Source organism: Pleomorphomonas sp. NRK KF1, from assembly GCF_023721755.1.
Lineage (GTDB): Bacteria > Pseudomonadota > Alphaproteobacteria > Rhizobiales > Pleomorphomonadaceae > Pleomorphomonas.
Window position 1 is genome coordinate 1 of record NZ_JAMDLH010000005.1, and the last position, 56,220, is coordinate 56,220.

Sequence of the window (56,220 nt, forward strand, 5' to 3'; positions counted from 1 at the left end):
GTTCGTTCTGAGCCAGGATCAAACTCTCATGTTCAAGAGTTCTTTCCCGAAATCACAAGTTCACTTGACGAGGTCCATTCCAATCAAACCCCCGAAAGGGCCCAACCGAAACGGTCCTTAGTATCAAGAAACGTGAATTCCGGACTTAGCTCTTCTTGACACACAACAAACCCCGAGAGGCCTGTCACGTGCCGAATGCCCCAAGCGCCGGCCACGTTTCTCTTTCTTCCTATTCACTTGTCAAAGAACCGAGGAGAACCAGCCCCTCAAACCCGCCGCCTCAGCGCCACCAGCTTACCGCCAGGACCAGGCAACAGAAACTCGCCGGCACCACGTCGCCGCAGCGCCGCCGTCGATGAACGTGCTTATAGGGATCGCCGTTCTGGCTGTCAACACGGTCTTGTGACACGCGTTTTTCGGCAGCGATAGTCGACTTTCGGCTGATTTCCGGGACATTTTTGGCCCTCATCGATCAAAGCCGGGTAAGTTGCCGACAATTTCAGCGAACTTTTCGCTGCCTTATTTTTCACCACCCGACAAGCAGCGCCGGAAACCCGCCATTCGCCGCCTCGACGCCCAACTACCGCCCCATTTTTCACCGACGGAGTTAGTCGGCGGACGCTTTTTCTCCGGAGAAGCGATGCCAACGGCGGAGCCGACATTGACAAGCCGCGACACCGGGCGGCAAAGTCACGCCAAATTCAAGGAAGGCGCCAGGGTTCGCCGGCATGCCCGCGAACAAGACCCAAGCGCTCCACCATCAACGGGCGGAAGCAAGACACCATCCATGAATGCCGCGCGTCCCCTGCACCGGAACGATAACGTCGAGCTCGGTGATCTGCCGCCGCTTCTGACGTCTGGTGCTCGCGGCCTGCCCGACCGGCGCGGCGTATCGATCCGGTGGCTGACCGGCACGGTGCTCGCGACCTTTGCCTCGACCTTCCTTATGGGCGGCGCACTCTATGCAGCCTTCGACGGCCGCGAGACCATCGCCGAGCCCTCGGGCACCGTCACGCGCTCCGCCGTCGTGGTGCCGACGCCGGACAACGAGCTGATCGCCAAGGGCGACTTTCCGATCGTCGAGGCCAATCTCGAGCCGGCCAAGCAGATTCTCAAGGTGTCGACCATCGCCAAGGACGGCGAGCACGACATCATCCGCCTGAAACCGTTCGCCAAGGTGTCGACCACCCTGGTCTCGGACATGGCCGAGATCACCGACCCCATTCCGCCCTACAATCCGCTCCGCATCTTCGCCGACGCCAACGCCGGCAGCCCGGAAGGCGGCGAGGCGATGCTCTACGGCGCCGCCGTCGAGAGCGACATGATGCTGAAGGTCACCGACTTCCCGGTGAACGACCCGACGCTCGAAGCCTCCATACCGCTCGACATCGCCCAGACCGAACGGATCGTGCGCGAAGCGGCGAGCTTCCTCAACGGCACCAACGTCAAGACCGCATCGCTGTCGCCGATCGACCAGTCGCGTTTCGACTTCGGCTTTGCCGAACCGTCGGCGCTGGACCAGTTCGGCGTGCGCATCGTCCCCGAGAACGTGTCCTTCGTGCCGACGACCACCGCCGAGCCGGCATCCTCGGGTTCGGGCAGCGCCTTCGAGGACCGGCGCGTCGCCGTCGAGGCCGACGAGCCGCTCGAGCAGCTGCTGACCGATAACGAAGCGACCGACGACGAAGCCGGCGACATCGTGCTCGCCTTCCACAAGGCCGATCGCCTGCGTCTTCTGAAGATCGGCGACGAGGTTCACATCCGCCTCGCGCCAGACCCCGACGACGAGACGGCGCGCTATCGGCCGATCCTCGTCTCCATCTATCGCGACGGCGGCCACCTCGGTTCGGTCGGTCTCGGTGACGATAGCTCCTACATAGCGGTCGACGAACCTCCCGCCAGCGAACAGGCGGTCGCCGGCAACGACAGCGACGAGAACAGCCCGCGACCGCGCCTTTACGAGAGCCTTTACGAGACGTCGCTCAAGAATGGCGTCCCCCCAGCCCTCATCGACGAGTTGGTGCGCGTCTTCTCCTTCGACCTCGACTTCAACACCCGCATCCAGCCGGGCGACAGCTTCCAGATGGTCTATACGCTCGGCGACGACGGCGAGGAGACCGACAACGGCGAGATCGTCTTCACCTCGATCACGCTCGGCGGCAAGGAGCGCCGTTTCTACCGCTATCGCGCGCCCGACGACGGCACGATCGACTACTATGACGACAGCGGCAAGAGCGCCAAGAAATTCCTGATGCGCAAACCGATGTCGGGCGGCACCTTCCGTTCCGGCTTCGGCGCCCGCAACCATCCGCTGCTCGGCGTCACTCGCATGCACACCGGTGTCGACTGGGCGGCGCCACGCGGCACGCCGATCATGTCGGCCGGCGACGGCATCGTCACCTACGCTCGCTGGAAGAACGGTTACGGCAACTACATCGAGGTCCAGCACACCAACGGCTATGCCACCGCCTATGCCCACCAAACCGGCTTTGCAAAGGGCATCAAGGAGGGCGTGCGGGTTCGGCAGGGCCAGGTGATCGGCTATGTCGGCACCACCGGCCTCTCCACCGGTCCGCATCTCCACTACGAGGTGCACGTCAACGGCACGCCGGTCGATCCGCTCCGCATCAAGCTGCCTCAGGGCCGCACGTTGGACGGCAACGTGCTCGCCGCCTTCCAGGCGGAGCGCGACCGCGTCGACACTTTGCTCGCCGGCGAAAGCCAGACGGCCCGTGCGGCGACCACAGCCAGTGGCGGTTAGTTGGCCGTCAGTCGGCACTCATACGGATAAACACTTACAACCCTCTTGAACATCGGCGAGCCTCGCCCCATTTCAGCCCCGACCCGTTAGGTCCGGGCCCCTCTGGCAGAAGCCGCCGGCGCATCTGCGATGTCGGACCTTTGTCGACGCATCCCGCCGGCAGAGTTCGCGACCTTGGATCTTGCTCTCCTCGCCACGCCCTGGCTCGGCACGCCACTTTATCTCTGGCTGGCCTTCCTCAGCCTCGTCGCCTTTCTGCTCGCCTTCGACCTCGGCGTTCTTCATCGCAAGTCGGAGGAGATCTCCATCCGCCAGAGCCTCATCCTGTCGGGCGGCTACATCGCCATCGGCCTCATGTTCGGCGGTTTCGTCTGGTGGCATATCGGCGCCGAGTCAGGCCTCGCCTATCTCACCGGCTTCGTCATCGAGAAGACGCTGGCGCTCGACAACATCTTCGTCATTGCGCTCATCTTCTCCTTCTTCGGCATTCCCCGCCGCTACCAGCACCGGGCGCTGTTCTGGGGCATCCTCGGCGTCATCGTCCTGCGCGGCATCATGATCGGCGCCGGCGCCACCCTGGTCGCCGAGTTTCACTGGATCCTCTATCTCTTCGCTGCCTTCCTGGTGCTGACCGGCATCAAGATGCTGGTCACCGAGGACAAGGAGCCCGACCTCGACAAGAACCCGCTTGTCGGCTTCTTGCGCCGCCACCTCAACGTCACCAAGGAGCTCGACGGCGATCGCTTTTTCGTCCGCAGACCGCTCGCGGATAGCGGCCGCATGGCCCTGCACGCGACGCCACTGTTCCTGGCTCTGGTGTTGATCGAGGCCGCCGACATCGTATTCGCCGTCGATTCCGTGCCGGCCATCTTCGCCATCACCACCGACGCCTTCGTCATCTACACCTCGAACATCTTCGCCATTCTCGGCCTGCGCGCGCTCTACTTCGCCCTCGCCGCGATGATCCACCGCTTCCGCTACCTGAAGCCGGCACTGGCCCTGGTGCTGGTGTTCATCGGCAGCAAGGTGTTCGTGGCCGAACTCATGGGCCTCGACAAATTCCCGGCCGCCATCTCTCTCGGCGTCACGTTCGCGCTGGTTGCCGGCGGCGTCCTGGTCAGCCTCATCAAGACGCGGCAGGAGACCAAGGTTCTGTCCGACAACGGTTGACGAGGCCTCATCAAATCGGAGTGAGCCGGCTGGCGATCGCCAGCCGGAGCGCTATAGAAGGCCGACCCTAGAGCGCCGTGCGATCTGAATGAACCGGATCGGCGCTCTAGACTTTTGTTTAGTAAGCATCATCTTTTCGATCCTCGTTTCACTGCGGTCGAATGATGCTCCAGCGGAACGGCCTCATGATCATCGGACCCTTCATCAACGGCGCCGCCATTCTCCTCGGCGCCTTCGGCGGCACGCTCATCGCCCACCATATGCCGGAACGGCTCCGGGCCGGCATGCCACTCGCCTTCGGCGTATCGTCCATGGCCATGGGCGTGGTGCTGATCGCCCACGTCGCTAACATGCCGGTGATGGTGATCGCCACCGTGCTCGGCGCGCTCATCGGAGAACTCATCCGCATCGAGGACGGGCTCTCGCTGATCGGCGGCCTTGCCAAACGCCTGGTGGAGAGGGTGGCGAAAACGCCGCGCGGCATTTCCCACGAGGCCTTCATCGAGAGCTTCGTCGCCATTCTCGTGCTGTTCTGCGCCTCCGGCGCCGGCATCTTCGGCGCGCTCAACGAGGGCATGACGCACGACCCGAGCGTGCTGATCGCCAAGGCCTTCCTCGACTTGCCCACCGCCGCCATCTTCGCGACAACGCTCGGCCTGTCGGTCGCCACCATCGCCGTCCCGCAAATGGCCATCCAGATGGCCCTCGCCTTCGGCGCCACCCTTCTGATGCCACTGACCACGCCGGACATGGTCGCCGACTTCTCCGCCACCGGCGGCGTGATGATGCTGGCCACCGGCCTCCGCATCTGCGGCATCAAGATGTTCCCGATCGGCAACATGCTGCCCGGCCTCATCATCGCCATGCCGGTGTCGGCCTTGTGGTCGATGGCGTTCTGAAACGAGAACCGGCCGGGTCTCCCCGGCCGGCCTGATAGTTTCGCGCTGACGTCGCTTACGCCGCGACGTCGCGGATCTCCGAGAACAGCAGCCGGTCGCTGCCACCGGTCACCGCCACGGTGTCGCCGTCGCGGACATGGCCGGCCAGGATGCGCTCGGCCAGCGGATCCTGGAGCTGGCGCTGGATGACCCGCTTCAGCGGCCGCGCGCCGTAGACCGGGTCGTAGCCCTTGTCGGCCAGCCACGTCCGCGCGCTGTCGTCGAGCGTCAGCGTCACCTTGCGATCTTCCAGCAGCGCCTCGAGACGCTTGAGCTGGATGTCGACGATGGCGCCCATTTCCGTCCGCTTCAGGCGATGGAACAGCACGATCTCATCGAGGCGGTTGAGAAACTCCGGCCGGAAGGCCGAGCGAACCACGCCCATCACCTGCTCGCGCACCGCGTCGACGTCCTCGCCTTCCTTCTGGCCCGCGAGATACTCCGACCCGAGGTTCGACGTCAGGATGATCATCGCATTCTTGAAGTCCACCGTGCGGCCCTGGCCGTCGGTGAGGCGACCGTCGTCGAGCACCTGCAGGAGCACGTTGAACACGTCCGGATGCGCCTTCTCGATCTCGTCGAACAGCACGACCTGGTAAGGCCGACGCCGCACTGCCTCGGTCAGCGCACCGCCCTCGTCGTAGCCGACATAGCCCGGAGGGGCGCCGATCAGCCTGGAAACCGAGTGCTTCTCCATGTACTCGGACATGTCGATGCGCACCATGGCGTGCTCGTCGTCGAACAGGTAAGCGGCGAGCGCCTTGGTCAGTTCGGTCTTGCCGACGCCGGTGGGGCCAAGGAACATGAACGAGCCGATCGGACGGTTCGGATCCTGCAGGCCGGCACGGGCGCGGCGGACGGCCGTCGAAACGGCATGCACCGCCTCGGCCTGGCCGACGACGCGCTTGGCGAGTTCGTCCTCCATCCTGAGCAGCTTCTCGCGCTCGCCTTCCAGCATCTTGTCGACGGGAACGCCGGTCCAGCGCGAGACGACCTGCGCCACGTGGTCGGGCGTCACCGCTTCCTCCAGCATGCCGTCGCCCTGCCCGGCTGCCGCCTCGGTTGCCTTCAACTCGAACTCGATACCCGGGATGACGCCATAGGCGAGTTCGCCGGCCCGCTGATACTCGCCCTTGCGCTGGGCAATGGCGAGATCGTTGCGTGCCTCGTCGAGCCGGCGCTTCAGCTCCGCCGCGTGGCCGAGCTTGTCCTTCTCGGCCTTCCAGCGAGCGGTCAGCGCCGCCGACTCCTGTTCCAGTTCGGCAAGCTCGCGCTCAAGCCGCTCCAGCCGGTCGCGCGAAGCCGCGTCGGTTTCCTTCTTCAGCGCCTCCTGCTCGATCCGGAGCTGGATCACCCGCCGGTCGATCTCATCGAGCTCTTCGGGCTTGGAATCCACCTGCATCCTCAGCCGCGAGCCTGCCTCGTCGACGAGGTCGATCGCCTTGTCGGGCAGGAAGCGGTCGGTGATGTAGCGGTTGGAGAGCGTCGCCGCCGCAACCAGAGCCGCGTCGGTGATGCGCACCTTGTGGTGCTGCTCGTACTTTTCCTTGATGCCGCGCAGGATGGAGACGGTATCGGCCACCGTCGGCTCGTCGACGAACACCGGTTGGAAGCGCCGGGCCAGCGCCGCGTCCTTCTCCACATACTTGCGATACTCGTCGAGCGTGGTGGCGCCGACGCAGTGCAGCTCGCCGCGCGACAAGGCCGGCTTCAGAAGGTTGGAGGCATCCATGGCGCCGTCGGCCTTGCCGGCGCCCACCAGCGTGTGCATCTCGTCGATGAACAGGATGACGCCGCCTTCGGCCGCCGTCACTTCCGACAGCACCGCCTTGAGGCGCTCCTCGAACTCGCCACGATATTTCGCGCCGGCGATCAGAGCGCCCATGTCGAGGGCGAGCAGTTCCTTGTCCTTCAGGCTCTCCGGCACGTCCCCGTTGACGATGCGCAGCGCCAAGCCCTCCGCGATGGCGGTCTTGCCGACGCCCGGCTCGCCGATCAGCACCGGGTTGTTCTTGGTGCGGCGGCTCAGCACCTGGATGGTGCGGCGAATCTCTTCATCGCGGCCGATCACCGGATCGAGCTTGCCGTCGCGCGCTGCCTTGGTCAGGTCGCGGGCGTACTTCTTCAGCGCGTCATAGCCGCTTTCGGCCGAGGCGCTGTCGGCCGTGCGGCCCTTGCGGATCTCGTTGACGGCGGCATTGAGCGCATTGGCGGTAACACCGGCGTCCTTCAGGATCTTGGCCGTGCCGGCCTCGGCCTCGACGGCGAGCGCGATGAGCAGCCGCTCGACAGTGACGAAGCTGTCTCCCGCCTTGTCGGCCAGAGCCTCGGCGGTGGCAAACACCTTGGCCGTCGGCGCGGTCAGATAGAGCTGGCCGTTGCCACCGGAAACGCGCGGCATCGCCTCGAGCGCCCGGTCGACGGCGGCAAGCGCCCGACCGGCGTCACCACCGGCGGCGTTGATCAGGCCGGCGGCCATTCCCTCGGGGTCGTCGAGCAGCACCTTGAGAAGATGCTCGGGGGCGAACTGCTGGTGGCCGCGACCAAGCGCCATGGTCTGGGCCGACTGGACGAAGCCGCGCGCCCGCTCGGTATACTTTTCGAAATTCATCTGGACATCCTTTCCTGGAGCCCGCCTCCACCGTCCGAAGCCCGGCGGAAGCGTCTGGATATCTTGAGCTTAGGCTACGGCCCTTGCTCCTCGCCGACCAATATGGGGACCGAGGCGAGCGCCGAAAAGGGGCCATTCAAAAGACGAGGCCCGCCACGACGGAATCCGTCGGGCGGGCCGAAAGGCAATGCAGAACCGGATCAGGCGCTGGCAAGCGCCGGGTGCAGGAGATCGTCGATGCCGAGCGCCCCGCGCAGCATGGAGCGATCCTTGGCGATGTCGGCCACCGTATAGCGGTCGAGCACGGCGAAGAAGGCACCGAGCGCCTCGCGCAGCACGCGGTTGTACTCGCAGGAAAGGATCAGCGGGCAGTCCTTGCGCCCCTCCTCCGAGAAGCACTCCGCCATCTGGAAGCTTTCCTCGGTGGCGGCGATGACGTCGCCGAGCTTGATCTCGTCCGCCGGACGGCCGAGCTTCAGCCCGCCGTGACGCCCGCGGATGGTCTCGATGAACTTGTGATCCACAAGCACCTTCAGAATCTTGAACAGGTGCGTCTCCGACATGTCGAAGGTGGCGGCGATGTCAGCGACGCGGCTCGGGCGGTCGGGATTCACCGCGCAATAGAGCAGCACCCTGATCGAGTAGTTGGTGGCTTGGGTAAGGCGCATGACACCATCTGATTAAAGAGTTGACACTAAAAGTCAAGATTAATCGTTCAATTCCAGCATGCGCCTTTGGGGCTGCCGACATAATTCGTGCTATTGCTGATCAGCTTTTCCAATTGGCCTTTCAGGCAACAATTTCGACGAATTGTCTATGCCTGACCCCGTCCGTCCGGAAAATCGGCGACCTCCCGGACGGGACTGGCGGTCGAACATCAGGCAAACTGACCGTGGCAGTGCTTGAACTTCTTGCCGGAGCCGCACGGGCACGGCTCGTTGCGGCCAACATGCCCCCAGGTCGAGGGATCGTTGGCATCGCGGGCAACCGGCCCAGCGGCAAAGGCCGGCGCCGGACCGGCAGTTTCCTCATCGAGGCCGGTCGCGGGATCGGCATGGTGGGCCGACAGGGCCCGATCGTCGAAGGCCGGCGTCTCGGGCGGCGCCTGACGCACCTCGACGCGGCTGAGGTTGGTCGTCACCTGCCGGCGCAGATCGTTGAGCAGCGTCTCAAACAGCGAGAACGCCTCGGTCTTGTACTCGTTGAGCGGATCGCGCTGGGCATAGCCACGGAAGCCGACTACCGAGCGAAGGTGATCGAGATGGGCGAGATGCTCGCGCCAAAGGTTGTCCAGCGTCTGGAGAAGGATGGCCTTCTCGACCCGGCGCATCAGCTCGGCACCGACGCGCTCCTCGCGAGCCGCGAAGTCGGCGTCGGCCGCGGCGATGAGGCGCTCCTCGATCTCCTGGTCGGCGATGCCCTCTTCCTTCGCCCAGTCGGCGACGGGAACCTCGATGTTCAGGGTCTCGATCACCGCGTCATGCAGCCCCTTGACGTCCCACTGCTCGGCATAGGCGTTCTCGGGGATGTGCTGCGCAACGAGGGCGGAAATCACCTCGCGCCGCATGTCGGCGACGGTATCGGCGACGCTCTCTTCCGTCATCAGCTCGATGCGCTGCTCGAAGATCACCTTGCGCTGATCGTTCATGACGTTGTCGAACTTGAGAAGGTTCTTGCGGATGTCGAAGTTGCGCGCCTCGACCTTCTGTTGCGCCTTCTCGAGGGCCTTGTTGATCCACGGATGGATGATGGCCTCGCCGTCCTTCAGGCCGAGCTTCTGCAGCATGCCGTCCATGCGGTCGGAGCCGAAGATGCGCATCAGGTCGTCCTGAAGCGACAGGTAGAAGCGCGACTGGCCGGGGTCGCCCTGACGGCCGGAACGGCCGCGCAGCTGATTGTCGATGCGGCGGCTTTCATGGCGTTCGGTGCCGAGCACGAACAGGCCGCCGGCGGCCAACGCCTTCTCTTTGAGACGGACGACGTCTTCGCGGATCTTGGCCTCGCGGGCGTCGCGCTCCGGTCCCGGCGGCACGTCGGCGAGCTTGCGGGCGATCAGCATGTCGGCGTTGCCGCCGAGCTGGATGTCGGTGCCGCGGCCGGCCATGTTGGTGGCGATCGTCACGGCGCCCGGCAGGCCGGCCTGCGAGATGATGTAGGCTTCCTGCTCGTGGTAGCGGGCGTTAAGCACCTGGAACACCGGCTTGTCGCCGTCCATCAGCACATCCGGATCGCTCTGCTGGAAGCCGCGCTTCTGCAGAAGCTCGGCCAGCTGCTCGGACTTTTCGATCGAGGTGGTGCCGACCAGGATGGGCTGGCCCTTTTCCTTGCAGGCACGGATGGTCTCGACGATGGCGGCGTATTTCTCCTCGACGGTCCGGTAGACCTCGTCATGGTCGTCGATGCGGGAGATCGGCCGGTGGGTCGGAACCTCGACGACCTCAAGGTCGTAGATGTCGGCGAACTCGTCCGCTTCCGTCGACGCCGTGCCGGTCATGCCGGCCAGCTTCTCGTACATGCGGAAGTAGTTCTGGAAGGTGATCGAGGCGAGCGTCTGGTTCTCGGGCTGGATGCGAACGTGCTCCTTGGCCTCCAGCGCCTGGTGCAGGCCGTCCGAATAGCGGCGGCCCGGCATCATGCGGCCGGTGAACTCGTCGATGATGACCACCTCGTTGTCCTTGACGATGTAGTCGCGATCGCGCTGGAACAGCTTGTGCGCCCGAAGGGCCTGGTTGAGGTGGTGGACGACCGAGACGTTCTCGACGTCATAGAGCGAACCACCCTTGAGGAGGCCGGCCGCGCGCAGGCGTTCTTCCATGCGTTCGGTGCCGACCTCGGAGAAGATGGCCGTGCGCTGCTTCTCGTCGACCTCGAAATCCTCGTCGGCGATGCCGGGAATGAAGGTGTCGATGGTGTTGTAGAACTCGGAGCGGTCTTCGAGCGGGCCGGAGATGATCAGCGGCGTGCGCGCCTCGTCGATCAGGATCGAGTCCACCTCGTCGACGATGGCGTAGTGGTGGCCGCGCTGCACCATCTGCGCCTTCTCATACTTCATGTTGTCGCGCAGATAGTCGAAACCGAGCTCGTTGTTGGTGGCGTAGGTGATGTCGCAGGCATAGGCGGCGCGGCGTTCGTCGTCGGAAAGACCGTGGACGATGATGCCGACCGTTAGCCCGAGGAAGCGGTAAACCCGCCCCATCCACTCGGCGTCGCGGCTGGCCAGATAGTCGTTGACGGTGACGACGTGGACGCCCTTGCCCGGCAGCGCGTTGAGATAGACGGCGAGCGTCGCTACCAGCGTCTTGCCTTCGCCGGTCTTCATCTCGGCGATGTCGCCGTCGTTGAGCACCATGCCGCCGATCAGCTGCACGTCGAAATGACGCTGGCCGAGAGCGCGCTTGGCGGCCTCGCGCACCACTGCGAAAGCCGGGAGCAGAAGCGTGTCGAGCTCGGCACCGGCGGCGAGCTTCTCGCGGAATTCGACGGTCTTGCCGGCGAGCGCCTCGTCGGACAGAGCCTCCATCTCCTTCTCGAGTGCGCCGATCGCCTGCACGGCGGGGCGGTAGGAGCGAATACGACGATCGTTCGCCGAACCGAAAATCTTGCGTGCTAATCCGCCGAGGCCGACCATGGCAGCCCATCCCTTCGATCAGAATTCCATGCGCAGGCGCTGGAAAGAACAATGGCGGCGCCCGAAGTTTGGTTCCGCGCCGCCGTTCGCCCGACCTGCCAAGCCACGCTCCATCTATGGCGGGGTCGGAGATATGTCAACGCTGGGACCCATGCCGATGGCAGGAATCGGCGCTTCTCGCGGCGGCCGGGACGGGCAACTGCGCGGATTGCGCTCTCTCTTCCAAGTCCTTCTTTTTCGTCCTTGCCGCCACGGATAGTTTGCCGCCGCGCGCGGGGCGCGCTATAGGGCTGCCACACGGTACCGGCCCGATCTCCGGACGCGGACCGAAGACAGGATCGTCCCCGATGAACTTTGCTCCCGCCGCCGGCGCTCGCGGTCGCCTCGGTCTTTTTGCCGCCCTCATCGCCTTGCCGCTTTCCGTGATGCCGGCTTTGGCCGAAGACGTAGTGGCCCGCGTCAACGGCAAGGATATCACCGCCTCCGAGCTCCAGATGGCCACCGACGTGTTCGGCGATCAGCTTGCGCAGATCCCCGAGGCGCAGCGCCGCACGATGCTGATCAACGCGCTGGTCGACATGCACGTCATGGCCGACGCCGCCCTCGCCGCCGGCACCGCCGACAGCCCGAAGTACAAGGCCCGCATGGCCTTCCTCGAGGCGCAGGCCCTCCGCAACACCTATGTCGAGGACGAGGTCCAGGGCAAGATCACCGAGGACGAGATCAAGGCCCGCTACGAAAAGGATACCGCCGGCTACGTCGCCCCCGAGGAGGTGCATGCCCGTCACATCCTCGTGAAGACCGAGGAAGAAGCCAACGCCATCATCAAGCAGCTGGCCGACGGCGGCGACTTCGAGGCCATCGCCAAGGAAAAGTCGGAAGACCCCGGCTCCAAGCCGACCGGCGGCGATCTCGGCTTCTTCACCAAGGGTCAGATGGTGCCCGAGTTCGAGGCGGAAGCCTTCGCGCTGAAGCCCGGTGAAGTCTCGACCAAGCCCGTCAAGACTCAGTTCGGCTTCCATATCCTCAAGGTCGAGGAGCGCCGTGCGCAGCCGGTGCCGACGCTTGATCAGGTGCGCGAGCAGGTCGTCCAGGTGGTCGAGCGCGACAAGTATCAGGAGACGCTCGCCAAGATGCGCGAAGCGGCCAAGATCGAGATCCTGACCCCGCCGGCTGCCCCGGCCGACCCGGCTGCCGCCCCGGCGACGCCCGCTCCCGCCAACTGATTGGTCTACCGCCCCGGCCACAGGTTGACCGGGGCCTCCCCACCGCCTCTCGCCAAGAGCCGAAGATGTCCGGAACCCAGCCCCCGCTCGCCCCCAAGTCCTATCCCGAGCTGCCCGCCCTTGAGGGCGTCCGCTTTGCGACCGCCGCCGCCGGCATCAAGTACAAGGGGCGAACCGACGTGCTGCTGGTTTCCCTCGACGAGGGGACCGAGGTGGCCGGCGTTTTCACGACATCCAAGTGCCCGTCGGCCCCGGTGGACTGGTGTCGCGCCAACCTTCCCGCCGGCAAGGCCCGGGCACTGATGGTCAACTCCGGCAACGCCAATGCCTTCACCGGCAAGAAGGGCCGCGAGACGGTGGAAGCCTCAGCCGCCTACGTCTCTTCCGCCCTCGGCATTCCGGCCGGCGAGGTCTTCCTCGCCTCGACCGGCGTCATCGGCGAACCGCTCGAACCGAAGAAATTCGAAGCCGTGCTCGGCGACTTGTCCGGCCGTCTGGCGCCGGCGCCGTGGATCGACGCCGCCCGCGCCATCATGACCACCGACACCTTCCCGAAGGTGGTGACCGCCACCGTCGACCTCGGCGGCGTGCCGGTGACGATCAACGGCATGGCCAAGGGCGCCGGCATGATTGCGCCCGACATGGCGACCATGCTCTCTTTTGTCTTTACCGACGCTCCGCTGGCGGCACCGGTACTGCAGGATCTCATCTCCAAGGGAGCCCGGAAGTCGTTCAATTCGATCACCGTCGACAGCGATACCTCGACCTCCGACACGCTGCTGCTTTTCGCCACCGGCAAGGCCGCCGGACGCGGCGCGCCACGCATCGCCGACCCGGCCGATGCGCGCCTTGCCGCCTTCCGCGCCGCGCTTGAAGCCCTGCTGCTCGACCTCGCCAAGATGGTGGTGCGCGACGGTGAAGGCGCCCGCAAGTTCATCGAGGTCAACGTCACCGGCGCCGTCGACGACGCCTCGGCCAAGCGCATCGCCTTCGCCATCGCCAACTCGCCGCTGGTCAAGACGGCCGTGGCCGGCGAGGACGCCAACTGGGGCCGCGTCGTCATGGCCGTAGGCAAGGCCGGCGAACCGGCCGACCGCGACCGCCTCGCCATCTACTTCGGCGGCATCCGCGTCGCCGTCGAGGGCGAGCGCGACCCCGACTATTCCGAGGACGCCGCCTCGGCCGCCATGCGCAAGGACGAGATCGTCATCCGGGCCGACATCGGTCTCGGCGGCGGTCAAGCCACCGTCTGGACCTGCGACCTCACCAAGGAATACGTCGCCATCAACGGCGACTATCGCAGCTGATCCCTTTGAGCTCGGAGAGCCGCCGATGAAAATGGTGCTGGTGGTGGCCTGCGCCCTGATCGACGCCGACGGGCGCATTTTGCTCGCTCAAAGACCGGAGGGCAAGACGCTCGCCGGTCTCTGGGAGTTTCCCGGCGGCAAGCTCGAGGTTGGCGAGCGACCGGAGGATGCGCTGATCCGGGAGCTCAAGGAAGAGCTCGGCATTGCCGTCAAGCATGCCTGCCTCGCCCCGCTCACCTTCGCCAGCCACGCCTACGACGATTTCCACCTGTTGATGCCGCTCTACGTCTGTCGCCGCTGGGAAGGCGACGTGGCGGGGCGCGAAGGGCAGGCGTTGGCCTGGGTCAGCCCCCAGAAGCTGCGCGATTACCCCATGCCGCCGGCCGACGAGCCGCTGATCCCCCATCTCCAGGATCTTCTGTCGCCGCTTTCCGGCGGTTTTTCGTAACCGACATATACGAAATCATCATGATTTCACGGCAAGGATAGGCGTTGCGCATGGCTGGCCGCGCGGCCGGCCGATCATGGCATTCCCGAAAAGGAAGAGGCGGCAGCATGGCGACGAAGCGTCCGGAACGGGGATTGCGCCGGCTCGATGCCCTCCTGCGCGACACCGAAGGCGCCACCGCCATCGAGTATGGCATCCTCTTGATGATGGTCGGCCTGGCACTGATCGGCATGATGAGCATGACCGACGTGTCCAACCAGATGAGCAACACATTCGAGTATCTCGCCGGCAAGATGTCGACGTCGAGTTAATCACTCGTCCGGGGCGGGGACTTCAGTGCGTCGGCGAGGCGCATCTTGGCACTGCCCGGTCGAAGCGGCTTCTGCTGGCTCTCATGCGGCGCCCAACCCGACAGCGATACCAGCGAAAGACTGGCCCTGACGCGCCCGTCGGGATCGCCGAACATCTCCTGATAGACCGACGCCACCTCGGCTATGAGCGCCGGCCCGGTCAGGCCACGGCGACGGTCGACCAGAACGCTGGTCGCCCCCATGGCCTTGAGGTCGTCCATCAGCGCCAGCGCGCTGGAATAGCGCAGCGTCAGCCGATCCTGGTCGGCCACCGGAAGCGCGAAACCGGCTCGCTGCAACAGACCGCCGAGGTCGCGCACCTCGGCCATCGGCGCGACGCGCGGGCTGGCGCTGGTGCGACGGCTTTCCGCCGTCAGGAATGCCTGCCGGAGTTCGGTCAGCGTCTCGCCACCGGCCAACACGCCGAGGAACAGGCCGTCCGGCCGAAGCACGCGCCGCGCCTCGATCAGCGCACCCGGCAGATCGTTGGCAAACTGCAGGGCCAGCGAGGATATGACGAGGTCGAAGGCGCCGTTTGCGAACGGCAGCGCCTCATCGTCGATCACGGCGATACCGCCGCCATCGACGCCGGGAACCAGAAGATCGGCGCGGACCACCGTGTCGACCCGGCCGGCGGCGATCCGGCCTGCGAGCAGACCGGTCGGATCGCCGACCACCAGGGCTCGCGAGAAGTGCCGGTCGACGGCGGCAAGGCGATCGGCAAGATCGTCAGCGGCCAGCATCAGAAGAAAGTCGGCGCCGGAACGCCGCTCGGCAAGCGCCCGCGCCCTCCGGCGGGCGAACAGGGAGCGGTCGAAGATCACGGGGGTCATCGGCGAGCCTCCGGCAACAGGTTCGACAGGGTGATAGGCGGCCGGCATCGAGGCGTCAAATCCCAGCGAGCATATGCCCACTGGCAGATGACTGCCGCGCGTGCTTTATTCCCTCCGCAACCGGCGAGCGACCATGGCGGCAGACTCCGAGATCTGGCTTCCCCTTTCCCCCACTATCCCGCGCCGGCGAGTGGTACGTTTCCATGCCGTTGCTGCTACGGGACGCCTTGTTCGCGCCGCCTGCGGCGGGGTTGCCGATCTCGTGCTGCCGCCCTCCTGTCCCGTGTGTCGCGCCCGCCTCGGCAGCGCCGGCGGGCTTTGCAGCGACTGCTGGCAGAAGGTCCTCTTCCTGGAGCGCCCGTGGTGCGAGCGGCTCGGCACGCCGCTGCCCATCGACCTCGGCCCCGGCATACTCTCCGCGCCCGCGGTCGCAAGCCCTCCGGCCTTTGCCCGCGCTCGTTCGGCGGTTTCCTACGAAGGTCCCGTGCCGGACCTCGTCCATGCGCTGAAATACGCCGACCGCACCGATCTCGCCCCCATGCTCGGCGCCTGGATGGCTCGGGTCGCCCATGAACTTGTCGCTGACGCCGACATGCTGGTGCCAATACCGCTACACTGGGGACGGCTCGCCAGCCGGCGTTTCAACCAGGCAGCCCTGCTCGCGCACCAGGTCGGCCGTCTCACCGGCCTGCCGGTCGCCACCCGTCTCCTCCTGCGCACGCGCCGCACGCCCCGACAAGTCGGGCTTGGTCTAGATGAGAGAGAACGCAACATGCGCGGCGCCTTCATGGTGCCCGCCGCGAGGAAGGCCATGCTCGCCGGCCGCCAGCCGATCCTCGTCGACGACGTGCTGACCACGGGCGCCACTCTGGAGGCTGCAACCCGCGCGCTGCTCGCCGCCGGCGCCGCGGCCGTCGACGTGCTGACCCTGGCGCGGGTTGTGGCGCCGCGTTGAAGCGGGCTATAGATTCGCATCGAGAGTTCTCATTCAAGGAGGCCCGCATGGTTCCGGTCACCATCTACACCCGCGAGGGCTGCGGCTACTGCGTCAGGGCCAAGGCGCTCCTGAACCGGAAGGGGGCCGCCTTTACCGAGATCGACGCCGGTAGCGACCGCGCCCTCAAGGCCGAGATGATGCAGCGCTCCGGCCGCTCCACCTTCCCGCAGATATTCCTCGGCAACACCCACGTCGGCGGCTGCGACGACCTTTACGCGCTTGACGCCGAGGGCCGCCTTGACGCCCTTCTCGCAGGCTAAGGAAACAAAGATGACGCGTCCGCTCTGTGTCGCCGCCGTCCAGCTCCGGTCCGGCCGCGATCCGTCGAAGAACCTGCCCGAGGTCGAGGCCCTCATTCGCGATGCCGCCGCCGCCGGCGCCACCTATGTCCAGACCCCGGAGATGACCAACATCATCGAGCGGGACCGCGCCGACATGCTGGGACAACTGGCCGTCGAGGCGAAGGACCCCTTCGTCGCCCGCGGCGCCGATCTTGCGCGCGAGCTTGGCATCACCCTGCATTTCGGCTCGCTGGCCATTCGCCGCGACGACGGCAAGATCGCCAACCGCGCCTATGTCTTCGCCCCAACGGGCGATCTTCTCGCCCGCTACGACAAGATCCACATGTTCGACGTCGACCTGCCCATGGGCGAGACCTGGCGGGAAAGCGCCGCCTACACGCCGGGCGAGAGCGCCATCGTCGTGGAGGCGGCAGGAACCAGGATCGGCCTCGCCATCTGCTACGACCTGCGCTTTCCGCAGCTGTTCCGCGCCTATGGCCATGCCGAGGTCGAGATCATGGGGGCGCCGGCCGCCTTCACCCGCCAGACCGGCGAAGCGCATTGGCACGTGCTGCAACGCGCCCGCGCCATCGAGAACGGCTGCTTCATGGTGTCGGCCGCCCAGGGCGGCACGCATGAGGACGGCCGCGAGACCTACGGCCACTCGCTGATCGTCGGCCCGTGGGGCAAGGTGATCGCCGAAGCCGACCACGCCGACCCCGGCGTCGTCGTCGCCGACATCGACCTCGACGAAGTGGAACTCACCCGCGCCCGCATCCCCTCGCTGGAGAACGAGCGCCGGTTCACGCTCTGACCGCCGGCCCGGCAAAAAAGTAGCGCCGGTCTTGCGATGGCAAAGCCGGCGCGCCATGTTGAAGCTCATGATCCGCTATTCGCTCGTCTGTTCCAATGCCCATGAATTCGAGGGGTGGTTCCGTTCCTCGGAGGATTTCGACGTCCAGTCGTCGGCCGGTCTTTGCGCCTGCCCCGAGTGCGGCTCGACATCGGTCAGCAAGGCACTGATGCGGCCCAACGTCACGACGTCGGAAAGCAAGGCCGTCGTTCCGGCCGCCCCGCAGGACAAGCAACTCGTCGCCGTCCCGCCAGAGGCCCGCGAGTTCATCGAGAAGCTGAAGGAAATCAAGGCCGCGCTGCTCGACGGCTCCGAGAATGTCGGCAAGCGCTTTGCTGAGGAAGCGCGCCGCATCCACTTCGGCGAGGCCCCGGTTCGTGCCGTTCATGGCGAAGCCACGGCGGAGGACGCCCGCGCGCTCGTCGAGGAAGGTATCGACATTCTGCCGCTGCCCGTTCTGCCGGGCGAGCGCAATTAAGTCGGCGCGCGCGGCCGAGATCGGCATGTCCCGACGCCAGACGTCACCGTTCGGACAAGACATGAATCAGAAGCCGAAAGCTTTTCTCCTCCATGGCTTCGTCGGGTCGGGGAAAACGACCTTCGCCAAGCGTCTGGAGAATGAGGAACGGGCTCTTCGCTTCACCCACGACGAGTGGATGAACCAGCTCTACGGCGAGGACCCACCGGCGGAGCGCTTTCCGGACTATGCCCGCCGCGTCTTCACCGTCATGGAGACCACCTGGACACGCTGCCTTGACTTGGGAACCAGCGTGATCCTGGATTTTGGATTCTGGACCTGGGCGGAACGGGAGCGAACCCGGGCCGTTGTCGCGGACCACGGCGGCGAAGCCGTTCTCTATCGTCTCAACTGCACCGACGATATGGCCTGGGAGCGCGTCAGCAGGCGAAACCGCAGCCTCGCCGGAAGCCTTTTCATCGCTCCGAACACGTTTCAGGTTCTGAAAAGCCGCTTTGAGCCGCTCAAGGACGACGAAGAGCGCATCGAGATCGCGCCTGGCGATCCCGACTGATTTCAAGCAGGACGCCCCGTGACCGGAGCGCCGTTTTGCCGGCCGCCGCCTTCGAGCGTCAGGAGGAAACTGCCGGGCGCGCCGCCAAGACCATGTAGTTCACGTCGGTGTCGTCGCTTTCCTTCCAGGCAAAGCGAATGGGATCGAACACGACGCCGCGCCGGTCGAGCAACGTCAGGCCGGCATCCTGCAACGGCGCTTCCAGCTCCTCCGGCTTGACGAACTTCTTCCAGTCGTGCGTGCCGCGCGGCAGCCAGCGCAGCACGTATTCCGCGCCGACCACGGCAAGGCCGAGGGCCTTGAGCGTGCGATTGAGCGTGGCGGCAATGACGAGGCCGCCCGGCTTCACCAGATCCGCCACCGTGGCGAGGAACGCCGGCACATCGGCGACATGCTCGACCACTTCCAGCGCCAGCACCACGTCGAAGCGGTTGCCGGCAGCGAGCAGCTCCTCGGCGGTGGTCGCCCGATAGTCCACGGTCACGCCGGTCTCGGCGGCGTGCAGGCGTGCCACCTCGATATTGACTGGCGAAGGATCGACGCCGGTGACGGTAGCGCCAAGCCGCGCCATCGGTTCGGAGACGAGGCCGCCGCCGCAACCGATATCGAGGAAATCGAGGCCGGCAAAGGCATCGGCGGCGCGCTCATCGCGGCCGAAATGCCGGCAAACCTCCCGCTTGATATAGGCGAGGCGGACCGGACTGAACCGGTGCAGCGGCTTGAACTTGCCGTTCGGGTCCCACCACTCCTTGGCCATCGCCGAGAAGCGATCGACTTCGGCCTGATCGACGCTGTCACGCTTCACCTCGGTCATGGGATTCTCCGCAAGGCTGTTGCCGGGATAGGCCACCGACTTTTCGAACCGCCCGGCCGCCAAGTCAACCCTCGGCTTCGATCGCCGGTGACCCCACGAATTCTGGTCATAAGCGGAAAAGCACTCTTTCCGGCGCCGTTCTGAAGCGCTTCACTCGTGAAAAATACACGTTGGAGGATGTCATGCCGCTTCACCCCGAAATCGCCGCCGACCTCGCCGCTGCCGCCGCGCGCGGCGAACCGCCGCTCAAGGAGCTGTCGGCCCAGGCCGCGCGGGCACGTGCCGAGGCCGAGCAACGCGTTGCCGGCGCGCCGGTAAAGGCGGTGGAGACCATCTCCATTCCCGCTGGCGGCGGCACCATCGCCGCTCGCGTCTATCGGCCATTCGGCGAGGGCGAGGTCCTGCCCGGCATCGTCTACATCCACGGCGGCGGCTGGGTGCTCTGCTCGCTCGACACCCACGACAACGTCTGCCGCAACCTTTGCGCCTCCGTCGGCGCAGTGGTGGTGTCGATCGACTACCGCATGGCGCCCGAGCATCGCTTCCCGGTGGCCAGCGACGACTGCCTCGCCGCCGTCCGCTGGGTTGCCGCCCACGCCAAGGCTCTGGGCGTCGACCCGGCCAAGCTGATCGTCGGCGGCGACAGTGCGGGCGGCAACCTCGCCGCCGTCACTGCCCTTCGCATCCGCGACGAGGGCGGCCCGGCGCTCTCCGGTCAGATGCTCATCTATCCGGTGACCGACGACATCGCCGCCGGCCACCCGTCCTACACCGAGTTTGCCGATGGTTTCGGCCTCACGGCCGACGACATGGCCTGGTTCTGGGACCATTACGTGCCCAACCCGGCCGGGCGCGTCCATCCTCACGCCTCGCCCCTGCGGGCCGAGAGCCTCGCCGGCCTGCCGCCGACCGTGCTGTTGACGGCCGGATGCGACGTGTTGCGCGACGAGGGCGAAGCCTACGCCGGCCGCCTCGCCGCCGCCGGCGTCACGCTCGACTTCCGCCGTTACGAAGGTCTTCACCACGGCTGCGCCGGCGACTATGGCCGCCTGCGCGCCGTAACGCCCTTCTTCGAGCATCTCGTCACCTGGGCCCGCGCCATCTTCCGGCTCTGAACAACCAACTGACGATACAGGAACAGCACCCGAAGCCGCGTCCAGCGGCTTCCGGCGCCTGAGGCGAGCAAAAACCACTTCCGGCGCCAAGTGGCGCCGCGCGCAGCGGGTCTTTCGGGACGAAGCCCCGAAAGACGGAAAGCGAAGCGAAAGCCGAGGGCCGGAGGCCCGCCCGCAATTGAGGCAGTCAAGAACCACCCGCCGGCGCCTGAGGCGGAAAACAAACAAGCAATCGCCTCCGCGATTGCCCGGCGGCGCACCTTCCTGTATTGAGGGCGCGGCCCTGCGGGTACCATTCGGTTCCCCGCATTTTCACCTCTCGCAATGGGGTTACCGCCCCTCAGGAAACGACGTCGGAAAATGGCTCGATTGGTGATGAAATTCGGCGGCACCTCCGTCGCCGATCTCGATAGGATCCGCAATGTCGCGGCCCATGTGAAGCGCGAGGTCGACGCCGGCCATCAGGTCGCCGTCGTCGTGTCGGCCATGGCCGGCAAGACGAACGAACTGGTCGCTCTTTGCCGTGGTGCCTCCGCCCTGCACGACGCCCGCGAATACGACGCCGTCGTCGCCTCGGGCGAGCAGGTCACCAGCGGTCTCCTCGCCATCACGCTGCAGGCAATGGGCGTCGACGCCCGCTCCTGGCAGGGCTGGCAGCTGCCGATCGTCACCGACGGCGCCCATGGCGCAGCGCGCATCCAGTCGATCGACGGTACGCGCGTCATCGAACAGATGGAGGCCGGCCGCGTCGCCGTCGTCGCCGGTTTCCAGGGCATCGGTCCGGACGGACGCATTTCGACGCTCGGCCGCGGCGGCTCCGATACCTCGGCCGTCGCCATCGCGGCGGCGGTGAAGGCCGACCGCTGCGACATCTACACCGATGTCGACGGCGTCTACACCACCGACCCGCGCATCGTGCCGAAGGCGCGCCGCCTCGACAAGGTCTCCTTCGAGGAGATGCTGGAGATGGCCTCCCTCGGCTCCAAGGTGCTTCAGGTGCGCTCCGTCGAGCTCGCCATGGTCCACAAGGTCCGCACCTTCGTACGGTCCTCCTTCGAGGACCCCAACAACCCCAAGACCATGCCGAACGGCGACCCGTTCGGAACGCTCATTTGCGATGAGGACGAGATCGTGGAACAGGAAGTCGTCACCGGTATCGCCTACTCCAAGGACGAGGCGCAGATCTCCATCCGCCGCGTGCCGGACCAGCCGGGCGTCGCCGCCGCCGTGTTCGGACCGCTGGCCGACGCCAACGTCAACGTCGACATGATCGTCCAGAACATCTCCGCCGACGGGGCCGAGACCGACATCACCTTCACGCTGCCGGCCGCCGACTACGAGCGCGCCACCGGCGTGCTCAACGACAAGAAGGCCGAGATCGGCTACAAGACTTTCGAAGGCACCACCGGCATGTGCAAGGTGTCGGTGATCGGCGTCGGCATGCGCAGCCACGCCGGCGTCGCCGCCCAGGCCTTCAAGGCGCTGTCGGACAAGGGCATCAACATCCGGGCGATCACCACGTCCGAGATCAAGATCTCCGTCCTCATCGACGAAGCCTACACCGAACTCGCCGTTCGCACCCTGCATTCGGTCTACGGACTCGACAAGGCCTGACACGGCTAGCCGGCGCCGGAGAGGTCCCGGCGCCGACCGGTCCAGCCGGCGCGCTCACGCCGATTTGTCGAGCACTCACGGAAAAGGGCCTCGCCGGCCGAACGGCGAGGCCTTATCAACGTTCTGAAGCCATCCGTTTTCCGGCAGCCGCCCGCAAGGAGACGCTGCCATATTGATGGCTTCAAGCCGGCCGCAAAAAGCGCTAGGGCTGGCAATATGGAGTGGATGAGCCCGTCGGCCGGCCTGGCGCCGTTCCGGCCCGCGGGAGAGAGCAGGAAGCCGACGATGCGGGGAGGCCTTTCCGGACCGCGCGTTCTGCTCCGCCGCCTCCGCGAGGTGATGGCGGAGCCGATCAGCGCCCAGGAGCGACTGGACAAGATCGTCGTTACCATCGCGGCCAACATGGTCGCGGAGGTTTGCTCGCTCTACGTCCTGCGTGCCGACGGCGTACTCGAACTGTTTGCCACCGAAGGCCTCAACCGCGACGCCGTCCACAAGGCCTCGCTCCGTGTCGGCCAGGGCCTCGTTGGCCTGATCGCCGCGGAGGCGGCGGTGCTCAACCTCGCCGACGCCCAGGAACATCCCGCCTTCTCCTACATTCCCGGCACCGACGAGGAGGCCTACCACTCCTTCCTCGGCGTGCCGATCCTGCGTTCGGGCCGCACGCTCGGCGTCCTGGTGGTGCAGAACCGCGTCCGCAAGACCTACTCCGAGGAGGAGGAGGAGGCGCTTCAGACCACCGGCATGATCATCGCCGAGATCATCGCCTCCGGCGAAGTGCTGGGCCTCGCCGCCGCCCAGCAGACGGTCCTCGACCTCAACCGTCCCATGCACGTGCCCGGCGTGGTGTTGTCGGACGGCGTCGGCCTCGGCCACGTCGTGCTGCACGAGCCGCGCGTCGTCGTCACCAACTTCATCGCCGAGGACCCCGAGCAGGAGGTGAAGCGGCTCACCGCCGCCATCGCCAACCTGCGCCTGTCCATCGACGACATGATCGACAGCGGCGAGGTCGCCCATCACGGCGAGCATCGCGACGTGCTGGAAGCCTACCGCATGTTCGCCTACGACCGCGGCTGGACGCGGCGCATGGAAGAGGCGATCGTCCGTTCCGGCCTCTCCGCCGAGGCGGCGGTGGAGCGGGTGCAGTCCGATACCCGCGCCCGCATGCAGCGGCAGACCGACCCTTACCTGCTCGAACGCCTGCACGATTTCGACGACCTGACCTATCGCCTGCTGCGCGAGCTGATGGGCAAGGACAAGAACACCGAGCTGCCGGAGAACGCCATCGTCGTGGCGCGCTCGATGGGCGCTGCCGAACTGCTCGATTATGATCGCTCCAAGCTGCGCGGCCTCGTGCTCGAGGAAGGCACCTCGACCAGCCACGTGGCCATTGTCGCCCGCGCCCTGTCCATTCCGGCCGTCGGCCAGCTCGCCAACGTCGTGTCGCTAGCCGAGAACGGCGACAGCATCATCATCGACGGCGAAAGCGGCTATGTGCATCTGCGCCCGCCGGCCGACGTCGAGCAGGCCTACGTCACCAAGGTCCGCTTCCGTGCCCGCCGGCAGGAACGCTATCGCCAGCTGCGCTTCAAGGCGCCGGTGACGCTCGACGGCGTGCGCATCGCCCTCAACACCAATGCCGGCCTGCTGTTCGACCTGCCGCATTTCGACGAGTCGGGTGCCGACGGCATCGGCCTGTTCCGCACCGAACTGCAGTTCATGATCGCGCCCACTTTCCCCAAGCTGGGCCAGCAGGCGGAGCTCTATTCCAAGATTCTCGACGGCGCCACCGGCCGGCCCGTCACCTTCCGCACGCTCGACATCGGCGGCGACAAGGTTCTGCCCTACCTCACCCGCTCGGTGCAGGAAGAAAACCCGGCCATGGGCTGGCGCGCCATCCGCATCGGGCTCGACCGCACCGTCATCCTGAGGACGCAGATACGCGCCCTCCTCAAGGCCGCCGGCGGCCGCGAGCTGCGCGTCATGTTCCCGATGATCTCGACGGTCGAGGAGTTCGTGAAGGCCAAGGAGCTGGTGAAGGGCGAGCAGCGTTTCCTGGAAAAGCACGGCCACGCCCTGCCCTCGTCGCTGAAGCTCGGCGCCATGATCGAGGTGCCGGCCCTGCTGTTCGAACTCGACGAACTCCTGTCGGTGGTCGATTTCGTGTCGGTCGGAACCAACGACCTGTTCCAGTTCATGCTTGCCGTCGACCGCGGCAATGCCAAGGTGTCACAACGCTTCGACTCCCTCTCGCCGTCCTTCCTGCGCGCGCTCCGCACCATCGCCCGCAAGTCGGCCGAATACGGCAAGCCGGCCACGCTGTGCGGGGAGTTGGCCGGAACGCCGCTGACCGCCATGGCGCTGATGGCAGTGGGCTTCCGGTCGATGTCCATGGCCGCCACTTCGGTCGGTCCCGTCAAGGATATGATCCGTTCGGTCAACCTCGGCGAGCTGGAAGCGCTGCTGGCGCCGGCCCTCAACCGCCCCGACGGCCCGCCGATTCGCAAGCTCCTGCAGGACTTCGCCGAGTCGCGCGATATCCCGCTCAATTGACCCGGCTCCCGATCAAGGCTCCCGCCTAGGCATGACTCCCTTCGACGCTCGTCTCGAGGCCCTCCTCGACCGTTTCGCCATTCTTGAAGCGCGGCTGGCCGGCAACCCGGATGCCGACACCTTCGTGCGCCTGTCCCGCGACTACGCCGAACTGGAGCCGCTCATCGCCCGCATCCGCGCCCTGCGCGAGGCCGACCGCGAGCTCGCTGACATCGAGACGATGCTGGCCGATCCCGCCACCGACGCTGACATGAGGGCGCTCGCCGAAGCCGAACGGCCCGAGCTCGCCGACAAGGTCGAAGCGTTGAGGCAGGACGTCCGCATCGCCCTGCTGCCGCGCGACCGTGCCGACGACAAGAGCGCCATCCTGGAAGTGCGCGCCGGCACCGGCGGCGACGAGGCGGCGCTGTTTGCCGGCGATCTCTTCCGCATGTACCAGCGCTATGCCGAGACGCGCGGCTGGCGCGTCGAGATCATGAGCGTGTCAGAAGCCGAGCTCGGCGGCTACAAGGAAATCATCGCCTCGATCGACGGCGCCGGCGTCTACGCCCGGCTGAAGTTCGAATCCGGCGTCCACCGGGTGCAGCGCGTGCCGGTCACCGAAAGCTCGGGGCGCATCCACACCTCGGCCGCCACCGTGGCGGTGCTGCCGGAGGCCGAGGAAGTCGACATCGCCATCAACGAAAGCGATCTCCGCGTCGACACCTTCCGCTCGTCCGGTGCCGGCGGCCAGCACGTCAACACCACCGACAGCGCCATCCGCATCACGCACATTCCCACCGGTATCGCGGTCGCCTGCCAGGAGGAGCGGTCGCAGCACAAGAACCGCGCCAAGGCGATGAAGCTGCTGCGCGCCCGCCTCTACGAGATCGAGCGCGACAAGGCCGACAGCGCCCGCGCCGCCGACCGGCGCGGTCAGGTGGGCTCGGGCGACCGCTCGGAGCGCATCCGTACCTACAACTTCCCCCAGGGGCGCGTCACCGACCACCGCATCAACCTGACGCTCTACAAGCTGCCGCAGGTGATGGAGGGCGACCTCGACGATGTCATCGACGCCCTGATCACGGACCATCAGGCCAAATTGCTCGCCGAAGCCGAGGCATGAGCGACGCCCCAACCCTCGGCGCCTTGCTCGTCGCCGCGCGCCGACGCCTGAAGGACGCCGGCATCGACACGGCGGACATCGACGCCCGCCTGCTGGTAGAGGCGGCCACCGGCGCCAGCCGGCTCGACATGCTCGCCGCTGCCGATCGCTCGGTCGCGCCAGACGCCGTCGAACGCCTTCAGAAATGGCTCCACCGCCGTGCCGCGGGCGAACCGGTCGGCCGCATCCTCGGCGCGGCATCCTTCTATGGCCTCGATTTCGCTCTTGGCCCCGACACGCTGGAACCGCGACCTGATACGGAAACGCTGGTCGAAGTGGCGCTCGCCGCCGTTCGTGCCGGTCGCATAGCCGGCGCCTCTCCACATGGCGACGGCCTCCGCCTGCTCGATCTCGGCACCGGAACGGGCGCCATCGCGGTGACGCTGCTTGCCAAATTGCCCTGTGCGCGAGGAGTTGCCACCGACCTGTCGCCCGGCGCCCTGTCGGTTGCCAGGGACAACGCCCACCGCAACGGAGTCGGAGACAGGCTGGACTTCGCGCAGGGCGACTTTTTCTCCGCCGTATCCGGAAGCTTCAACCTGATCGTGTCCAACCCGCCGTACATCGCCAGCGCCGTCATCTCCGACCTCGACCCTGAGGTGCGCCTGCACGATCCCTTGCTCGCCCTCGACGGCGGTCCCGACGGGCTCGACGCCTACCGGACCATTGTCGGTGACCTCCACGACCATCTCGTGCCCGGTGCATTGTTCGCCGTCGAGATCGGCTGGGATCAGGGTAAGGCTGTCGAAGCCCTGTTCGGGACGGCCGGACTGGTCGAAATCGAAGTCCACTGCGACCTTGGAGGTCGCCAGCGTGTCGTCTCAGGGCGGCGAAGCACGCAATTCGACTGAAATTCCCTCGCTTTATTGACCTTGAAGCCAAAATTCAGCTTGGAAAGTCGCATCGAAGCAGCTAGGGTCCTTCCGTAGAGAATCGGCTGTATTTGACGTCACCGTCGAAAAGCCGTATTCGGGAGGCATGACCTCTTGCCTTGGCGGATGAGCAGTCGGAGCTAGCTCACACAGTCCGGTTGCCGGCAGAGCCAGGGCGTGGGCCAGGATCCCGCTCAGACCCGTTCTCGATACGATCAAACGTAGAGGATGCTGAGGCGACACCGTCATGGGCGTAAGCGCTCGATCTGACGGTCGTTCTTGATGGATGATGTGTTTGCACCAGGCGCCGCGACTTCGCCGGCCCCCTCATCAGGGAGAGCCGGCAGTCAACGAGACTCGCGGCCTCGCGCCTTGTGCTTTTTTGACCCGCGAAGGCAAGAGATAGCGGACATATGAGGCAGAACCAGCAGAACAAGCAACGGATGCGCGGCCGGCCCAACCGCAAGGCTCCCAATCCGCTGACCCGGTCATTCGATTCCAACGGCCCGGATATCAAGATCAGAGGCACCGCCCTTCACATCGCCGAGAAATACACGCAGCTCGCTCGCGACGCGTCGTCGGCCGGTGACCGTGTGATGGCGGAGAACTATCTCCAGCACGCCGAGCACTATTACCGCATCATTGCCGCCGCGCAGGCTGCCCAGGCCGCCGCCGCCCAGGGACGCGAGGACGACAGCGAGGACGACGATTTCGAGCCGATCGGCTCCGACCGCTTCGAGCCGCGCCAGATCGAGATTCGCCAGCCCGGCCAGTACGACAACAACAATCGCCAGCCGAACGAGCAGCGGGAGCCGCGCGAACAACGCGAAGGCGGCTACCAGAACCGCGACAACGGCCAGCGCGACTACAATCGCAACGGCGACAACAACAATAACCGCAACAACGGCGACAACAACCGCAATGGCGACAACGGCGACCGCCAGCAGCAGGATCGCAACGACTATCGTCGCGATCGTCGCCAGCGGTTCGACCGCTTCGGTCGCGACAACCGCGGCGACCGCCAGGGTCAGAACAACCAGGACAATCGCGGCGGCGACCGCCAGCCGCAGCCGACCATGGCGCCCACCTTGGCCGATGCGCCGCAGCCTGACGTCAGCTTCCCCGACACGCCGCAGCCGGTCGTCCGCGCCGAGCGCGAGCATCGCCCGGCACCGGCCGCCGCCGAAGCCGGCCTGCCCGCCTTCCTGCTGGAGCGCCAGCCCCGTACCTCCGATCCCGCTCCGGTCGCCGTCGCGGAACGCCCTGCCCCGGCAGCCGAGCGTCCGGCTCCGGCGCCGGTAACGGAGCGCCCGGCTCCAGCTGCCGAGCGTACCGCAGCCGAACCCGCCCGCGAGCCGTCGCCGGAACCGGTGGCCGCCTCCGCTTCGGCCGAGGCTGGAGGCGAGGAGGAGACCCCGCGCAAGCGCGTTCCGCGCCGCCGGGCCACCACGATCGGCACCCCAATCGCCTCGACCACCCGTCCGCGCACCCGCCGCACCAAGGCGACGACCGAAGGCAGCACCGAGGGTGGCGAAGGCTGACAGCCAGCGCCGAACAAGACTTTCAGGGACCGCGTCGGCACCGACGCGGTCCTTTTCATTTTCAGGGGCGACGCCTCATGTGAAAAGGGCGGCGCCGCGTGGCACCGCCCTTTCCGCATAGCTATCGAGATGGCCGATCAGGCGGCCGCGTCGCGGGACCGCTCACGCTTGCGCTCGATCGGATCCAGCGTCGTCTTCCTGAGACGGATCGACTTCGGCGTCACTTCGACCAGCTCGTCTTCCTGGATCCAGGCGAGCGCCCGCTCCAGCGTCATGCGGATCGGCGGCGTCAGGCGCACGGCCTCGTCCTTGCCGGCCGAGCGGACGTTGGTCAGCTTCTTGCCCTTGAGCACGTTGACCTCGAGGTCGTTCTCGCGGGTATGCTCGCCGACGATCATGCCCTGGTAGACCTTCCAGCCCGGCTCGATCATCATCGGCCCGCGATCCTCGAGGTTCCACAGCGCGTAAGCGACGGCCTCGCCGATATCGTTTGAAATCAGTACGCCGTTGCGACGACCGGGCAGCTCGCCCTTGTGCGGCTGGTAGTCGTGGAACAGGCGGTTCATCACCGCCGTGCCGCGCGTGTCGGTCAGAAGCTCCGACTGGTAGCCGATCAGGCCGCGCGTCGGCGCGAAGAAAACGAGGCGCAGACGATTGCCGCCGGACGGGCGCATCTCGACCATGTCGGCCTTGCGCTCGCTCATCTTCTGCACGACGACCGAGGAGTAATCCTCGTCGACGTCGATCACCACTTCCTCGATGGGCTCCAGCGTCTCGCCGGTCGTCTCGTCCTTGCGGAACACGACGCGCGGGCGCGACACGGCCAGCTCGAAACCCTCCCGGCGCATGGTCTCGATCAGCACGGCCAGCTGCAGCTCGCCTCGACCCGAGACGAAGAAGGAATCCTTCTCGGTGCTCTCTTCGATCTTCAGGGCGACATTGCCCTCCGCCTCACGCAGCAGGCGATCGCGGATCATGCGGCTCGTCACCTTGTCGCCCTCGGTGCCGGCGAGCGGCGAGTTGTTGACGAGGAAGGTCATGGTGACGGTCGGCGGATCGATCGGCTGGGCGTGCAGCGGCTCGGTCACCTCGAGGGCGCAGAAGGTCTCGGCCACCGTACCCTTGGTCAGGCCGGCGATCGCCACGATGTCACCCGCTTCGCCGACGTCGATGGCCGTGCGTTCAAGGCCGCGGAAGGCCAGAAGCTTGGACACGCGTCCCTGGTCGACGACCTTTCCGTCCTGGTCCAGCACCTTGATGGTCTGGTTGGTCTTCACCGAACCCGAGGTGATGCGACCGGTCACGAGGCGGCCGAGGAAGGGGTTGGCCTCCAAGAGCGTGCCGATCATGCGGAACGGGGCGTCCTGTTCGACATGCGGCGGCTCGACGTGGCGCAGGACCAGGTCGAACAGCGGCTTCATGCCGTCGGCTTCTCCGCCTTCCGGCTGGGTCGAGAACCAGCCGTTGCGGCCCGAACCGTAGAGGATCGGGAAGTCGAGCTGTTCTTCGGTCGCGTCGAGATTGGCGAACAGGTCGAACACCTCGTCCACCACCTCGTGGATGCGGGCGTCCTGGCGATCGACCTTGTTGATGGCGACGATCGGCTTGAGGCCGACCTTCAGCGCCTTGCCGACCACGAACTTGGTCTGCGGCATCGGCCCCTCGGCGGCGTCGACCAGCACGATGGCGCCGTCCACCATGTTGAGGATGCGCTCCACCTCGCCGCCGAAGTCGGCGTGGCCTGGGGTGTCGACGATGTTGATCCGCACGTCGTTCCAGACCACCGAAGTCGCCTTGGCAAGGATGGTGATGCCGCGCTCCTTCTCGAGGTCGTTGGAATCCATCACGCGCTCGGCAACCTTCTGGTTCTCGCGATAGGTGCCGGACTGCTTCAGAAGCTCATCGACCAGTGTCGTCTTGCCATGGTCGACGTGCGCGATGATGGCGATGTTGCGCATTTGCATGGGCGTACTCGGTTGGGAAAAGACAGACGGCCCGAAGCGAGCCTCCGGACCGTCATTCTGGCGCGCACTATACAAATGAATGTGACGGTAGCAAGAAAAACCTGATTATTCCGCCGATCATCAGCCATGCAAAGCGAGGTGACACTTAACAGCACCCGTTTGCATCTGCTAGAAGCGCCGCCTTCGGCCTTCTTTTCCGGAACGTTCCATGCATCATGCCCCGATGACCGAGCGCCATGTCGCGGCGATCGGCTCACTCCTCATTGCACTCGGGCCGGTTTCGCTCGCGCTCTACACGCCGGCCATGCCGGAGCTTGTCAGAGACTTCGCAACGACCTACCCGGCGGTGAAGGCGACGCTTGCCGCCTATTTCGCCGGCTTCGCCCTGGCTCAGCTGATCTGCGGCCCGCTATCCGACGCATACGGCCGCCGTCCGACCGCGCTGGCCTTCCTGGTGCTCTATGCCGTCGGCTCGGTCGGCGCCGTCCTGGCGCCATCGATTCACGTCCTGACGGCGGCCCGGCTCGTGCAAGGTATCGGCGCCGCCGTCGGCATTTCGGTCGCCCGCGCCATCGTTCGCGACAACTTCACCGGCGAGCAGTCGTCGCGGGTGATGAACACCATCGGCATCTTCCTCGCCATCGGTCCGGCCGTGGCGCCGACGCTCGGCAGCCTCGCCATGCTCGCCTTCGACTGGCGCGCCATCTTCGTGCTGATGGTGATCTACGGCGGCGCGTTGCTCGTCGCCGTCCACCGCTTCCTGCCGGAAACCAACCGGGCGCCCGATCCGGCGCGCGCCAGCCCCTCCGGTCTTGCCCGCGCCTATGCCGCCCTTGCCGGCGATCGCCGCTTCCTGTTTCCGGCGCTGACGATGGGCCTCGTCTTCGGCGGCTTCTACTCGCTGAGTTCGACGCTGCCCTTCCTGCTGATCGATACCGCCGGCCTCAGCCCCCAAGCCTTCGGCTTCGGCATGCTGGCCCAAACCGGCGCCTACATTCTCGGCGGCATCCTTACCAAGGCGCTGCTCAAGCACGTTCCGGCCCGCTACCTAGTGCTGCCGGGTCTTGCGCTTGCGACAGTCGGCGCGCTGGCCATGACGGCGTCGATCGTCTTCTTTCCACCATCCTATCTGACGGTGATGGCGCCGGTGGCCCTGTTCGCCTTCGCGCTCGCCATCGTGACGCCCGACCTCACAACCCGCGCCATGGCCGCGTTCCCAGAGAAGGCGGGCGCCGCCGCCGCCCTGTTGGGCTTTGCGCAGATGGGCAGCGGTTTCGTCGACTCCGGCGCGGTGGCGCTGATCGGCTCGCCGCCGCTCGCCTTCGCCACGGTCATTCCGGTGGTCACCCTCGCCGCGCTGTTTCTTGGCTTCGCAGAAAAGCGGACGGAAGATCGGGACGCCTGATCTTCAGTGAGCCCCCTGTCCGAGGGATCGCCTTTGCTTACGCCCTTCGCAGCCCAAGCAGACCCGGCGCCGCGTGCCAGAAGGCCTGCGCGGCGAACCCCATGAACAACAATCCCGATCCCCTGACGATCGCCAATTCGTGCGCCCGGTAGAAGCGCCGCACCGCCCCGGCGCCGATCACGGCGATCATCACCACGTCGGCGACGAGAAAGCCGAGGAAGGATGCGGCGATGAGCGCCGGCAGGCTTGCGAACGACAGCGTGTCGGCAACACTGCCGACCAGCGCCGTGAAGGTGGCGAGCGCCACCGGATACCCCTTGGGATTGGTGAGGCCGAAGATCAGCCCCCTTCTGAACGGCCGCTCGACCGCCATCACTGCCCGCCCCTCGCCGCGCGGCCGAGCGCGAAAGGCGCGCCAGCCGATGAAGGCGAGATAGGCGCCACAGACGCAACCGAGCAGGTCGAACACCATCGGCCCCACCACATGCGCGCCCACCAGTGCGATCAGCGCAAGCGTGGTCCACAACGTGTCGCCGGCCAGATGACCGACGATGAAGCGGGCGCCGGCACCCCGCCCCTGCCCGGCGCCGATGCCGAGGAGCGCGATGAAGGCCGGACCGGGAATGACGACATAGAGGAAGGCGGCGACGAAGGCCGAAACGAGAAGCGAAAGCGGCATGGAAGACGACGAGCCCTCTGGCGGGAGACGATGGAGCTTCCCGCAAATCGCCGCGCCGCGCAATCGCCGGGCTGCCGATAAGCTAGGCAACAGAGTTGGCACTCTTGTCATCGCCGGTTCCCGCTGACTCGCGTCATTTTCGGCAATGCGCTTTACCCGCAATTAATCGGCGAGGACGATGCTTGGGGCGATGAAAGCCGGTCGGGAGGAGACGGCGCGCCGACGTGGGCGCGACGCCGGGCCGGGTCACTCGGGGGAGTGTCTAAATGCCAAAGTTCAGGTTCAAGGGATTCGCGATCGGATCGCGGTTCCGCATTGCAACGAAGGTGTTCGCCTTCGGACTGTTCTCGCTCCTGTCCCTCGCTGTCATCGGCGGGCTCTACATGACGCAGGACATCAACGCCAACGCCTATCGCCAGCGCGCGGCCAGCGCCCGCATCAATGCCGATCTGGCCGGCACGCTGCAGACCACCACATTGCAGCTCCGCCGCGCCGAAATCGAGTTCCTGTTCACCGGCAACGAGCGCTACTCGGGCCTCCACGGCGACCTGACGCGCATGACCGGCTCGACCATCCAGCAGCTTGAGGCGCGCATCAAGGCGACCGACCCGTCGAAGGCGTCCAACGTGGCCGAGATCAAGGCCGGCCTGGAGGAGTATGGCTCGTCCTTCAAGGCCATCCTGGACATCAAGAAGCAGCTCGGCCTCTACCCGCAGCAGGGCGTCAACGGAGCGCTCCTGAAGTCCAGCCAGGCGGTGACCGATCTTCTCGCTGCCAATCCCTCGCCGGACCTCGCGGCATTGTTCGCGACCATGCGGACCCAGGAAAAGGACTTCATGCTGAAGAGCGATCCGCAGGCCTTCACCGCCTTCGGCAAGACGTCCATGGACTTCACCCGCGCGCTGGCCCGCAGCCCGCTCCCCGCCGACGCCAAGGCTTCGCTCGGCAAGGCCGCCGAGGAATACACCGCCAATGTCGGTCAATGGGTTGCGCTGCAGCAGAAGTTCCTCAGCATCTACCAGCAGCTTTCCAACGGCTACAAGTCGCTGGAACCGCAGCTCGACAACCTGGTCTCGATGATTCGCAGCGTCGACACCGCCGCCTCCACGTCGGAAATCCGAGCCCGCCGCGAGGCCAGGGATCAGCTCATGATGGTGTTTGGCGTCATCATGGCGATGACGCTGGTGTTCGGCTGGCTGCTGGCGCGCGGCATCGTCAAGCCGATCGGCCGCATCACCACCGCCATGAAGGCGGTCGCCGCCGGCGATCGCGACGTGACCATTCCTTACGCCGACCATCGCAACGAGGTCGGCGACATGGCGCGGACGCTCGACGTCTTCGCCAAGGGACTGTCGGAAACCGAAAGGCTGAGGGCCGAGCAGGGCGAGAACGATCGCATCGCCGCCGAGCGTCAGCTCCAGGAGCGACAGGCGCTCGCCGACGCCTTCCAGTCGACCATGGGTGCACTGGCCGATCGCTTCGCCCGCTCGTCGGCCGAAGTGGCGGAAGCCGCCCGCGAGCTGTCCGAGACCGCCGACGCCACCTCAGGTCGCGCCCAGTCGGTGACAGGCGCCGCCGAAACCGCCGCGTCCAATGTGCAGACCGTCGCCGCGGGCGCCGAGGAGCTCACCGCCTCGATTCGCGAGATCAACGTGCAGGTCTCCAAGTCGGCCGGTGTTGCCGAGGAGGCTGCCGCCGAGGCATCGCGGACCGAGGCCAAGGTGCGGGCGCTGACCGACGCCGCCGTCCGCATCGGCGACGTGGTCAACCTGATCCGGGCCATCGCCGAACAGACCAACCTCCTCGCCCTCAACGCCACCATCGAGGCGGCGCGAGCGGGCGATGCCGGCAAGGGCTTCGCCGTCGTCGCTTCGGAAGTGAAGCAGCTGGCCGCCCAGACGGCCAAGGCCACCGACGAGATCGGCTCCAAGATCGGCGAGATCCAGGAGGCGACCAACGAGACGGTGACGGCCATCGGCCGCATCACCTCGACCATCTCGACGATCCGCGAGGTCACCGCCTCCATCGCCGGCGCCGTCGAGGAACAGGGCGCGGCCACCGACGAGATCGCCCAGAACACCCAGCGGGCCGCCGAGGGCACGCAGACGGTGACGGGCTCCATCGCCGGTGTCGGCGAAGCCGCCGAACTGACCGGCCGCGCCTCGACGCACCTGATGTCGCTGTCGAGCGAGCTCGAACACCAGTCCGCCGACCTCCAGAGCGAGGTCAGCAAGTTCGTCGACAGCCTGCGCGCGGCATAAGCGCCGCATCTAGAGAAGAGGAAAGGCCCGCTCCGATGTCCGTCGGAGCGGGCCTTTCCTTAGGCAAGACTCAGAACATCTCAGCCGCGATCGCGCTTGGCGAGCGTGCGCAGGCGCAGGGCGTTGAGCTTGATGAAGCCGGCGGCGTCCTTCTGGTCGTAGGCGCCCTGGTCGTCCTCGAAGGTGACCAGCGTCGACGAATAGAGCGTCTTCGGCGAGGCGCGGCCGGTGACGATGACGTTGCCCTTGTAGAGCTTCAGCGTCACCTCGCCCTCGACATTCTCCTGGCTCTTGTCGATCAGCGCCTGCAGCATGTAGCGCTCGGGCGCGAACCAGAAGCCGTAGTAGATGAGCTCGGCGTAGCGCGGCATCAGCTCGTCCTTGAGGTGGGCGGCGCCGCGATCGAGCGTGATGCTTTCGATCGCCCGGTGGGCGGTGAGCAGGATGGTGCCGCCGGGGGTCTCGTAGACGCCGCGCGACTTCATGCCGACAAAACGGTTCTCGACGAGGTCGAGGCGGCCGATGCCGTTGTCATGGCCATACTTGTTGAGCGCCGTCAGCAGTTCGGCCGGGCTCATGCGCTTGCCGTTGATCGAGACGGCGTCGCCCTTCTCGAAGCCGATGGTGATGACGGTCGGCTTGTCCGGCGCCTCCTCGGGCGAGATGGTGCGCATGTGGACGTACTCGGGCGCCGGCTGCGACGGGTCTTCCAGCACCTTGCCCTCGGAGGACGAGTGCAGGAGGTTGGCGTCGACCGAGAAGGGCGCCTCGCCCTTCTTGTCCTTGGCGATCGGGATCTGGTGCTTCTCGGCGAAGTCGATCAGGTCGGTGCGGCTCTTGAACGACCAGTCGCGCCAGGGGGCGATGATCTTGATGTCCGGGTTGAGCGCATAGGCGGAGAGTTCAAAACGCACCTGGTCGTTGCCCTTGCCGGTGGCGCCATGGGCGATGGCGTCGGCGCCGGTCTTCCTGGCGATGTCGATCAGGTGCTTGGAGATCAGCGGGCGGGCGATGGAGGTGCCGAGCAGGTAGACGCCCTCGTAGACGGCGTTGGCGCGGAACATCGGGAAGACGAAGTCGCGGACGAACTCCTCGCGCACGTCCTCGATGAAGATCTCCTTGATGCCCAGCATCTCGGCCTTCTTACGGGCCGGCTCCAGATCGCCGTCGCCCTGGCCGAGGTCGGCGGTGAAGGTGACGACTTCGGCGCCGAGTTCGGTCTGCAGCCACTTCAGGATGATCGACGTGTCGAGACCGCCGGAATAGGCCAGCACGACTTTCTTGACTTCGCCCTTTTTCATGGAAACTCCGTGGAGATGAAAGCCGCGGCGGTCGGTGGGAGGCTGGCCGGCGGCTCGAAATGATCGCCGGCAATTTAACCGACTATGACAGCCGCGCAAGGCTGGAGATTCGTCATTTGCCGGCCATGATCGCACCTGATAAACCCGGCCACCCAGCTAGCCGAGCCGAGCCGAGCATGACCGAGCCCCAACTGACTTCCGACAGAGACTGGACGAGGCTGACCCTTCTGGTCATCGCCTCGTTTCTGGCGCTCCGCCTCATCGCCCTCTTCCTGAGTGGTTTCGAGCTCACCTACGACGAGGCCCAGTACTGGGCCTGGTCGCGCGATCTCGCCTTCGGCTACTTCACCAAGCCCGGCCTCATCGCCTGGCTGATCCGCGGCACGACCGAGATCTGCGGCAACGGCGTCGCCTGCGTGCGGACGCCGGCGCCGCTTCTGCATGCGGCAGCCGCCTGGTTCGTCTTTCTCGCCGCCCGCCGGCTTTACGATTATCGCATCGGCTTCTGGAGCGCCCTCGCCTACGTGTCGATGCCGGCCGTCAGCCTGTCGTCGCTGATCCTCAACACCGACGTGCCCTTGCTGTTCTTCTGGTGCGTCGGCCTGCATGCGACGGTCCGGTTCGTCGAAAAGGCCTCGCTCCCGCGCGCCCTCTATCTCGCCGGCGCCGTCGCCATCGGCCTCAACGCCAAATACGCGATGATCTACCTGCCCGCCTCACTGCTGGTCTATTTCCTGGTGGCCGCCGAGCGACGGCCGCTCTTGCGGAGCGGCGCCACCTGGGTGGCGCTTTTCGGGGGGCTCGCAGGCTTCCTCCCCAACCTGATCTGGAACGCCCAGAACGGTTTCGTCACCTTCCACCACACTGGCGACAACGCCGGCTGGGAGGCGATCGGCTTCAAGCTCGGCAAGATCTTCGAATATCTCGGCGGCCAGGCCGCCATCCCCGGACCGATCCTGTTCGCCGTCGCCGTTCTCGCGGCCGTTCTCGGCTGGCGTTCGACCAAACCGGCCGCCGACCGGCTGATGATGTGGCTGAGCCTGCCGATCCTGATCGTCATCGGCGTCAATGCCGCCTTCGCCAAGCTGCACGGCAACTGGGCCGCGACGGCCTTTCCCGCCCTCGTCATCTTCGCCAGCGCCGTGCTCGTCGACACTCGCTGGCGCGGCCTTCTGAAGCTGTCGGTAGCGATCAACGCGGCCGCGGCCGTCGGCCTCGCCATCGGCACCAGCCTCGTCGGCCACGTGACGCTGCCGGCAAAGCCGGCGCAGCTTCATCGTCTGCTGCACTGGTCGGACTATGGCGACAAGCTCGCCGCCGCCGCCCGGGCGGCCGGCGTCAGCACCGTCGTCACCGTCGAGCGCCCGATGACCTCGGAAACGCTTTACGAGTTGCGCGACAGCGGACTTTCCGTCCGCGCCTATGTTGCCCCTGGCGCTGCGCCGGCGGATCAGTTCGAGATGACCATCCCCTACGATCCCGCCACGCACGGGCCGGCGCTCCTCGTCACCGAGATAGATCCGGCGACGCTCGGCATCGCACCGGAACGGATCGAGCCACTCGGCGCCCTCGAAACCCGCATCTACAAGGCGAGAGACGGCCGCATGCCGATCTACCGCATCGACCGTTGACAGCGTGGGTTCCGATTCCCATCTCGACCCCATGCGCAAAGCTCATCACCCCGACCCCGAGATCATCGGCCCGGCCGACGGCCACGAGGCCCGTGTCCGCTCGCGCTTCTGGAAGACGATCAGGAAAGCGATCGCCTCCATTCCATTCCTAGACGAGGTCGTGGCGGCCTATTATTGCGCCCTCGATCCGGAAACGCCGGCGCCGGTGCGGGCCACGCTGCTGGCCGCGCTCGCCTATTTCGTGGTGCCGTTCGACATCCTGCCGGACTTCGTGCTTGGGCTCGGCTTCACCGACGACATCACCGTGCTGATCACGGCAATCGGCATGGTTCGCGGCAACATTGGCGAGCAGCACCGCGCCGCCGCTCGCGCCGCGCTTGACCGACTCGCGGCGGAAAAGACCGGATAACCCCGCGAAGCGGAAAGGCAACGGGCATCCGGCCGCATTGTCGCCCGATTTCCGGCCAAGCCTCGCGCCGCGACAACGTGAAGCGTCCATGGCCGCCCTTGCCCGACGGATCGAAACCCCGGAGCAACACTTTGGTAACCATGACGCCTTAACGTTTCCCTAGGCTTCATGCGGACCGCTTCGGTGGGCCCATACGTGTCCCACGACAAGACCAAGGTGATTAGATGACGAACGCACGCACCCTCGGCTTGGCCGTCGCACTGCTGCTCGGCGCGACGACCCTCGCTGGCGCCCAGCAGCAGCAGACCAAGGCGCCTACGCCGCTCCAGACGTTCGAGCGCTGGGCCACCTACACCTACAACAACGCCGGCGCCAAGGTTTGCTATGCCGCGACGCAGCCGACCGATACGCTGCCGAAGGGCGTCAACCGCGATCCGGTGTTCATGTTCATCACCAATCGTCCGAAGGAAGGCGTCAAGAACGAGATTTCGGTCATCACCGGCTATCCCTACAAGGAGGGGTCCAAGACCACGGTGAAGATCGGCGACACCACCTTCAGCATGTACACCAAGGACCAGGGCGCCTGGGTCGAGAACGCCGCCGAGGAAAGCCGCTTCATCAATGCCATGAAGGCTGGCGCCGACATGGTGATCACCGGCACGTCGCGCCGCGGCACGGTCACCACCGACACCTATTCGCTGAAGGGGGTCAGTGCCGCCCTGAAGCGCATCGACGCCGAGTGCCAGTGACATTCCGGCCGGCGGCGGGAGGTTCCCGAAGCTGCCGGCTTTGGCTTTCCGCTGTTTTCTGATATAGGTTCGCATAACCGGGAACGGTCGGGACGGTCACGTCCGCGGCCGTTCTTGCTTTTCGGGCGGACGCTTCCGCCTCGCCATCCCATCAGGACCCATCGAACGCCCATGTCGACCCTCATCGACCACAGCCCTGTTGCCGCCTCCCCCGCCGCCGCTCCGGAAAAGCCATCGCTCGTCGGCATGACGCGCATCGAGATGGCCAAGGCGCTCCTCGCCATCGGGGTCGAGGAACGGCAACTCAGGATGCGAGTCACCCAGCTCTGGCACTGGATCTACGTGCGCGGCGTGCGCGAATTCTCGGCGATGACCAACGTCGCCAAGGACCTGCGCGCCCGGCTTGACGCCGCCTACGTGGTCGGCCGCCCGGAGATCGTCGCCGAGCAGGTTTCGGCCGACGGCACCCGCAAGTGGCTGTTGCGATTCCCCTCGCGCGGCGCCGGCAAGCCGGTGGAGGTCGAAACCGTCTACATCCCCGAGGAAGGGCGCGGCACGCTTTGCGTCTCCTCGCAGGTCGGTTGCACGCTCAATTGCGCCTTCTGCCACACGGGAACGCAGATGCTGGTGCGCAACCTGACGGCCGAAGAGATCGTGGCGCAGGTGCTGGTCGCCCGCGACAGGCTCGGCGATTATCCCGACGCCGCGCCCAACGCCGAGGCAGCCGTCCCCAGCGAAGGGCGCCTCGTCTCCAACGTCGTCATGATGGGCATGGGCGAGCCGCTCTACAACTTCGACGCAGTCAAGCAGGCGCTCCACATCATCATGGACGGCGATGGCCTGTCGCTGTCGAAGCGACGCGTGACGCTGTCGACCTCCGGCATGGTGCCGAACATCGCCCGTACCGGCGACGAGATCGGCTGCATGCTGGCCATCTCGCTCCATGCCGTGCGCGACGATCTTCGCAACGTGCTGGTGCCGATCAACAAGAAGTATCCGCTGAAAGAGCTGATGGACGCCTGCCGCGCCTATCCTGGCCTGTCGAATGCGCGGCGCATCACCTTCGAATATGTGATGCTGAAGGGCGTCAACGACAGCCTGCAAGACGCCCGCGACCTCGTGAAGCTGCTCAAGGGCATTCCGGCCAAGATCAACCTCATCCCCTTCAATCCCTGGCCCGGCACCGTCTACGAGTGCTCCGATTGGGAGACGATCGAGGCCTTCGCGCAGTTCGTCAACGACGCCGGCTACGCCTCGCCGATCCGCACGCCGCGCGGCCGCGACATCGCCGCCGCTTGCGGCCAGCTGAAGAGCGAAAGCGAGCGACTGAGGAAAACCGAACGGCTCAAGCTGGAGATGGGCCTCACCGAAGCCGATCTCGCCATGCGCGCCATGGTGGCCGGCCACGGAGAGGATTGATGCGGGCGATCGGCCGGATCTTCGCCGCGCTGATCGGCTTCATCCTGGCGGTGACCGCCGCGGCGGTGTTCATGCTGGCCGCCTCGGTCGGCTTCATGCCGGCCGACCCTGCTGACAGCGCGTGGTTCTGGACCAATTTCGGCGTCCACGCGGCCGTTACCGCCAGCTATCTCGGCGCCATGGCGCTCGCCCCCTGGGCGGTGGTCATCCTGATCGCCGAGGTGTTCCGCCTGCGCACCGCCCTTATCTACCTTCTGGCTGGCGGCCTTCTCGGCGTGCTGCCGTCCCTCGGCCTGGCGCCGATGATGCGATCCATGGAAGGCGAGCCGCGCCAGATCGCCATCCTCGTCGCTGCCGGTTTCGTCGGCGGCTTCGTCTACTGGCTGACGGCCGGCCGCATGGCCGGCATCGATGGCGTGTTCCTGACCCGGGCGCGCGAGCCTAAAGACGGGCAGTGACCAGCCGGACCGCGAAGGCGCCCATGACGCCGGCGAACACGTAATCAATGACTCGCATCGCCTTCGGCCGCGCCTTGAGGAAGGCGGCGACGACGCTGGCCCCGAGGATCAGGGGCAGGGTCGACAGCGTCGACACCATGAGAAACCACAAGCCGAGGAACAAGAGCTTGCCCTGGGCGGCCGGATCGCCCGGCTCGACGAACTGCGGCAGGAATGTCAGGAAGAACAGCGCCACCTTGGGGTTCAACACGTTGATGGCAAGCCCCTTGAGATAAAGTCGAGCGGCCGGCTCGGGCGGCAGGGAGCCACCTTCCGGCGCAAAGCGACTGCCGTGCCGGATGGCGCCCACGGCAACATAAAGCAGATAGAGCGCACCGACGACTTTCAGCACGTCGAAGGCAAGCGGCGAGGCGGCGAGCAGCGCCGCGAGGCCGAAGGTCACCAGCAGCGTGTGCACGAGAATGCCGGTGCTGGTCCCAAGAAAGGCGGCGATCCCTGCCCGTCTGCCACGCGTGATGGCCGTGCCGACGAACATCGCCATGTCCGGCCCCGGCGTGTAGTTGAGCGCCAGCACGGCAAGGGTGTAGGCGGCAAGCACGCCGGCTGTCGGCAGAAACTCCATTTCGCAACGCTCCACGCTGTGGGGATACTGACACTATGGCTCGCCCCGTCTTGACCGCAAGGCGCGACGCAGCGAAAACCGCCTCTCCCAATGAGGACCCGACCGTTGCGTTCCATCCTGTTCGTCTGTCTCGGCAACATCTGTCGCTCGCCCACCGCCGAAGGGCTGATGCGGAACCATCTCGCCGCCGCCGGTCTTGCCGATCGCATCCGCGTCGACAGCGCCGGAACGGGCGGATGGCACACCGGCGATCCGCCGGACCGCCGTGCCATCGCCGCCGCGCGCAAGCATGGCGTCGACCTGACGCCACTGCGTGCCCGCCAGGTCAGGACGGCCGACTTCTCGGACTTCGACCTGATCGTCGGCATGGACCGGCAGAATGTCGCCGATCTCCGCCGCATCGCTCCGAAGGAATCGACGGCGCGCATCGGTCTGTGGCTGGAGGAAGCGCTTGGCCTCGCCCGTGAGGTCCCGGATCCCTATTACGAGGGCGACGGCGCCTTCGATGCCGTGTTCGATCTTTGCGACCGTGCTGCCCGCGCCTTTGTTGAAAAGCTGCGCGCCTGACGCCGCTCAGGCGGCCAGCGGATAGGCTTCCTCGACAAGATAGGGGCCACCACCCACCGAGGCACGCGATGAATAGAGCACGAAGCGGTCGACGGGAAAGCGCGGACCGATGAAATCGCCGTGCTCGGACAGCCAGCGGGCGACATCGGTCGAGGTCGTGCCCTTGAAGCGAGCAAGGGTGACATGCGGAATGTAGCGCCGCCCTTCGGCCGGCAGGCCCAAACGCTGGATGATGCGCTCGTGCTCGGCCTGAAGCTCGATCAACTGGTCGGTCGGCTCGACCTTGACGGCCAGCGAATGCGGAACCCGGCCCGAGGCGAAGCAATGCAGCCCCCTGAGGCTGAGCTCGAAGGGGGGGCGGTAGACGCGGTCGAGCGCCGCCGCCACCTCGTCGGCGGTACGATGATCGATGTCGCCGATGAAGCGCAGCGTCACGTGATAGTTGGCCGGATCGATCCAGCGGGCACCGGGCAGACCACCTTTCAGGAGCGACAGGTGAAAGCCAGCCGCGGCGGGGATCTCGAGGGCGGTGAACAGCCTGGCCATGGCAACCTCGTCGGCTTTGCCGCCCGGATCGGCCCTCGGGAAGGGAATCGCCGGACCGGGCGGAAGAAGGGCAGTCAAAGGGTCGAACGAAGGCTAACCCGGATGCAAGCCCTTTTGTTCGCTTGGCCGTGCCGCCGGCGCGATTATATACAGGCGAGAGCAGTCAACGGGCCGGAGCCATGCAGTTCGACGACCCCGCCAACGATAACGACGATCCCGACGTCATCTTCGCGCGCAAGATCGCGCGAGGCCTCGCACTGGTGCTGGCCGTCGGCCTCTGCGCCTATCTCGCGGTCACCTATATCCTGCCTGTCTGAACCCGGCCGCTTTGCCATGGCGGCGCCGTTCAAGGCGCATGACAGCGGCGGCCGATGATGATAAAGCCTCTCGGCACTCCGCCCGGCGCCCCGCCGCGGCGGACTTTCCAACGTGTTCCGGCTGCGGCCGGCCAACTCCGGGCACCGATCATGACGCGGGCGAAGATCTACATCGACGGCGAAGCAGGCACCACCGGCCTTCAGATCCGCGACCGCCTCGCCGCCCGCGACGACATCGACCTGCTGGCCATCGACCCGGCAAAGCGCAAGGACATGGACGAGCGCCGCCGGCTTCTCAACGAAGCCGACGTCGCCATCCTCTGCCTGCCCGACGACGCCGCCCGGGAGTCGGTAAGCCTGATCGACAACGATCGCACGGCGGTGATCGATGCCTCCACCGCCCATCGCGTCGCGCCCGACTGGGCCTACGGCTTTGCCGAGATGACCAAGGGCCAGGCCGAGGCGATCGCCAACTCGAAGCGCGTCGCCAATCCGGGCTGCTGGCCGCAGGGTCTGATCGCCGGCATCCGCCCGCTGATCGACGCCGGCCTCATGCCCGCCGACGCCCCTCTCACCTACAACGGCGTCTCCGGCTATTCCGGCGGCGGGCGCAAGATGGTCGAGGACTATGTCTCGGCCGCCGATCCCTCGCCGTTCATGCCCTATGGCCTGACCTTCAAGCACAAGCATCTGCCCGAGATGTCCGCCTACACCGGCCTTGTCCGCGCGCCGCAGTTCCAGCCGGCGGTGGGCAATTTCGCCCAGGGCATGCTGACCTTCGTGCCGCTTCGCCTCTGGTCCGTGGCGCCCGGGCTGACGGCGAAAGCGATCCACGAGGTACTGGCCGACCGCTATGCCGGCGAGACGTTCGTCAAGGTGATGCCCTTCGAGCCGGCTGAACGGCTTGCGAGCCTCGACCCCCGGGCGCTCAACGGCACCAACGAGTTGCGCCTCCACGTGTTCGCCGACGCCGCGGGCGACGAGGCGCTGATCGTTTCGCTTTACGACAACCTCGGCAAGGGCGCCTCCGGCGCCGCCGTGCAGAACCTCAACCTGATGCTGGGACGGCCGGCCGCGACCGGCCTCGTCCCCGCCTGATCGCCTGGAGCATCGTACGGAAAAGCGGGAACCGGTTTTCCGCACGATGCGACAACAAGAAAATGGTCGACATCGCGTTCACCGGAACGCATGTCGCTTCGGGAAAGGAAAGATCATGCAGAAATTCGACGTGCTCACCGGCGTGGCCGCGCCGCTGCCGATCCTCAACATCGACACCGACATGATCATCCCCAAGCAGTACCTCAAGACCATCAAGCGTACCGGTCTGGGCAAGGGCCTGTTCTCGGAGATGCGCTACCGCGAGGACGGCTCGGAGAACCCCGATTTCGTCCTCAACAAGGACGCCTGGCGCAAGGCGGAAATCCTGGTCGCCGGCGACAACTTCGGCTGCGGCTCCTCGCGCGAGCATGCCCCTTGGGCGCTGCTCGACTTCGGCATCCGCTGCGTCATCTCCACGAGCTTCGCCGACATCTTCTACAACAACTGCTTCAAGAACGGCATTCTGCCGATCGTCGTCTCGTCTGAAGACCTCAAGAAGCTGATGGACGACGCCGAGCGCGGCTCCAACGCCACGCTGACCGTCGATCTGGTCAACCAGGTGATCAAGGGCCCCGATGGCGGCGAGGTGTCCTTCGACATCGACCCGTTCAAGAAGCATTGCCTCCTGAACGGTCTCGACGATATCGGCCTGACGCTCGAGAAGGCGTCGGAGATTGCCGCCTTCGAAGCGCAGAACGCCACCGTCCGCCCCTGGGCCTGACGCCGGACGCGTTCTCCCCCTCGGGGAGAGCGCCCACCTGAGGCTGACCATGCGCCAGCTCATTTCCACAGGGTCGCCCTTCGAGGCCGTCGCCGGCTACTCGCGTGCCGTTGTCGATGGACCCTGGTGCTTCGTCTCGGGCACCACCGGTTACGACTATGCGACCATGACCATGCCGGGCGATATCTCCCAGCAGGCGGAGAACGCCATGGCGACCATCGCCCGAGCGCTTGATGACGCCGGCTTCTCGATATCCGACGTGGTTCGCGTCCGCTATATCATCACCGACGCCGCCCATGCCGACCCGGTGTTCTCCGTGGTCGGACGCTGGTTTGCCGACACTCGTCCGGCTGCCACGATGATGGTCGCCGGCCTCATTCGCCCGGAAATGAAGGTCGAGATAGAAGCCACGGCCTTCCGGAATCCGGCCTGATCGCGCAGAGATCATCGGACTTGGAGAAGCGTTGACCGATTGGTTCGGTCAAGCACTCGTGAGTGGATCGTCGTCCATCGCTGTCGTATTCATTGTGTCAACAAAGAACAATGACAAAGAGGTTGGCCTTGGATACCATCTCATGGCGGGGGACCTTCGGGGGTTTTGCTCGCGGCGTGGCATCCTGCTGCGTCGCATTAGCAGTTGGAAGCAATAGCGCTATTGCAGCCGACGTCGTCGAATTGTTCACCAGCCAGGGCTGTTCCGCCTGCCCGCCGGCAGATAAGGTTCTTGCGAGGCTCGCCAAGGACCCTGATACCGTCGCCCTCACCTTCGCCGTCGATTACTGGGACTATCTCGGCTGGCGCGACACCTATGCCAAGCCCGAGTTCACCCGTCGCCAGAGAGAGTACGCCAGAGCGCGCGTCGACCATGCCGTCTTCACCCCCCAGGTGGTGCTCAACGGTCGCGACGCGGTGATCGGAAGCCGCGAGGACGAGATTCGCGCCTCTCTGGACGTTATGCGCGACAATGGCGAAACGCCGGATCTGGCCGTTGCCGCCCGCATTCATGACGACCGCATCATCGTCAACCTGCCGGCCAAGGACTACGACGGCGAAGCCTCGGTGTGGATCGCCGGCTACCTTCCACCCAAGACGGTGGATATCGGATCGGGCGAAAACCGCAACCTCGCCGTCACCTACACCAACGTCGTCGACCGGATGCAGGTGGTGGGCCTGTGGTCGGGCCAAGCCGTGACGCTCGAGTTGCCGCTCGCCGACGTGGCGCCCGAAGGCACCGCCGGCCTCGCCGTCATCGTCCAGGCCCGCAAGAGCGGCCTTCCCGGACCGATCATAGGCGCGACCCGCCTGGCGCTTCAGAGCGGCAGCGGCAGCTGATAGCCCGCCCTTGGGCTGCAGCGCCCGGTCCTTCCTGCGAGTGGAGCAGCGCTCCTCGCCAAGCTCGCTCTCCACCGCCTCTCGTTGAAGTCTCAGCCGTCCACGCGGTCGACGCGGCCGGAGTAGCATCCCTGTTTTGCATTGTGCACGTGGATGTACCTCACGGCCGGATTCGAGAAGAGGCGCTCGATGACGGTTTCGACGCGGCTTCCGTCGATCACGTCCGCATCGACCATCATGTCGTTCCGATCGAAAGCCCGAAGCGATAGCAGACGCCTCCGCATGACCTCGGGCACCTCATCGACGGCGTCGTAGGTCTCCGTGGCGCCTTCGCGAACGAAGATGGCATGCGAAGCGCGATAGGGGGTGTCCGCCGGCTGGCTGAAATGGTTGAGGAGCAGGACCGTCTCCCCGACCCGGGCCTCGCGCATTTCCACCCGGTCCGGGTAACCCGGATTCTCGTTGACCACGTAGCGCAGCACGCCTCGGCCCGCGAGCTCTTCATCGGGCAAACCGTAGAGCGGCAGGTAGGTACTGGGGGAAAGGCCTGTGATGCGAAACGACATGATCGAACTCCGTTGTGATGCGGAGCAGACTCATGCCTTCCGGGCTCGCAGACCACCCGTTTCTCGCCAGACGCTGGAAAGGTCAGAACGCCCGGAACGTCAAAGTCGTCAGCGTGCGCACGATGCCGGGAATCGACGAGATCTTTTCGTTGATGAACTTGCCGATGTCCTCGTGGACCGACGCGTCGACGTAGACCTTCATCAACAGATCGTATTCGCCCGAGGTGGAATAGAGTTCGGAGACGATCTCAAGGGCGTAGATGGCATCCGCCACGGCATAGGTCTGACCGGGCGCGCACTGCAACTGGATGAAAACGGGCTTCATGGCCTTCCTCCTCGCCGGTCACCGCGCGGCGCCGGAGCATCACTGCCGACTTCAAACACCACGAACGCCCCTACGGCAAGCCCCTCTTGGGAAAACACAGTCGGTCGCATGCGCCACCGGCGAACCCGGCTGTGGGTGAAGAATGGTTAAGCTAGTCCTAATTCCGCCATCGCTGTATGCTTTTGTCAGAGTGGCCCCGATCTGGGCCCAGCGACAGGATGAGTCATGACAGGCGGCGAGGCGGGCGACAACAAGTTCGGCGAAGGCAAGGTTCGGCGTCTTTCCGATGCCGTACGCCGCGTGCGCATTGCCGAGAGCGAGCGCTCCGACGCTTATGCCGACCTGCATGAAGGCGACCGGGCACGCCTGGAACTGCTGGCCGAGGAACTGGCCGGCGTGTTCTCCGAACTCCCCGCCGATGACGCCTACTTCATCTGCAAGGTGGCCGGTTCGACGCCTCCCCGCCTCTGGATCGATCCTACCACGCATGTGGTGATGGCCCGTGATCGCCGGTCCTACCGCCTGCTGAAGGACACCCGGCTCGGCCGTCTGACGCTGCATGAGAGCGCCGACCTCGACGAGGCCGCCGACGCGGTGACCGACTACATCGCAGAACGGCTGATCGAGCGCGAGCGATCCCAGGAAAGCGATGCGCTCGTTGCCAAGCTGCGCACCGTGGCCATGGATCGCCGCGAGGCCGACGAGGCGAGCCCCGGACAAGCGGCCGATCGCGGCTCGATGCTGATCTGGGCGCTGATCGTCTTTCTCGCCGGCTTCGCCGTCGGCGCGCTGGGGCTGGTCGCCTACGCCTGGTTCATGGTGCCGGGCTGACGGACGCAGCGCTGACGATCTCCTCGGCGCGCGTCTCGACGAAACCGCCGCCCGGCACGACCTGCATCAGGCGGTGGCGCAAATGGAACCCTCCATCGACCCTCTCGATGTCGAACAGGTTGAAGCCGGCGGCGGGATGACGACCGTCCGGGCGCTGCGTCGCGGCGGGCGCTCCGATGACCGGCACGTCTCCGGTCGGGCCGGGAATCGACAGCCGCGTTGGCTTGTGGGTGTGGCCGTGCAAGATGAGTTCGGCGCCATGGCGCGCCACGACCTTGCGAAAGCGCGCGGCGCCGGAAAGACGCTTGTGCCACGCCGTCGCCCCCTTCACGGGCGGATGGTGGATCAGCACCACCCGGCAGAGACCGGCCCGGCCGAGCTTGTCGAGGATCTCCGCCAGCCGTTTCTCCTGCTTCTCGGAGAAGCTGCCCGTCGCCATGAATGGGCCCGTCGCAACGGCCGAAGATACCCCGACGATGACCACGTCGCCGCGCCTGCGCACGTAGGGCCAGCCGTCCGCCTCTCCGTCGTCGGCCGTCATATAGGCCGACCAGCTCTTGCGCGCCCGGCGGGCGGCGCCAGGCACATAGGCGTCGTGGTTGCCCGGAACGGCACTTACGGCTTCAGCCGGCCCGATCAGACCGAGAAAGGCGGACGCCGTGGCAAACTCGCCGGCAAGCGCGATGTTGACGAGATCGCCAGTCACCGCGATATGGTCGGGCCGTTCCGCGGCGATCGCCGCGATCAGCGCCGCCTCGACATCGTCACCGAAGGTGCGCGACCGGTTGCGCCGCCAATTGACGTAGCCGATGATGCGCTTGGATGCGAGATCGCGGATGCGCGCGGCCGGCAGTGGCCCGAGATGCAGGTCGGAGATGTGGATCAGACGGAACATGGACCTTGGGTAGCCGATGCTCACGCGCCGGTAAAGTCGAATGCTCCGCCGTCATGACAGGGGGCGGATCGCCGCACGGCGCCCCGCCCCGAATGGTCTGCTCACGAAGTTGGTTCACGCCTCGAACCGTTGCGCGTCCGGACCGGACTAACGCCCCCAGAATGTCAGCACGGCGGCGACGACATGGGGATTGTTCGCGTCGACGGCCGACACCCAACTATAACGCTGGGCACGGTTGAAGCGACGGCGGAAGAGGGAAAACATGATAGCCTTCTTCTGAGTTGTTGAGAGAAATCACCAGCGATTTCTCTTTCACGCTAAAGCTATAACAAATGCACAATCTTTTTGCCATGAGGCTAAACACTGAGCTTTCCTTTGAGGTAAAAGTGGTTAACCCAAAGTATGACCTAGACGAAAGGCTAAACTTCCAGATCGCACAAGTGTCGACTTTCAAGCCTGTCGTCGCATGAGGAAATCGTGAGTGCAACTCGCCTGATCGAAGCGATGCAACCCCTTGTCGCGCAAGCCAGATCCCTGGCGGTCCGCTTGTGGGGCGGCACGACGCTGGGTGTCCGAACCATCGCCGTCACCGAGGGGCGCGTGCTGCTGGTTCGCCATACATATGTGTCGGGCTGGCACCTGCCCGGTGGCGGGGTCAACGCCCGTGAGACGGCCGAGGCCGCCGCGCGGCGCGAGCTGTTCGAGGAGACCGGCTACGAAGCGTCGGGGACTGCCCGCTTCCTCGGTCTCTACTTCAATCCGGCCATGGCCGGCCGCGATCATGTGGCGCTTTACCAGGTGCCGGACTGCGTACCGCGTCGCGTCTTCCGCGCCAACCGGGAGATCGCCGAGATCGGCCTTTTCGCACCCGACGGCCTGCCGGCTGGAACGACCACCGCGACGCGCCGTCGCCTTGCCGAGCTGTTCGAGGGACTGCCACCCGCCGATCACTGGTAACGAAACGCCCGGCCGAAAACTGTCCGGCCGGGCGTTCAAGCTTCAAAGGGCGACCGAGATCAGGCGGCGACGACCGCCGCCGTCTCGAGCGCAACCGCTGCCGACTGGATGATGGCGGCGAAGCGGACGGCGGTCTGCACCGCCGATGCCGGCAGGCCACCCTCGCGCACCACCTTCTCGTGGCTGTCCATGCACATGCCGCAGCCGTTGATCGCCGACACGGCGAGGCACCACAGCTCGAAGTCGACCTTGTCTACGCCGGGCTTGCCGATCAGCTGCATGCGCAGCCGGGCCGGCATGGTCCGGTACTCGGGGTTCGAGGTCAGGTGCAGGAAGCGGTAGTAGACGTTGTTCATGCCCATGAGCACACCGGCACCACGAGCCGCGTCCAGCGCCTCGGCGGAGAGGTGGCTGGCCGCCTCCCCTTCGAGTGCCGCCGCGACGTCCGCGTTGCGCGTCGCATGACCACAGGCCACGAACAGGCCGTACTTCTGCTGCGGCGTCAGGCTGTCGTCCTCGGCCATGGCCGAGAGGTTCAGCTTCACGTCGCGCGCATAGGCGGGAAACCTGTCCTGCAGGCTGGCGATCGACATCAGGCAGCCTTCAGCGTGTCACCGCCGACCTCGCGGTTGCACGGGCAGAGCTCGTCGGTCTGCAGCGCGTCGAGGACGCGCAGCGTGTCCTTCGGGTTGCGGCCGACGTTGAGGTTGGTGCCGTAGATATGCTGGATCGTGTTGTCGGGATCGACGATCACCGTCACGCGGAAGGCAACGCCGGCCGGCGAACGCACGCCAAGGCCGTCGACCAGCGAGCCGGTGGTGTCGGCGAACGACCAGATCGGCAGCTTGTCGAGATCCTTGTGATCGCGCCGCCAGGCCAGCTTGACGAACTCGTTGTCGGTGGAACCGCCGAGCACGACGGCGTCACGATCCTCGAAGTCCTTGGCGAGACGGGCGAACTCGGCGATCTCGGTCGGGCAGACGAAGGTGAAGTCCTTGGGATAGAAGAAGATCACCTTCCACTTGCCGGGGAAGGACGCTTCGGTGATTTCCTCGAACGCGGAGACGCCCCCTTCGACGTGATTGTTAAAGCCGGGCTTCACGCCGGTGACGGTGAAGGAAGGGAGCTTGTCGCCAATACCGAGCATGTCGAATATCCTCATTGCGAGTGGGTTTGAAACGGACGGGCGGCACTATCGGAAACTCCCGCCCGAAATGCAAGCCTTTCTTAGAGGCATTTTAATGTAGCTCACTTGTATTTGATAATTAAGGGTTTTCACGGATATTTGCCGCCTAACCGAGCTGAGGGGCTCCACACCACCCTGTTCACCCGAGATTCTGGCCTCCAACATGCAGACCAGACACTTGTCGCAAGTCCGACAAAGAGCGCCACTTACGTGTCATCTTCTCGTCCAATCTCCATATCTCACTGATATTGATAGATTTTCCTCGTGGCACATGGTTTGCGAAGCACGGGACGACCTCGTTTCGCCCGGAGAGTGCCATGTCCTCGCAGATCGTTTCCCTCGACAGCCTGACGGTCTCGCCAAGCCCGCGGCGCGGCGGTTGCGCCTCGTCGTCCTGTGGCGCGTCGTCCCGCCCCGCCGATATCGACCCTGCGACCTGGGAAAGGATCAAGGATCACCCCTGCTATTCGGAGGAGGCGCACCACTATTTCGCGCGCATGCATGTGGCCGTGGCGCCGGCCTGCAACATCCAGTGCAACTACTGCAATCGCAAGTACGACTGCTCCAACGAGAGCCGGCCGGGCGTGGTGTCGGAACGACTGACGCCGGAGGAAGCTGTACGAAAGGTCGTCGCGGTGGCCGCCGCCGTGCCGGAGCTGTCGGTGCTCGGCATCGCCGGCCCCGGCGACGCCCTGCACGACTGGAAGAACACCCGCGCCACCTTCGACGCGGTGCGCGAGGTCGTCCCCGACATCAAGTTCTGCCTCTCCACCAATGGCCTCGCCCTGCCCGACCATGTCGACGAAATCGCCGAGATGGCCATCGACCACGTCACGATCACCATCAACGCCGTCGACCCGGAGATCGGCGCCAGGATCTACCCGTGGATCTTCTTCGACCACAAGCGACGCATCGGCCTGGAGGCGGCGACCATTCTCCTCGAACGGCAGATGCGCGGCCTCGAAATGCTGACCGCGCGCGGCATCCTGGTGAAGATCAACTCGGTGATGATTCCCGGCATCAACGACGACCACCTTCCCGAGGTCAATCGGGCGGTGCGGGCGCGCGGCGCCTTCCTGCACAACGTCATGCCGCTGATATCGGATCCGGCGCATGGCACCCACTTCGGCCTGACCGGCCAGCGCGGCCCCACACCGACCGAACTCAAGGCCCTGCAGGATCGGCTCGACGGCGGCGCCAAGCTGATGCGCCACTGCCGCCAATGCCGCGCCGATGCCATCGGACTGCTCGGTGAGGACCGCGGTCAGGAGTTCAACCTCGACAGGCTGCCCGAGACCGTCACTTACGACCCTGCTCCTCGGCAGGCCTATCGCGCCTTCGTCGCCGCCGAGCGCGGCGACCGGGGCGCCGCCCGCGACGACGCCCTCCGGTGCATCGACGCAGTGGCCGACGACGTTCGCCTCCTCGTCGCCGTCGCTACCAAGGGCGGCGCCCGCGTCAACGAGCATTTCGGCCATGCCCGCGAGTTCCAGATCTACGAGGCCGGACCGAAGGGCATCACGCTCGTCGGCCATCGCAAGGTCGACGCCTATTGCATGGGCGGCTTCGGAGAGGACGCGACCCTCGGCCCGACCATCGCCGCCCTCGACGGCATCGATACCGTGCTCTGCGCCAAGGTGGGCGACTGCCCACGCGAGGCGCTTCAGGCCGCCGGCATCACAGTCATTGATGCCCACGCCTACGACTATGTCGAGACCGCCGTCGGCAAGGTCTACGCCGCACGCTTCGGCCGCGCCGCCGCCGTCGCCTGAACACTGGAGGGATCGTCATGGTCGCCGGTCCGGTCGCCTATTTCGATGCCAACGCCACCACCCCGGTCGATCCCCGGGTGGCGGCGGCCATGCTGGCGGCGCTGACCGAACTCCACGGCAACCCGTCGTCGAGCCACGCGGCCGGCCGCGACGCGCGACGCGCCATCGAGGCGGCCCGGCATGAGGTGGCGACGCTGATCGGCGCCGACCGACCGGATGAGATCATCTTCACTTCCGGCGGCAGCGAGAGCAACGTCGCCGCCATTCGCGCAGCGCTCGCCGCCCGTCCTGGCCGCCGCGAGGTCGTGACGTCCGCCGTCGAACACCCCTCGGTCCACGTGACGCTCGATCGTCTTGCCACGACGGATGGCATCGTTATCCATCGTCTTCCGGTCGACGAATGCGGCCGGCTCGATCTCGACGCCTATCGCGCCGCGCTCGGCCCCGATACCGCGCTGGTCACTCTGATGGCCGCCAACAACGAGACGGGGTCGCTGTTTCCCATCGCCGACCTCGTCCCGGCCGCCCACGCCGTCGGCTCCCTGTTCCACACAGACGCCGTGCAGGCCGCCGGCCGGCTCGATCTTTCGGCGGCCGCCAGCGGCGTCGACATGGCATCCGTCAGCGCCCACAAGCTGCACGGTCCCAAGGGTATCGGCGCTCTCCATATCCGTCACGGAGTACCGTTCGAGGGCCTGATCACCGGCGGGGGCCAGGAGCGCGGCCGCCGGGCCGGCACCGAGAACGTGCCGGGCATCGTCGGCTTCGGCATCGCCGCCCGGCTAGCACTCACGGATAACCAAGCAACACGGATCGCCAGCCTCCGGGATCGTCTGGAGACCGGCATTCTCTCCGCTCTTCCCGGCACGCTCGTCCTCGGCGACCTCTCGGCGCGCCTTGCCAACACCGCCTGTCTCGCCTTCCCCGGTGCGGATGCCGAGATGATGCTGCATCGCCTCGACCGTGCTGGCATCGCTGCGTCCTCCGGCTCCGCCTGCGCGGCCGGCGGCATGACGCCGAGCCGCGTGCTTCTCGCCATGGGGCTCAAGCATCTCGCCGGTTCGGTCGTCCGCTTCTCGCTGTCCCGCCTCAACACCGACGCGGATATCGACCGCCTTCTCGCCTCGCTGCCCGCGATCGCGCGCGAAGCCGGCATTCTGGAGACTGCGGCATGATCGGCGCCCGCCTCAATGACACCACGCTGCGCGACGGCGAACAAGCGCCGGGCGTCGCCTTCACGCGCAGCGAAAAGCTGGCCATCGCCGAGGCTCTCGCCGCCGCCGGCATCGCCGAGATCGAGGCCGGCACCCCAGCCATGGGCGACGAGGAGATCGACACCATCGCCGCCATCGTCGGCCTGGCCTTGCCGGCACGCGTCGCCGTCTGGTGCCGCATGCGCGGCGAGGACATCGCCGCAGCTGTCCGCAGCGGCGCGCCGGCCATCAATCTCTCCATTCCCGCGTCCGACCTGCAGCTCGCGGCCAAGCTCGGCATCGACCGGCGCGAGGCGCTGTCACGTATCGCCCGCTTCGTGCCGATGGCCCTCGACCTAGGCCTTGAGGTATCGGTCGGCGCCGAGGATGCCTCGCGGGCCGATCCCGATCATCTCGCGAGCATGGCCGAGGCGGTGGAGCGATCAGGCGGCTGGCGGCTGCGCCTTGCCGACACCGTCGGCGTTCTCGATCCCCTGACGACGACGAAACTGGTGGCGGATCTCAAGACCCGCACCTCGCTCGCCCTGGAGTTCCACGGTCACGACGATCTCGGCCTTGCCACCGCCAACACGCTCGCCGCCCTGCGCGCCGGCTGCGAGGAAGCCTCCGTCACCGTGCTCGGCCTTGGCGAGAGGGCGGGTAATGCCGCGCTGGAAGAGGTGGCCGTCGCCCTGCTGCGGCTCGACGGCCGGTCGACCGGCATCGACCTGCCCTCGCTGAAGCCGCTTGCCGAGATGGTCGCCTCCGCCGCCGGTCGTGGCGTGCCGCCCGGCAAGGCCGTCGTCGGACGCGACGTGTTCTCCCACGAGAGCGGCCTCCACGTCGCCGGCCTTCTCAAGGAAGCCGAGACCTATCAGGGCCTCGATCCCAGACTGCTCGGGCGCCACCACTCCGTCGTCGTCGGCAAGCATTCGGGCGCACAGGCGCTGGCTCACGTTCTGGCGAGCCGCGGCATAGCCCTCGATCCCAGGCTCGCGGCACCACTCATCGAGGCGGTACGGCGAATCGCAACCGAACGGAAGCGCGCGCTGACCGGCGGCGAACTCGCTCATCTGCATGCCGAGCTGGCAATCTCGATCGGACGAACGCCCGGCAGCGTCTGACCTGCTTCCCTTCCCCGAGGCCCTCCCCTATAAATCGTACAAAACAGAAGGGAGGGCGCACATGTCCACGCACAAGCCGGTTCGTATCGGCGTCGTTTCCACCGCCAAGATCGCCCGCGAGGAGGTGATCCCCGGCTTCCGCACCACGCCTTGGCTGGAGGTGGCGGCCATTGCCTCGCGCAACATAGAGACGGCGAAGACGGCGGCCGCCGCCCTCGACATTCCCGTCGCCCACGGCTCCTACGAGGCGCTGTTCGCCGACCCGTCCATTGAAGCTGTCTACATCCCGACGCCGAACGACAGCCACGTTGACCTGACGCTCGCCGCCGCGCGCGCCGGCAAGCATGTGCTCTGCGAGAAGCCGGCGGCGATGAATGCCGGGGATGCCGAGCGCCTCGCCGCCCTGCCGCCAGGCATCGTCTATCTCGAAGCCTTCATGGTCCGCTTCCATCCACAGTGGCTGAAAACGCGCGAGCTGGTTCGCACGGGCGCCATCGGCCGGCCCGCCGCCGCGCAATCCTTCTTCTCCTATTTCCTCGACGATCCCGCCAACATTCGCAACAAGCCGGAAAACGGCGGCGGCGGTCTGTGGGACATCGGCGTCTATCCGATCGTCACCGCCCGCTTCGTGTTCGACGCCGAACCGAAACGGGTGATCGGCCTGATCGAGCTGGACAAGACATTCGGCACCGACGTGCTGACCTCGGCGATTCTCGACTTCGGCGAAGGCCGCCACCTGACGTTCACCGTCGGCACGCAGACGGTGCCGCACCAGCGCGTCAACGTCGTCGGGTCCACCGGCCGCATCGAAGTGCTGATCCCCTTCAATGCCCCACCCATGCAGGAAACGGTGATTCGCCTCGATCGCGGCGCGGCCCTCGGCGACGCCCAGATCGAAGAGATCACCCTGCCGGCCTGCGATCAGTATGGCCTTCAGGGCGAAGCCTTCGCTAAGGCGATCCGGGGCGTCGAACCGCTACCCTACGACCACCGAGACGCGGTGAAGATGATGAATATCCTCGACGCCATCGTCGAGTCCGGCAAGACCGGCCGTTGGGTCAGCCTGTAAGGGAACAAGAGGGCGGCGGCGGTCGACGGCCGCCGTCCCGCCCGTCTTCTATTCCTTCCAGAGGAAGGCGGCGCCCCTGACGCCGGAACTGTCGCCGTGCCGGGCCTTGCGGATTGGCGTCGCCACGCTGTCGGAGAAGACGAGGCGGCTCTCCTCCCCGTCCCAGAGGTTGGTACGGGCCGAAAGCTGTTTCGGAACGTCGTCGTAGAGTTCGTCGACGTTGCTCATGCCGCCGCCGAGCACGAACACGTCGGGATCGACGAGATCGATGATCAGCGCCAGCGACCGGGCGAGCCTGTCCACATAACGATCGTAGACCGCGACGGCGGTGGCGTCGCCCGCCCGCTTCAGCGCGATCACCTCCGACGCCTTGCGGGAGATGCCCGTCGTCGTCCGGTAGTCGAGCTCGAAGCCGGTGCCCGAGCAGAACATCTCAAGGCAGCCGTGCCGGCCGCACCAGCATTTAGGTCCTGGATACTCGCCCTCTCTGGGCCAGGGCAGCGAGTAATGGCCGATCTCGCCGGCCAGCCCCTGGAAACCATTGTGACTCCGACCCTTGAGGGCGATACCGCCGCCATGGCCGGTGCCGAGAATGATGCCGACCACCACGTCGAGCCCGGCGCCGGCGCCATCGACCGCCTCTGAAACCGCGAGGCAGTTGCCATCGTTGGCAAGCCGAACAGGCCGACCAAGAGCGGCATCAAGGTCGCGACCGAGCGGCTGGCCGTTCAGCCAG

General features: G+C 66.1%; 53 protein-coding genes (1 of these 53 only partly in view). 37 read left to right on the plus strand and 16 right to left on the minus strand.

Going from position 1 to position 56,220, the window contains the following annotated elements:
• The first annotated feature begins 787 nt into the window (after positions 1-787).
• The 3 genes from M4J39_RS13400 (at position 788) to M4J39_RS13410 (ending at position 4,830) form a co-directional block, all read left to right on the plus strand.
• On the plus strand, positions 788-2,761 hold the full coding sequence (locus tag M4J39_RS13400; protein WP_251728647.1) for a M23 family metallopeptidase: 1,974 nt from the start codon (positions 788-790) through the stop codon (positions 2,759-2,761).
• A gap of 174 nt (positions 2,762-2,935) precedes the next feature.
• A complete protein-coding gene (locus M4J39_RS13405) occupies positions 2,936-3,931 on the plus strand; it encodes a TerC family protein (RefSeq protein WP_251728649.1) in 996 nt (331 codons plus the stop codon).
• Between the two features lie 185 nt (positions 3,932-4,116).
• A complete protein-coding gene (locus M4J39_RS13410; protein WP_251728651.1) occupies positions 4,117-4,830 on the plus strand; it encodes a DUF554 domain-containing protein in 714 nt (237 codons plus the stop codon).
• A 55-nt stretch (positions 4,831-4,885) separates the two neighbouring features.
• Here M4J39_RS13410 and clpB read toward each other — a convergent pair whose 3' ends face one another.
• The 3 genes from clpB to secA all read right to left on the minus strand — a co-directional run bounded on the left by clpB (position 4,886) and on the right by secA (position 11,108).
• A complete protein-coding gene (gene clpB, locus M4J39_RS13415) occupies positions 4,886-7,480 on the minus strand; it encodes an ATP-dependent chaperone ClpB (protein WP_251728652.1) in 2,595 nt (864 codons plus the stop codon).
• A 200-nt stretch (positions 7,481-7,680) separates the two neighbouring features.
• Positions 7,681-8,148, minus strand: a complete 468-nt coding sequence (locus tag M4J39_RS13420; RefSeq protein ID WP_101291071.1) for an Rrf2 family transcriptional regulator — start codon at positions 8,146-8,148, stop codon at positions 7,681-7,683.
• Positions 8,149-8,357: 209 nt separating this feature from the next.
• Positions 8,358-11,108: a preprotein translocase subunit SecA gene (gene secA / locus M4J39_RS13425; protein ID WP_251728654.1), complete on the minus strand. Its 2,751-nt coding sequence runs from the start codon at positions 11,106-11,108 to the stop codon at positions 8,358-8,360.
• Positions 11,109-11,455: 347 nt separating this feature from the next.
• Here secA and M4J39_RS13430 point away from each other — a divergent pair, with 347 nt between their 5' ends.
• The 4 genes from M4J39_RS13430 to M4J39_RS13445 all read left to right on the plus strand — a co-directional run bounded on the left by M4J39_RS13430 (position 11,456) and on the right by M4J39_RS13445 (position 14,400).
• Positions 11,456-12,334 (plus strand): peptidylprolyl isomerase, encoded by an 879-nt coding sequence (locus M4J39_RS13430; RefSeq protein WP_251728656.1) that lies wholly within the window; start codon positions 11,456-11,458, stop codon positions 12,332-12,334.
• Positions 12,335-12,399: 65 nt separating this feature from the next.
• On the plus strand, positions 12,400-13,641 hold the full coding sequence (gene argJ, locus M4J39_RS13435; RefSeq protein ID WP_251728658.1) for a bifunctional glutamate N-acetyltransferase/amino-acid acetyltransferase ArgJ: 1,242 nt from the start codon (positions 12,400-12,402) through the stop codon (positions 13,639-13,641).
• A 25-nt stretch (positions 13,642-13,666) separates the two neighbouring features.
• Complete coding sequence (gene mutT / locus M4J39_RS13440) at positions 13,667-14,089, plus strand: 8-oxo-dGTP diphosphatase MutT (protein ID WP_251728660.1); 423 nt, start codon at positions 13,667-13,669, stop codon at positions 14,087-14,089.
• 107 nt (positions 14,090-14,196) lie between these two features.
• On the plus strand, positions 14,197-14,400 hold the full coding sequence (locus M4J39_RS13445; protein ID WP_251728662.1) for a Flp family type IVb pilin: 204 nt from the start codon (positions 14,197-14,199) through the stop codon (positions 14,398-14,400).
• Here M4J39_RS13445 and M4J39_RS13450 read toward each other — a convergent pair.
• Complete coding sequence (locus M4J39_RS13450) at positions 14,397-15,272, minus strand: methyltransferase domain-containing protein (RefSeq protein WP_251728664.1); 876 nt, start codon at positions 15,270-15,272, stop codon at positions 14,397-14,399. The genes M4J39_RS13445 and M4J39_RS13450 overlap by 4 nt on opposite strands.
• Before the next feature lie 133 nt (positions 15,273-15,405).
• Between M4J39_RS13450 and M4J39_RS13455 the strand changes: the two genes are divergently transcribed.
• The 5 genes from M4J39_RS13455 (at position 15,406) to M4J39_RS13475 (ending at position 18,434) form a co-directional block, all read left to right on the plus strand.
• Positions 15,406-16,227: a ComF family protein gene (locus tag M4J39_RS13455; RefSeq protein ID WP_251728665.1), complete on the plus strand. Its 822-nt coding sequence runs from the start codon at positions 15,406-15,408 to the stop codon at positions 16,225-16,227.
• Positions 16,228-16,274: 47 nt separating this feature from the next.
• Positions 16,275-16,529 carry a glutaredoxin 3 gene (gene grxC / locus M4J39_RS13460; protein ID WP_251728667.1) on the plus strand — a complete coding sequence of 85 codons (255 nt, stop codon included), beginning with the start codon at positions 16,275-16,277 and terminating at the stop codon, positions 16,527-16,529.
• 10 nt (positions 16,530-16,539) lie between these two features.
• Entirely contained in the window at positions 16,540-17,364 is an 825-nt protein-coding gene (locus M4J39_RS13465; protein ID WP_251728669.1) for a carbon-nitrogen hydrolase family protein, read from the plus strand.
• Between the two features lie 55 nt (positions 17,365-17,419).
• Positions 17,420-17,881, plus strand: a complete 462-nt coding sequence (locus M4J39_RS13470) for a DUF1178 family protein (RefSeq protein ID WP_342398929.1) — start codon at positions 17,420-17,422, stop codon at positions 17,879-17,881.
• 61 nt (positions 17,882-17,942) lie between these two features.
• Complete coding sequence (locus tag M4J39_RS13475) at positions 17,943-18,434, plus strand: AAA family ATPase (protein ID WP_251728671.1); 492 nt, start codon at positions 17,943-17,945, stop codon at positions 18,432-18,434.
• Between the two features lie 58 nt (positions 18,435-18,492).
• Here M4J39_RS13475 and ubiG read toward each other — a convergent pair whose 3' ends face one another.
• Positions 18,493-19,248, minus strand: a complete 756-nt coding sequence (ubiG, locus tag M4J39_RS13480) for a bifunctional 2-polyprenyl-6-hydroxyphenol methylase/3-demethylubiquinol 3-O-methyltransferase UbiG (RefSeq protein WP_251728673.1) — start codon at positions 19,246-19,248, stop codon at positions 18,493-18,495.
• 182 nt (positions 19,249-19,430) lie between these two features.
• Between ubiG and M4J39_RS13485 the strand changes: the two genes are divergently transcribed.
• From M4J39_RS13485 to M4J39_RS13510, 6 genes are all read left to right on the plus strand, one after another.
• Positions 19,431-20,363 carry an alpha/beta hydrolase gene (locus M4J39_RS13485; RefSeq protein WP_251728674.1) on the plus strand — a complete coding sequence of 311 codons (933 nt, stop codon included), beginning with the start codon at positions 19,431-19,433 and terminating at the stop codon, positions 20,361-20,363.
• A gap of 360 nt (positions 20,364-20,723) precedes the next feature.
• Positions 20,724-21,977, plus strand: a complete 1,254-nt coding sequence (locus M4J39_RS13490) for an aspartate kinase (RefSeq protein WP_251728676.1) — start codon at positions 20,724-20,726, stop codon at positions 21,975-21,977.
• A gap of 285 nt (positions 21,978-22,262) precedes the next feature.
• Positions 22,263-24,530 carry a phosphoenolpyruvate--protein phosphotransferase gene (ptsP, locus tag M4J39_RS13495; RefSeq protein ID WP_251728678.1) on the plus strand — a complete coding sequence of 756 codons (2,268 nt, stop codon included), beginning with the start codon at positions 22,263-22,265 and terminating at the stop codon, positions 24,528-24,530.
• Between the two features lie 31 nt (positions 24,531-24,561).
• Positions 24,562-25,635 (plus strand): peptide chain release factor 1, encoded by a 1,074-nt coding sequence (gene prfA / locus M4J39_RS13500; protein WP_251728680.1) that lies wholly within the window; start codon positions 24,562-24,564, stop codon positions 25,633-25,635.
• Positions 25,632-26,525, plus strand: coding sequence for a peptide chain release factor N(5)-glutamine methyltransferase (gene prmC / locus M4J39_RS13505; protein WP_251728682.1), 894 nt, complete (start codon positions 25,632-25,634; stop codon positions 26,523-26,525). The genes prfA and prmC overlap by 4 nt, the downstream gene beginning before the upstream one ends.
• A 434-nt stretch (positions 26,526-26,959) precedes the next feature.
• A complete protein-coding gene (locus M4J39_RS13510; RefSeq protein ID WP_251728684.1) occupies positions 26,960-28,087 on the plus strand; it encodes a DUF4167 domain-containing protein in 1,128 nt (375 codons plus the stop codon).
• A 137-nt stretch (positions 28,088-28,224) separates the two neighbouring features.
• Here the strand turns inward: M4J39_RS13510 and typA are convergent, their stop codons facing one another.
• Positions 28,225-30,051, minus strand: a complete 1,827-nt coding sequence (gene typA / locus M4J39_RS13515; RefSeq protein WP_251728686.1) for a translational GTPase TypA — start codon at positions 30,049-30,051, stop codon at positions 28,225-28,227.
• A gap of 208 nt (positions 30,052-30,259) precedes the next feature.
• Here typA and M4J39_RS13520 point away from each other — a divergent pair, with 208 nt between their 5' ends.
• Positions 30,260-31,456, plus strand: a complete 1,197-nt coding sequence (locus tag M4J39_RS13520) for a multidrug effflux MFS transporter (protein WP_251728688.1) — start codon at positions 30,260-30,262, stop codon at positions 31,454-31,456.
• Between the two features lie 37 nt (positions 31,457-31,493).
• Here M4J39_RS13520 and M4J39_RS13525 read toward each other — a convergent pair whose 3' ends face one another.
• Entirely contained in the window at positions 31,494-32,135 is a 642-nt protein-coding gene (locus M4J39_RS13525; protein ID WP_251728690.1) for a LysE family translocator, read from the minus strand.
• A 266-nt stretch (positions 32,136-32,401) separates the two neighbouring features.
• Between M4J39_RS13525 and M4J39_RS13530 the strand changes: the two genes are divergently transcribed.
• Positions 32,402-34,396, plus strand: a complete 1,995-nt coding sequence (locus tag M4J39_RS13530) for a methyl-accepting chemotaxis protein (protein ID WP_251728692.1) — start codon at positions 32,402-32,404, stop codon at positions 34,394-34,396.
• 80 nt (positions 34,397-34,476) lie between these two features.
• On the opposite strand, the gene M4J39_RS13535 is transcribed toward M4J39_RS13530, so the two are convergent.
• Positions 34,477-35,697: an argininosuccinate synthase gene (locus M4J39_RS13535; protein WP_251728702.1), complete on the minus strand. Its 1,221-nt coding sequence runs from the start codon at positions 35,695-35,697 to the stop codon at positions 34,477-34,479.
• Between the two features lie 176 nt (positions 35,698-35,873).
• Here M4J39_RS13535 and M4J39_RS13540 point away from each other — a divergent pair, with 176 nt between their 5' ends.
• The 5 genes from M4J39_RS13540 to M4J39_RS13560 all read left to right on the plus strand — a co-directional run bounded on the left by M4J39_RS13540 (position 35,874) and on the right by M4J39_RS13560 (position 40,363).
• On the plus strand, positions 35,874-37,328 hold the full coding sequence (locus M4J39_RS13540; RefSeq protein WP_251728737.1) for a glycosyltransferase family 39 protein: 1,455 nt from the start codon (positions 35,874-35,876) through the stop codon (positions 37,326-37,328).
• Between the two features lie 31 nt (positions 37,329-37,359).
• Positions 37,360-37,737: a YkvA family protein gene (locus tag M4J39_RS13545; RefSeq protein WP_254004923.1), complete on the plus strand. Its 378-nt coding sequence runs from the start codon at positions 37,360-37,362 to the stop codon at positions 37,735-37,737.
• Between the two features lie 224 nt (positions 37,738-37,961).
• Positions 37,962-38,486 carry an invasion associated locus B family protein gene (locus tag M4J39_RS13550; protein WP_251728741.1) on the plus strand — a complete coding sequence of 175 codons (525 nt, stop codon included), beginning with the start codon at positions 37,962-37,964 and terminating at the stop codon, positions 38,484-38,486.
• A 171-nt stretch (positions 38,487-38,657) separates the two neighbouring features.
• Complete coding sequence (gene rlmN, locus M4J39_RS13555) at positions 38,658-39,905, plus strand: 23S rRNA (adenine(2503)-C(2))-methyltransferase RlmN (RefSeq protein ID WP_251728742.1); 1,248 nt, start codon at positions 38,658-38,660, stop codon at positions 39,903-39,905.
• Complete coding sequence (locus M4J39_RS13560; protein WP_251728744.1) at positions 39,905-40,363, plus strand: hypothetical protein; 459 nt, start codon at positions 39,905-39,907, stop codon at positions 40,361-40,363. The genes rlmN and M4J39_RS13560 overlap by 1 nt, the downstream gene beginning before the upstream one ends.
• Here the strand turns inward: M4J39_RS13560 and M4J39_RS13565 are convergent.
• Complete coding sequence (locus tag M4J39_RS13565; RefSeq protein ID WP_251728746.1) at positions 40,347-40,985, minus strand: LysE family translocator; 639 nt, start codon at positions 40,983-40,985, stop codon at positions 40,347-40,349. The genes M4J39_RS13560 and M4J39_RS13565 overlap by 17 nt on opposite strands.
• Positions 40,986-41,090: 105 nt before the next feature.
• Here M4J39_RS13565 and M4J39_RS13570 point away from each other — a divergent pair, with 105 nt between their 5' ends.
• Complete coding sequence (locus M4J39_RS13570) at positions 41,091-41,552, plus strand: low molecular weight protein-tyrosine-phosphatase (protein ID WP_251728748.1); 462 nt, start codon at positions 41,091-41,093, stop codon at positions 41,550-41,552.
• Between the two features lie 6 nt (positions 41,553-41,558).
• Here the strand turns inward: M4J39_RS13570 and thpR are convergent, their stop codons facing one another.
• The gene (thpR, locus tag M4J39_RS13575; protein WP_251728750.1) at positions 41,559-42,098 is read right to left on the minus strand and encodes an RNA 2',3'-cyclic phosphodiesterase; all 540 of its coding nucleotides are present in this window, start codon (positions 42,096-42,098) and stop codon (positions 41,559-41,561) included.
• Between the two features lie 179 nt (positions 42,099-42,277).
• On the opposite strand from thpR, the gene M4J39_RS13580 reads away from it, so the two are divergent.
• From M4J39_RS13580 to M4J39_RS13600, 5 genes are all read left to right on the plus strand, one after another.
• Positions 42,278-42,415 carry a hypothetical protein gene (locus tag M4J39_RS13580; RefSeq protein WP_251728752.1) on the plus strand — a complete coding sequence of 46 codons (138 nt, stop codon included), beginning with the start codon at positions 42,278-42,280 and terminating at the stop codon, positions 42,413-42,415.
• A 150-nt stretch (positions 42,416-42,565) separates the two neighbouring features.
• The gene (gene argC, locus M4J39_RS13585) at positions 42,566-43,513 is read left to right on the plus strand and encodes an N-acetyl-gamma-glutamyl-phosphate reductase (protein WP_251728754.1); all 948 of its coding nucleotides are present in this window, start codon (positions 42,566-42,568) and stop codon (positions 43,511-43,513) included.
• Between the two features lie 115 nt (positions 43,514-43,628).
• Positions 43,629-44,234, plus strand: a complete 606-nt coding sequence (gene leuD, locus M4J39_RS13590; RefSeq protein WP_251728756.1) for a 3-isopropylmalate dehydratase small subunit — start codon at positions 43,629-43,631, stop codon at positions 44,232-44,234.
• Positions 44,235-44,283: 49 nt separating this feature from the next.
• The gene (locus M4J39_RS13595) at positions 44,284-44,667 is read left to right on the plus strand and encodes a RidA family protein (protein WP_251728757.1); all 384 of its coding nucleotides are present in this window, start codon (positions 44,284-44,286) and stop codon (positions 44,665-44,667) included.
• Positions 44,668-44,909: 242 nt separating this feature from the next.
• Positions 44,910-45,566: a thioredoxin family protein gene (locus M4J39_RS13600; RefSeq protein WP_251728759.1), complete on the plus strand. Its 657-nt coding sequence runs from the start codon at positions 44,910-44,912 to the stop codon at positions 45,564-45,566.
• A 92-nt stretch (positions 45,567-45,658) separates the two neighbouring features.
• Here M4J39_RS13600 and M4J39_RS13605 read toward each other — a convergent pair whose 3' ends face one another.
• On the minus strand, positions 45,659-46,132 hold the full coding sequence (locus tag M4J39_RS13605; RefSeq protein ID WP_251728761.1) for a DUF1203 domain-containing protein: 474 nt from the start codon (positions 46,130-46,132) through the stop codon (positions 45,659-45,661).
• 82 nt (positions 46,133-46,214) lie between these two features.
• Positions 46,215-46,457 carry an Lrp/AsnC ligand binding domain-containing protein gene (locus M4J39_RS13610; RefSeq protein WP_251728763.1) on the minus strand — a complete coding sequence of 81 codons (243 nt, stop codon included), beginning with the start codon at positions 46,455-46,457 and terminating at the stop codon, positions 46,215-46,217.
• Between the two features lie 225 nt (positions 46,458-46,682).
• Here M4J39_RS13610 and M4J39_RS13615 point away from each other — a divergent pair, with 225 nt between their 5' ends.
• On the plus strand, positions 46,683-47,288 hold the full coding sequence (locus tag M4J39_RS13615; RefSeq protein ID WP_251728765.1) for a hypothetical protein: 606 nt from the start codon (positions 46,683-46,685) through the stop codon (positions 47,286-47,288).
• Here the strand turns inward: M4J39_RS13615 and M4J39_RS13620 are convergent.
• Complete coding sequence (locus M4J39_RS13620; protein WP_251728767.1) at positions 47,272-48,183, minus strand: metallophosphoesterase; 912 nt, start codon at positions 48,181-48,183, stop codon at positions 47,272-47,274. The genes M4J39_RS13615 and M4J39_RS13620 overlap by 17 nt on opposite strands.
• 477 nt (positions 48,184-48,660) lie before the next feature.
• On the opposite strand from M4J39_RS13620, the gene M4J39_RS13625 reads away from it, so the two are divergent.
• Complete coding sequence (locus tag M4J39_RS13625; RefSeq protein WP_251728769.1) at positions 48,661-49,140, plus strand: NUDIX domain-containing protein; 480 nt, start codon at positions 48,661-48,663, stop codon at positions 49,138-49,140.
• A 59-nt stretch (positions 49,141-49,199) separates the two neighbouring features.
• Here the strand turns inward: M4J39_RS13625 and M4J39_RS13630 are convergent, their stop codons facing one another.
• A complete protein-coding gene (locus tag M4J39_RS13630) occupies positions 49,200-49,733 on the minus strand; it encodes a carboxymuconolactone decarboxylase family protein (RefSeq protein WP_251728771.1) in 534 nt (177 codons plus the stop codon).
• The gene (locus M4J39_RS13635; protein ID WP_251728773.1) at positions 49,733-50,287 is read right to left on the minus strand and encodes a peroxiredoxin; all 555 of its coding nucleotides are present in this window, start codon (positions 50,285-50,287) and stop codon (positions 49,733-49,735) included. The genes M4J39_RS13630 and M4J39_RS13635 overlap by 1 nt, the downstream gene beginning before the upstream one ends.
• A gap of 356 nt (positions 50,288-50,643) precedes the next feature.
• On the opposite strand from M4J39_RS13635, the gene nifB reads away from it, so the two are divergent.
• From nifB to M4J39_RS13655, 4 genes are all read left to right on the plus strand, one after another.
• Complete coding sequence (gene nifB, locus M4J39_RS13640) at positions 50,644-52,098, plus strand: nitrogenase cofactor biosynthesis protein NifB (RefSeq protein ID WP_251728775.1); 1,455 nt, start codon at positions 50,644-50,646, stop codon at positions 52,096-52,098.
• Between the two features lie 17 nt (positions 52,099-52,115).
• Positions 52,116-53,273, plus strand: coding sequence for a cysteine desulfurase family protein (locus M4J39_RS13645; protein ID WP_251728776.1), 1,158 nt, complete (start codon positions 52,116-52,118; stop codon positions 53,271-53,273).
• The gene (gene nifV, locus M4J39_RS13650; protein ID WP_251728778.1) at positions 53,270-54,415 is read left to right on the plus strand and encodes a homocitrate synthase; all 1,146 of its coding nucleotides are present in this window, start codon (positions 53,270-53,272) and stop codon (positions 54,413-54,415) included. Before M4J39_RS13645 ends, nifV begins: the two co-directional genes overlap by 4 nt.
• A 61-nt stretch (positions 54,416-54,476) precedes the next feature.
• The gene (locus M4J39_RS13655) at positions 54,477-55,484 is read left to right on the plus strand and encodes a Gfo/Idh/MocA family protein (RefSeq protein ID WP_251728780.1); all 1,008 of its coding nucleotides are present in this window, start codon (positions 54,477-54,479) and stop codon (positions 55,482-55,484) included.
• Positions 55,485-55,532: 48 nt separating this feature from the next.
• On the opposite strand, the gene M4J39_RS13660 is transcribed toward M4J39_RS13655, so the two are convergent.
• Positions 55,533-56,220: the 3' portion of an ROK family protein gene (locus tag M4J39_RS13660; protein WP_251728782.1), read on the minus strand. The gene runs 242 nt beyond the window's last position; only the last 688 of its 930 coding nucleotides appear in the window; the start codon falls outside the window, past its right edge; it ends in the stop codon at positions 55,533-55,535.

Coding starts and splice junctions, on each gene's coding strand:
- M4J39_RS13475 (WP_251728671.1), top strand. CDS start 17,943: ATGAATCAGAAGCCGAAAGCTTTTCTCCTCCATGGCTTCGTCGGGTCG.
- prfA (WP_251728680.1), top strand. CDS start 24,562: ATGACTCCCTTCGACGCTCGTCTCGAGGCCCTCCTCGACCGTTTCGCC.
- ubiG (WP_251728673.1), bottom strand. CDS start 19,248: ATGACCGAGGTGAAGCGTGACAGCGTCGATCAGGCCGAAGTCGATCGC.
- M4J39_RS13540 (WP_251728737.1), top strand. CDS start 35,874: ATGACCGAGCCCCAACTGACTTCCGACAGAGACTGGACGAGGCTGACC.
- M4J39_RS13510 (WP_251728684.1), top strand. CDS start 26,960: ATGAGGCAGAACCAGCAGAACAAGCAACGGATGCGCGGCCGGCCCAAC.
- M4J39_RS13655 (WP_251728780.1), top strand. CDS start 54,477: ATGTCCACGCACAAGCCGGTTCGTATCGGCGTCGTTTCCACCGCCAAG.
- M4J39_RS13465 (WP_251728669.1), top strand. CDS start 16,540: ATGACGCGTCCGCTCTGTGTCGCCGCCGTCCAGCTCCGGTCCGGCCGC.
- nifV (WP_251728778.1), top strand. CDS start 53,270: ATGATCGGCGCCCGCCTCAATGACACCACGCTGCGCGACGGCGAACAA.
- M4J39_RS13530 (WP_251728692.1), top strand. CDS start 32,402: ATGCCAAAGTTCAGGTTCAAGGGATTCGCGATCGGATCGCGGTTCCGC.
- thpR (WP_251728750.1), bottom strand. CDS start 42,098: ATGGCCAGGCTGTTCACCGCCCTCGAGATCCCCGCCGCGGCTGGCTTT.
- nifB (WP_251728775.1), top strand. CDS start 50,644: ATGTCCTCGCAGATCGTTTCCCTCGACAGCCTGACGGTCTCGCCAAGC.
- argJ (WP_251728658.1), top strand. CDS start 12,400: ATGTCCGGAACCCAGCCCCCGCTCGCCCCCAAGTCCTATCCCGAGCTG.
- M4J39_RS13610 (WP_251728763.1), bottom strand. CDS start 46,457: ATGAAGCCCGTTTTCATCCAGTTGCAGTGCGCGCCCGGTCAGACCTAT.
- mutT (WP_251728660.1), top strand. CDS start 13,667: ATGAAAATGGTGCTGGTGGTGGCCTGCGCCCTGATCGACGCCGACGGG.
- M4J39_RS13565 (WP_251728746.1), bottom strand. CDS start 40,985: ATGGAGTTTCTGCCGACAGCCGGCGTGCTTGCCGCCTACACCCTTGCC.
- M4J39_RS13615 (WP_251728765.1), top strand. CDS start 46,683: ATGACAGGCGGCGAGGCGGGCGACAACAAGTTCGGCGAAGGCAAGGTT.
- M4J39_RS13410 (WP_251728651.1), top strand. CDS start 4,117: ATGATCATCGGACCCTTCATCAACGGCGCCGCCATTCTCCTCGGCGCC.
- M4J39_RS13445 (WP_251728662.1), top strand. CDS start 14,197: ATGGCGACGAAGCGTCCGGAACGGGGATTGCGCCGGCTCGATGCCCTC.
- M4J39_RS13645 (WP_251728776.1), top strand. CDS start 52,116: ATGGTCGCCGGTCCGGTCGCCTATTTCGATGCCAACGCCACCACCCCG.
- M4J39_RS13550 (WP_251728741.1), top strand. CDS start 37,962: ATGACGAACGCACGCACCCTCGGCTTGGCCGTCGCACTGCTGCTCGGC.
- clpB (WP_251728652.1), bottom strand. CDS start 7,480: ATGAATTTCGAAAAGTATACCGAGCGGGCGCGCGGCTTCGTCCAGTCG.
- M4J39_RS13470 (WP_342398929.1), top strand. CDS start 17,420: ATGTTGAAGCTCATGATCCGCTATTCGCTCGTCTGTTCCAATGCCCAT.
- M4J39_RS13455 (WP_251728665.1), top strand. CDS start 15,406: ATGGCGGCAGACTCCGAGATCTGGCTTCCCCTTTCCCCCACTATCCCG.
- ptsP (WP_251728678.1), top strand. CDS start 22,263: ATGCGGGGAGGCCTTTCCGGACCGCGCGTTCTGCTCCGCCGCCTCCGC.
- typA (WP_251728686.1), bottom strand. CDS start 30,051: ATGCAAATGCGCAACATCGCCATCATCGCGCACGTCGACCATGGCAAG.
- rlmN (WP_251728742.1), top strand. CDS start 38,658: ATGTCGACCCTCATCGACCACAGCCCTGTTGCCGCCTCCCCCGCCGCC.
- prmC (WP_251728682.1), top strand. CDS start 25,632: ATGAGCGACGCCCCAACCCTCGGCGCCTTGCTCGTCGCCGCGCGCCGA.
- argC (WP_251728754.1), top strand. CDS start 42,566: ATGACGCGGGCGAAGATCTACATCGACGGCGAAGCAGGCACCACCGGC.
- M4J39_RS13545 (WP_254004923.1), top strand. CDS start 37,360: ATGCGCAAAGCTCATCACCCCGACCCCGAGATCATCGGCCCGGCCGAC.
- M4J39_RS13620 (WP_251728767.1), bottom strand. CDS start 48,183: ATGTTCCGTCTGATCCACATCTCCGACCTGCATCTCGGGCCACTGCCG.
- M4J39_RS13400 (WP_251728647.1), top strand. CDS start 788: ATGAATGCCGCGCGTCCCCTGCACCGGAACGATAACGTCGAGCTCGGT.
- M4J39_RS13580 (WP_251728752.1), top strand. CDS start 42,278: ATGCAGTTCGACGACCCCGCCAACGATAACGACGATCCCGACGTCATC.
- M4J39_RS13430 (WP_251728656.1), top strand. CDS start 11,456: ATGAACTTTGCTCCCGCCGCCGGCGCTCGCGGTCGCCTCGGTCTTTTT.
- M4J39_RS13485 (WP_251728674.1), top strand. CDS start 19,431: ATGCCGCTTCACCCCGAAATCGCCGCCGACCTCGCCGCTGCCGCCGCG.
- leuD (WP_251728756.1), top strand. CDS start 43,629: ATGCAGAAATTCGACGTGCTCACCGGCGTGGCCGCGCCGCTGCCGATC.
- M4J39_RS13635 (WP_251728773.1), bottom strand. CDS start 50,287: ATGCTCGGTATTGGCGACAAGCTCCCTTCCTTCACCGTCACCGGCGTG.
- M4J39_RS13420 (WP_101291071.1), bottom strand. CDS start 8,148: ATGCGCCTTACCCAAGCCACCAACTACTCGATCAGGGTGCTGCTCTAT.
- M4J39_RS13450 (WP_251728664.1), bottom strand. CDS start 15,272: ATGACCCCCGTGATCTTCGACCGCTCCCTGTTCGCCCGCCGGAGGGCG.
- M4J39_RS13595 (WP_251728757.1), top strand. CDS start 44,284: ATGCGCCAGCTCATTTCCACAGGGTCGCCCTTCGAGGCCGTCGCCGGC.
- M4J39_RS13525 (WP_251728690.1), bottom strand. CDS start 32,135: ATGCCGCTTTCGCTTCTCGTTTCGGCCTTCGTCGCCGCCTTCCTCTAT.
- M4J39_RS13605 (WP_251728761.1), bottom strand. CDS start 46,132: ATGTCGTTTCGCATCACAGGCCTTTCCCCCAGTACCTACCTGCCGCTC.
- M4J39_RS13520 (WP_251728688.1), top strand. CDS start 30,260: ATGCATCATGCCCCGATGACCGAGCGCCATGTCGCGGCGATCGGCTCA.
- secA (WP_251728654.1), bottom strand. CDS start 11,108: ATGGTCGGCCTCGGCGGATTAGCACGCAAGATTTTCGGTTCGGCGAAC.
- M4J39_RS13630 (WP_251728771.1), bottom strand. CDS start 49,733: ATGTCGATCGCCAGCCTGCAGGACAGGTTTCCCGCCTATGCGCGCGAC.
- M4J39_RS13560 (WP_251728744.1), top strand. CDS start 39,905: ATGCGGGCGATCGGCCGGATCTTCGCCGCGCTGATCGGCTTCATCCTG.
- M4J39_RS13490 (WP_251728676.1), top strand. CDS start 20,724: ATGGCTCGATTGGTGATGAAATTCGGCGGCACCTCCGTCGCCGATCTC.
- M4J39_RS13535 (WP_251728702.1), bottom strand. CDS start 35,697: ATGAAAAAGGGCGAAGTCAAGAAAGTCGTGCTGGCCTATTCCGGCGGT.
- grxC (WP_251728667.1), top strand. CDS start 16,275: ATGGTTCCGGTCACCATCTACACCCGCGAGGGCTGCGGCTACTGCGTC.